This window comes from Geodermatophilus tzadiensis (assembly GCF_003002915.1).
GTDB lineage: Bacteria > Actinomycetota > Actinomycetes > Mycobacteriales > Geodermatophilaceae > Geodermatophilus > Geodermatophilus tzadiensis.
In genome coordinates this window covers 228,303-285,375 of the sequence record NZ_PVTG01000004.1, presented here as the reverse complement: position 1 = coordinate 285,375, position 57,073 = coordinate 228,303, and the positions used below count along the sequence as shown (strand labels likewise).

The window sequence follows — 57,073 nt, the reverse complement described above, 5'->3', positions numbered from 1 at the left end:
TGGAGGCCGAGCGTGCCGCCCGTGCCGAGACCGAGCGCGTCCGGGCGGAGGCGGCGCGGGCGGTCGGCGGCGCCGAGCAGGCGGCGGCGGCCGCGCGGCTGGAGACCACGGCCGCGGAGGGCCGGGTGCAGGCGGCGACCGCCCGGGCCGACGCCGCGACCGAGCGGGCGCGGGCCCAGGAGGACCGCGCCGAGCAGGCCGAGTGCCGCGCCGAGGAGAGCCGCCGGGACCGCCTGCGCGCGGAGGAGGCGCGGGACCGGGCCGTCGCCGACGCGGCATCGGCACGCGCTCAGCTGGCCGAGGCGCACCGCCCCCCACCGGCGGACAGCGCGGACGGCGGGGCCGCGGAGGCGCCTCCCCGGCCGGAGCCGCCGACCGGAACCCCACCCTCCGCGCCGGACCCGGCGGACTGAGGACCGGCCGCGTCCGGCGGACCGGGGCGCGATCGATCGGGGACCCGCCGCCGGGCACCACGGCTACGTTGACGCCGTGCAGCACCCGGCCCTCGGGCCGCTGGACAGCCGCTGACCGGGAGGAGACCCCGTGAGCAGCACGCCAGCCGGATCCGGCAGCAGCACCGCAGCCCCGACCGCGCACCGGTCGAGGTCCGACGTCGTGGTCGTGGGAGGCGGCCCGGCGGGGCTGGTGCTCGCCCTGCTCCTCGCCCGCGACGGCGTCGACGTCGTGGTCCTCGAGAAGCACGCCGACTTCTTCCGCGACTTCCGGGGCGACACCGTCCACCCCTCCACGCTGCGGCTGCTCGGCGAGCTCGGGCTCGCCGAGGCGTTCCTGGAGCTGCCGCACCAGGAGGTCGAGCGGCTCGGGGTGACGACCGACGAGGGCGAGTTCACCCTGGCCGACTTCCGCCGCCTCCCGGGGCCCTACCGCTTCCTCACCTTCGTGCCGCAGTGGGACTTCCTCTCCTTCCTCGCCGGGCAGGCCGCCCGCTCCCCGCACTTCCGGCTGCTCATGGGAGCCGAGGCGGTGGCGCTGCTCCGGCAGGACGGCCGGGTCACCGGCGTCCGGTACACCACGGCGGACGGCGCCACGGGCGAGGTGTCCGCTGCCCTCACCGTGGCGGCCGACGGGCGGGACTCGCGCCTGCGCGCGGAGGCGGGCCTGGCGGTCCGGGAGTTCGGCGCACCGATGGACGTGCTGTGGTTCCGGCTGCCCAAGGCGGCCGGGTCGGCGGCGCCGCCCTTCGGAGGCGTCGGGCGGCTCACGCGCGGGCGGCTGCTGGTCCTCATCGACCGGGGCGAGTACTGGCAGAGCGCCTACCTGGTGCGCAAGGGCACCGTCGACGAGGTCCGGGCGGCGGGGTTGGCCGCCTTCCGCGCCGACCTCCTGCGCCTGCTGCCCGGCATGGAGGCGTCCGTCGCCGCCTTGCAGTCCTGGGACGACGTCAGGCTGCTGTCGGTCCAGCTCGACCGGCTGTCCCGGTGGCACCTGCCGGGCCTGCTGCTCATCGGGGACGCCGCGCACGCGATGTCCCCGATCGGCGGGGTCGGCGTCAACCTCGCCGTGCAGGACGCCGCGGCCGCGGCCCGACTGCTGGCACCGTGGGTGCGCCGGGGCAGCGTCCCCTCCCGCGTCCTGGCCCGCGTCCACCGCCGGCGGGTGCTGCCCACCGTGGTGACGCAACGGGTGCAGCGGCTCGTCCAGCAGCGCTTCGTCGACCGCCTGCTCGCCGGGGACCGGCCGGCCGCGACGCCGGGCGTCCTCCGGCTGCTGCAGCGCTGGCCGGTCCTGCAGGGGATCCCGGCGCGCGTCATCGGCCTCGGGGTCCTCCCCGAGCACGCGAGGTCCGCGCCGCTGACCGCACCACGCGAGGCGGCACAGGCCGGACGGGGGGCTACCTGAAGAGGTCCCAGAGGCTGCCCGAGGTGTCCCACGGCCGCCCCCCGCCGTCCCCGGCCTCGGGCAGCGCGTGCCGGACCAGGAACAGGCCGATCACGAACGGCAGGATCCCGACCCCGAAGCCGATGCCGCCGAGCACGGCGCGACCGGGGTCGACGACGGCCAGCACCATCCCGCCGAGCGACACCGCCAGCCCCACCACGATCCACACGACACCCCACACCGTCCGTGCCCGCACGTCTCCTCCTCCGGTCGCAGCGGGGGACTGTCACACACCGCGGCCCCGATCGGGTGCTCCCCGCGCACGGCGGCACCGGACGAGGATGGCGGCCGGCACGAGGAGAGGGAGGCGCCATGGCGATCGAGGACGGCGTCCGCGCCATCGAGGAGGGGATGGCGACGGACTTCCGCGACCGGATGGACTACGGCAGCTACCTCGACCTCGACGTGCTCCTGTCGGCGCAGCACCCGATCAGCGACCACCACGACGAGCCGCTGTTCATCATCCAGCACCAGACCACCGAGCTGTGGCTGAAGCTCGCGCTGCACGAGCTGCGCGCCGTCCGCGCGTACCTGGAGGCCGACGACGTCCGCCGCGCCCGCAAGGGCCTGGCCCGGGTCAAGCACGTCTTCCACACGATCACCGACCAGTGGTCGGTGCTGGCGACCCTGACCCCCAGCGAGTACACCGAGTTCCGCGGCGTCCTGGGCAACGCGTCGGGGTTCCAGTCCCACCAGTACCGCGCCGTCGAGTTCGTCCTCGGCAACAAGAACGAGCGCGTGCTGAAGGTGTTCGAGGCGCGGCCGCACGCGCACGACCTGCTCGCCGCCGAGCTCGCGGCGCCGACGGTCTACGACGCCTTCCTGCGCCACCTGGCCCGGGCCGGCCACCCCGTCCCGGAGCACGTCCTGCACCGCGACGTGCGCCGGGCCTGGGTGGAGGAGCCGGCGCTGGTCCCCGTGTACAAGGCGATCTACGAGGACACCACGACCCACTGGGCGGAGTACGCGACCTGCGAGGACCTCGTCGACCTCGAGGACGCCGTCCAGCTGTGGCGCTTCCGCCACCTGCGCACCGTGCAGCGGACCATCGGCTTCAAGCCCGGCACCGGCGGGAGCTCGGGCGTCGGCTTCCTCCGCCGGGCGCTGGACCTCACCTTCTTCCCGGAGCTCTACACGGTGCGGACGCACATCGGCAGCTGAGCACCGCGCGGGCTCAGTGACCGCGGAAGGCCTCCTCCAGCCACCACGACGGCCGCTCGCGCGCCACCTTGGCGTCGACGAGCAGCGGCGCGCTCCGCGGGCCGGCGACCCAGGCCGCCACGCCGGCGAGGTCCTCTACGCCGCGCACCGTGACGGCGTCGAAGCCGTACCCGCGCGCGATCGCGGCGAAGTCCGTCTCGGGGAAGCGCACCGTGTCCAGCACGTCCCCGTGCGGGCCGAAGTGGTGCACCTCGGCGCCGTAGGCCGCGTCGTCGTAGACGACGACCACCATGGGCAGGCCCAGCCGGACGACCGTCTCCAGCTCGGCGGCGCCCATGAGCGCGCCGCCGTCGCCGAGCGCGGCGACCGGCAGCCGGTCCGGGCGGGCCAGCGCCGCGCCGATCGCGGTCGCCAGGCCCAGCCCCACCGACTGGAACGCCTGGGTGAAGCAGAAGCCGGACTCGTCGGGGACGTCGAGGAACACGCTCGGGTAGCCCATGAAGTTGCCGGAGTCGACGGCGACCACGCGCTCGGCCGGCAGCAGGTCGTCCAGGCCGATGGTCAGCGTCCGCGGGTCGACGTGCCCCGCCTCCCCGGCCTCCTCGAACGGCTCGTGGCGCCACCGGCCGCGCCGGGCGATCCGCTCCCGCACCTCCGGCGTCCGGTACCCCGTGGCCGGCTCGCCGAGCTGCGCCGTCACCGCCGCGGCGACCGCCCGCACGTCGCCGACGACGCCGAGGGCGACGTCGCGGTGCGCGCCGATCGCGTCGGCCTCGAGGTCCACCTGGACGACGACGGCGTCGTCGGCGATCAGCCGCCCGTGCCGCGTGGTCCACGTGTTGAGGGCGCAGCCCCAGCCGACGACCAGGTCGGCGGCGGAGACGAGCTCCGCGGCCAGCGGCGTGGCGAAGCCCCCGGACACGTCGAGGTCCCACGCGCTGCCGCGGAACAGGCCCCGGGCGACCGCCGACGTGGCCAGCAGCGCACCGCAGCGGTCGGCCAGCTCCTCCAGCGCCGCGCGGGACCCGGGTCCCCGCGACCCGCGGCCGGCCACGAACACCGGCCGGCGCGCGGCCCGCAGCGCATCGGTCAGCCGCTGCACCGCGGCCGGGTCGGGCGGCACCGGCGAGGGGGTGCCCGCCACCGGCGGCTCCCCGGGGGACGCCGGGAGGGCCTGCACGTCGAGCGGCAGGTTCAGGACGACGACCCGCCGGTCGTCGCGGGCGGTGGCGACGGCGGCCGCGGCCTGCGCGACGGCGTCGTCCGCCGCGGTGACCCGCACCGGCACCGCCCCGACCGCCTCGGCCAGCGCCCACTGGTCGACGGCGAAGTTCGACCGCGGCGACGTCGCCTCCGCCGTCACGACCACCAGCGGCGTGCGGCTCTTGGCCGCCTCGGTGACCCCGGTCAGGGAGTTGGTGAGCCCGCAGCCCTGGTGCAGGCTGACCGCGGCCACGCCCCCGCTCGTGCGGGCGTACGCGTCGGCCATGGTGGCGGCGCCGCCCTCGTGCCGGGCGGCGACGAACCGCGCCCCCGCGGCGACCATCGCGTTGGTCACCGCGAAGTTGCCGGAGCCCACCACGCCGAAGACGGCACCGACCCCGCAGCGGACGAGCGCGGCGCCGACCGCCTGCGCGACGGTGCCGCCGGCCGCGCTCATCCGCGCTCGACGAGCGCGAGCACCCGCGCCGGGGACCCGGAGCCGGACACGATCGGCAGGGGGGCGGCGAGCACCAGGGCCCCGGTCGGCGGGAGCGCGGCGAGGTTCTGCAGCTGGGTGAGGCCGTACTTCCCGCTGCCCATGAGGGCGGCGTGGCACGGGAACGGCGGGTCGAAGGAGTGCGCGGTGCCGGCGTCGGTGCCCACCGTCTCCACGCCCAGGCCCAGCACCGGCGACTCCTCGGCGATCCACCGGGCGCACGCCGGGGCAACGCCGGGGGTGTGCGGCCCGGTGTCGTCGGCGTTGAGGAAGTCCTGCTGCGAGGCCGAGCGGGCGTCCCATCCGGTGCGGTAGAGCAGCCACCCGCCGTCGGGCAGCGGGCCGTGCTGCTCCTCCCACTGCCGGACGTGCTCGACCTCCAGCAGGAAGTCGGGATCGGCGGCGGCCTGCGCGGAGAAGTCCAGCACCGCGGCCGGGGCGAGCAGCCGCCGCGCCGGCACCGACGCCACGTCGTCGCCGTCCCGGCCGGTGACCCAGTGGTTGGGCGCGTCGAAGTGCGTGCCCGTGTGCTCACCGGTGCGGAAGTTGTTCCAGTACCAGGCCGGGCCGCGGTCGTCGTAGCGGCTGAGCTCCTCGAGCTCGAACCGCGCGGTCTGGGCGAACTGCGGCGGCAGCGCGATGACCGGCGTGTCGGCCGACAGCGGCGCGGTGAGGTCGACGACCTCGACGCGGCCGCTGGTCAGGGCCTCGGCCAGCGTGGACAGGATCGACATCGACGTCCCTCGGGCGTGGGGGCAGCAACGGCGACAGCCAAGCAGACCACCGCACCCGCAGGGCGAGGGACCGGCGTCAGAGCAGCTGCTGGGCCTCGGTGAGGGTGTGCCGCAGGACCTGCTCCATCTCGTCGAACTCCGCCTGGCCGCAGATCAGCGGCGGCGCGACCTGGACGACGACGTCGCCGCGGTCGTCGGGCCGGCAGTACAGGCCGTTGTCGAACAGCGCGCCGGGCAGGAAGCCGCGGACGAGCCGGTCGCGCTCGGCGGCGTCGAACGTCTCCCGGGTGGCCTTGTCCTTGACCAGCTCGACGGCCCAGAAGTAGCCGTCGCCGCGGACGTCGCCGACGATCGGCAGGTCCAGCAGCCGGCGCAGCGTCGCGCCCAGGGCGTCCTCGTGGTCGAGCACGCGCTGGTTGAGCCCCTCGCGCTCCATGAGGTCGAGGTTGGCCAGCGACACCGCGGCCGAGACCGGGTGGCCGCCGAAGGTGTAGCCGTGCGGGAAGGCCACGCCGGGGCGCAGGAACGGCTCGACGACCTTCTCCGAGGCGATCATCGCGCCGATCGGGCCGTAGCCGGAGCTCATGCCCTTGGCGCAGGTGATCAGGTCGGGCGTGTAGCCGAACTTCTCGCAGGCGAACGTCGTCCCGTGCCGGCCGAAGGCGCAGATGACCTCGTCGGAGACGAGCAGGACGTCGTGCTGGTCGCAGATCTCGCGGACCCGGTCGAAGTAGCCCGGCGGCGGGGTGAGGCAGCCGCCGGAGTTCTGCACCGGCTCGAGGAACACCGCCGCGACGGTGTCGGCGCCCTCGAAGAGGATGGCCTCCTCGATCCGGTCGGCGGCCCAGCGGCCGAAGGCCTTCGGGTCGTCGGCGAACTCCGGGTGGCGGTAGAGGTTGGTGTTGGGCACCCGGAACCCGCCGGGCGCCAGCGGCTCGAAGTCCCTCTTCATGGCGGGCAGCCCGGTGATCGCCAGCGCGCCGTGCGGCGTGCCGTGGTAGGCCACCGCCCGGCTGATCACCTTGTGCTTCTGTGGCTTGCCGATCAGCTTGAAGTACTGCTTCGCCGCCTTCCACGCCGACTCCACCGCCTCTCCGCCGCCGGTGGTGAAGAAGACGCGGTTGAGGTCCCCCGGCGCGAGGTCGGCCACCCGCTCGGCCAGCTCCGCCTGCACCGGGGTGGTGTAGCCCCACACCGGGAAGTAGGCCAGCCGGGCGGCCTGCTCCGCCGCCGCCTCGGCCAGCTCCCGGCGCCCGTGCCCGACCTGGACGACGAACAGCCCGGACAGGCCGTCGAGGACCCGGCGGCCCCGGTTGTCCCACAGGTAGGCGCCCTCACCGCGGGTGACCACGGGGACGGGCGTCTCCGGGTGGCGGCCCTGGCGGGCGAAGTGCATCCACAGGTGGTCCGCGGCCCGGGCCGCCGTCGCGTCCGGCGCGCCGGCGGGCGGCTGCTCGATCGAGGTGGTCATGACGCTCCTCGGGCTCGGGGAGGGGACGGGCGCTCCCCCGAGTCTGCGGCCACCTGCCCCTCGCCGTCACCCGGTGCCGCGGGGACCGTGCGCGTCCAGCCAGGCGACCATCGCCGCGCGGGTGGCGCCCGAGAGCCGGTGCCAGTCGGCCAGCGGCACCCGTGGCACGCCGGCGGCCCGGCAGGCGGCCGCGACCGCGCCGGCCGGCGCCTCGGGGTCCCAGGCCGGGTCCAGCACCACCGCGGGCCGGTCGGCCAGCGTGGCGAGCAGGTCGGCCAGCGTGTACGCCGGCCGGGCCCGCAGCAGCGGCTCCCCGCAGCTGGGGGCGGCGAGGACCGCCCCGGCGAGCGGCGCGTCCCCCAGCGCGGCCAGGTGCAGCGCGACCAGCGCCCCGGTGCCGTAGGCGGCGACCCACGCCCGGTCGTGCCCGCTGGCCGCGGTCGCGACGGCGGCCACCGCGGCCGCGTCGGCGGTCATCCGGGCCAGCGGCGAGGACCCCGACCCGAGGTGCTCACCGTGCCGGGAGCCGCTGCCGACCGGGTCGTGGCAGGCGACCGTCCAGCCGTCCGCGGCCAGCAGCGCGGGCAGCGGCTCGGCCTGCTCGTACCCCGCCCGCCACCCGGTGGCCGCGCACGGCGGGCCGAGCCAGAGCACCAGTCCGCGGCCGCTCCCCCCGCCCGGCGGGGGCAGCAGGGTCACCGCGACGCCGTCCGGTGTCCGCAGCCCCTCCCCCGTCGCCGCCGGGCCCTCGACGGCGGGACCCAGGGCGGCGCGGACGGCGGCGCGCAGCTCCGCGCCGCGGACCGGCCGCTCCCCCGGGCGGATCCGGTCGGCCGGCCACCGCACCGGGGACGGCGCTCCCGGCGCCTGCCCGCGGCGGCGGGGCGGGCCGCCGAGCACCGACTGCGCCCAGTCCAGCTGGGCGGCCACCGCGGAGTCGTCGGCCCGGTGACCGCCGGGGCGCAGCGCCAGCTCGAGGGCGTCGCGGCGGCCGAGCAGGGTGAACGCCTCGCGCGCGGCCTCGACCGCGGCGCGGGCGGCCGGGACGCGCTCGACCGGGTCCTCGACCGCCACCGAGACCAGCACCGGCCGGGGCGCGGCGAGCGCGAGCAGCTCGTGGGCGTCGGTGGGCAGCCGGTGCTCCCGACCGGCGAACCAGCGCAGCCGCGGGTGGTACCAGCCGGGGTAGTGCCGGGTGAGCAGCTCCACGCCCTCGCCGAAGTGCCGGTCGGTGCACAGCCGGGCGGGGATGGCGCCGAGCACGCCGCTGGAGCTGGACACCACCCCGGCGAAGCGGTCGTCGAAGGCGGCGGCCAGCAGCGCGGTCTTGCCGTTGCGGCTGTGCCCGCCGACCAGCACCCGGCGGCCGTCCACCCCGGGCTGGTCGGACAGCGCGTCGAGGACCCGCGACAGCGCCCACGCCCGCCAGGCGAGCCGGCCGGCGACCACGGAGGGGAACGCCCGCTCGACGGCCTCGGTGTCGTCGTCGCCGTCCGCGGCCGACACCAGGCAGGCGCCCCACCCGCGGGCCAGCGCCGCCTCCGCCCAGGTCCCGTGGCTGGACTGCAGCAGGTAGACGGGGACGTCACGGTGCACGCCGGGCGGGGGCACCGGCAGCAGCAGGCGCGCCCGCACCGGCCGGCCCGCGTCGACGACGAGCTCGCGGACCGCCACGCCGCCGGCCGTGCGCGCCCGGTCGACGCGGGCGGCCGTGCGGCGCGGGGCGGGCGGCAGGTCCCCGGTCAGCCACCGGCGCCAGCGGGCGCGCAGCACCGCGCGCCGGGCCGGCCACCCCGCCGGTCCGGACACGCCCTCCACCGGCGACCACAGCCCGGTGCGCGCCGGGAGCCGGGCGAAGTCCGGCGCCGGGTCCCCACCGGCGGCGAGCCACGCCGCGAAGGGCGCGCTCGGCGGCAGCACCCCGGCCAGCTCGGCGGTGTAGCGCCGCCGCCGGGCCGCGGCCGTGCGCCCGTCCGGCAGCACCTGCGTCATGCGAGCGCACGCTAGGGCCGGCAGGTGTCGGCAGGGTGCTCCGCGTGTTGCGTCCGTGCTGCGTCGGGCGCGTGGTTCGAGGAACCGGGTCCGGGGGCACTGGAGGCCGCGTGCGCGTGCTGCTGGTGATCACCGACGAGGACTGGTACGAGGACGCCGGCTACGCGGCCGCCTGGGTGCGGGCGCTGGAGGAGCAGGGCGCCGACGTCGAGCGGCTGGCCCGGATCCCGGACGACTGGCCGGTCGCCGGCCCGCCACCGGGCCGCTACGACCTGGCCATCGCGCACGTGCTGGTCGAGGAGGTGGTCGCCTACGCGCCGACGTTCGCCCTGGCCACCCTGCTCGAGGCGGCCGGCGTGCCCCTGCTCAACCCGGTCACCTCGCTGGTCGCCTCCGCCGACAAGCTGGTGACCCACGCGGTCTGGGCCGCCGCCGGCGTGCCGCAGCCCGCCGCGTGGGACCTCGCCCGGGTCCGCGAGTGGCCGATGCCCGGACGGCAGATGGTGCTCAAGCCCTCGCTCGGCGACGGCGCCCGCTACGTCGAGCTGGTCGGCGACCTCGACGCCGCCGCGCAGGTCGAGGCGGCGTGGCGGGCCGACGAGGCGGCCGGCGGTCACCGGCGCGGCGCCTCCCTCCTGCAGGAGTGGATCGCCGAGCCGGCGTGCGCGCGGGTCTTCGCCACGCCCACGACCACCTCCCTGGTCTACGAGAAGTCCCGCGAGGAGGGGGCGCTGGTGACCCACGGGACGGTCTACCCGCGGGTCTACGAGGCGCCGCCGGAGATGGCGCAGCTGGCCCAGCGCATGGTCGCCACGCTCGGCGGCGGGCTGATGGGCGTCGACGTGCTCGTCGAGCCCGGCGGCCGGCTGCTCGCGCTGGAGGCCAACGCGCCCTTCGGCTTCGACGTCACCGACCCGCAGCAGGGGCGGTGGGTGGCCCGCGCCGCCCTCGACGTCGCCCGGCGCGCTGCCCAGCGGCGAGCCGCCGCGTGAACCCCGGGGACGGCCGTACACCGAGCCTCGACGAGGCGCTGCTGCCCGACGGCGGCGACCGGCCGCACGCCGCGGCCGCGCTGGCCGCCGTCCGCGCGTACGGCCCGGGTGCGCTGGCCGCGGACGTGGCCCGCGCGGCCGCCGAGCTGGACCTGCGGCACGGGCCCGCCGGGGAGGACCACCTGTTCACCGTCGACCCGGTGCCGCGGGTGCTGGCGCGGCCGGAGTGGGAGTCGCTGGCCACCGGCCTGACCCAGCGGCTGCGGGCGCTGGAGGCCTTCGTCGCCGACGCGCACGGGCCGCGCGAGGCCGTCCGCGCCGGCGTCGTCCCGGCCGCGGTGCTCGACACCAACCGGTACCTCGCCCCCGGGCTGCCGGCGCCGCGCCGCTGGATCGGCATGGCCGGGCCTGACGTCGTCCGCGGCGCCGACGGGCGGCTCGTCGTCCTGGAGGACAACGTGCGGACGCCGTCGCTGCTGGCCTACGCCCTGGCCGCGCGGGACCTGGTGGCGCCGCGCCTGGGCGTGCAGCCGGGTCCGGCGCCGGTGCGGGAGGCCGCCCGGGACGCGATGCGGCGGATGCTGGCCGCCGCCACCGACGTCGCCGACCCGGTCGTGGCCGTGCTCGGCGACGGGCCGCGCAGCGCGGTGACCTGGGAGATCGACCGGTTCGGGGAGATGGTCGGCGCGCCGGTCGTGCTGCCCGCGGAGCTGACCGCCCGCGGCACGGACCTGCTGCTGCCCGACGGGCGCCGGGTGGACCTGCTCTGGCGGCGCACCAGCGAGGAGCGGCTGACCGACGACGACGGCGCGCCGAACGAGCTGGGCGAGCTGCTGCTCGGGCCGCTCCGGGCCGGCACGGTGACCGTGGTCAACGCGTTCGGCACCGGCGTCGCCGACGACAAGCGCACCTTCCCCTACGTCGAGGACCTGGTCCGCTTCTTCCTCGGCGAGGAGCCCCAGCTGCGCTCGCAGCCCGCCTACGACCTCGGCGACCCCGCGCAGTGCCGGGCCGCGCTCGACCGGCTGCCCGAGCTGGTGCTCAAGCCGCGGTCGGGCTCGGGCGGCCACGGGGTGCTCATCGGCCCGCGGGCCGACGCCGACCGGCTCGAGCGCGCCCGCGCCGCCGTCCTGGCCGAGCCCGGGGAGTGGATCGCCCAGGAGCCCGTGGCGCTGTCCACCCACCCCACGGTCGTCGACGGCGCGCTCGTGCCGCGGCACGTGGACTACCGGCCGTACGCCTTCTGCACCGACGAGGAGACGATCGTGCTGCCCGGCGGCTTCACCCGGGTGTCGCTGACCGAGGGCGAGCTGGTGGTCAACGCCTCGCAGGGCGGCGGCGGCAAGGACACCTGGGTCGTCGGCTGAGGAGGACGGCGACGGCGGGGGTTCCGGTCCGGCACAGCCCGCGCCACCCTCCCGGCATGCGGGTGCTGCTCGTCGCCTCGCCGATGGTCGGTCACGTGCTGCCGCTGGTCCCGCTGGCCGGCGCACTGCGCGACGCGGGCCACGACGTGGTCGTCGCCACCGCCGCGGACGCCGTCGCGCCCGTCCGCGCGGCCGGCCTGGACGTGCGCGACGTCGCCCCCGGCTTCGACGTCCGCCGGGTGTTCCTGCCCACGGCCCTCCGGCACCCGGTGCTGGCCGTCCGCTCCGCGCGGGGCGACCCGGGCACCGTCCTGGTCGGGCACCTGTTCGCCCCGGTGGCCGACCGGATGGCCGACCGGCTCGTGGTGCTGGCCGACGAGTGGCGACCCGACCTCGTCGTGCACGAGCCGCTGGCCGTGGCGGGGTCCCTGGTGGCCGCGCGCAGGGGGGTGCCCGTCGTCCTGGTCGACATGGCCCTGTTCGACGCCCGGGAGCTGCGGGAGTCCGCCCTGGCGCGGCTCGGCCCGATCCTGCGGCGGCACGGCGTCGACCGCGTCCCCGCGGTGGCCGAGGTGCTCGTCACCGCCCCGCCCAGCGTGACCCGCGCGAGCCGGGGGTGCCCGATGCGCCACGTCCCGGTGACCGGGGACCGCCCGGCGCCCGAGAAGTACACCCGGCCAGGCCCGCGTCCGCGGGTGATCGTCACCCGCAGCACCGTCGACGACCCCCGGCCCGACCCGCTGATGCGCCGGGTGGTGGCGGCCGCGGCGGACGCCGACGTCGACGTCGTCCTGGTCCGGCCGGACCGCCGCACCGCCCGCGCGCCCCTGCCGCCCAACGTCGCGACGGTGGACTGGCTGCCCTTCGCGACCGTCTTCCCGGCCGCCGGCGGGATCGTGCACCACGGCGGGGCGGGGACCCTGCTCACGGCGCTCGCGGCCGGGGTGCCCCAGCTCGTCGTCCCCGGCGCCGGGGACCGGACCGTCCACGCCCGTCTGGTCGCCGCTCGCGGCGCGGGCCTGGCCGTGCCGGCGCGGGAGATCACGGCGGGCCACCTCGAGCGGCTCGTTCGCAACCCGGGCCTTGCCCGGGCCGCCCGCGAGGTCGCCGCGGAGATCGCCGCGATGCCCGCACCGCGGGAGGTGGTCGGGCAGCTGACCGCACTGGCCCGTCCCGTCGGCTGAGGACGGTCCGGCCCGGTCAGACGGCCGCGATCTCCCCGGCCGCCTCCCGCAGCGCGTCGGTGAGCAGGGCGACCAGCACCTCGACCTGCACGTCGTTCGGCGCGCCGGCCGGCTCGTCCGAGCCGTCGAGCGCCCGGGCGGCGAGGCCGGCCTTGCTGTCGACGAGCTCGGCGACCCGGGCGTCGATCGTCTGCGCGGCGATGATCCGCCACGCGGTGACCGGCTCGGTCTGCCCGATGCGGTGGCTGCGGTCGATGGCCTGGGTCTGCTCGGCGTCGGTCCAGGACAGCTCGGCCAGCACCACGTTGGAGGCGACCTGCAGGTTGAGGCCGACGCCGGCCGCGGTCAGCGAGCACACCGCGACGGCCACGTCCGGGTCGGAGGTGAACGCGTCGACGTTGGCCTGCCGCACCTTGGGTGTCTGGTCGCCGCGGATCGAGGAGAAACGCACGCCCTGCCGGGCGAGGGCCTCCTCGGCGGCGTCCATCACGTCGACGTGCTTGGCGAAGAAGACGACCTTGCCGGCGCTGCGCGCCAGCTGCGCGGCGTAGTCCGCGGCCAGCCCGGCCTTCGCCCGGCCGATGCGCCGCATGGTGGCGAACACGTTCTCGCCGGTCGAGGCGGCCGCGTCCTTCAGCTCCGAGCGGGCCACCCGGCGCACCAGCTCGGCGTCGATCCCCTCGACCTCGGTGGCGGTGCCGGACGACCGGGCCGCCAGCGCCGTCTCGTACTGGGCGACCATCCGGCGCACGAGGTCCCGCTCGGCCGCGCGGATCGACCGCCCGACCGGCCCGTCGAGCTCGACGGGGAGGTCGGCGATGCGGCGGGCCGGGATGTCGGCGGCGACGTCGGCCTTGCGGCGGCGCACGATGCCGAGGTCGATCACGCACTGCCGCGCCGCGGCGGAGAAGCCCCGGTCGGCGGGCGTGAGGCCGGTGTCCTCCAGAGCGTCCAGCAGCTCGCCGAGGGGCGCGTCGTCGTCGGTCCAGCCGAGGAACTGCCAGATGGCCCGGAAGTCCTCGACGTCGTTGATCAGCGGGGTGCCGGTCAGCGCCATGAGCAGCGGCCGCCGGCCGAGCGACCGCAGCCGCGCGGACAGCTCGAGGACGTGCCGGGAGCGCTGCGAGCCCTTGTTCTTGATGAAGTGGGCCTCGTCCACCACGATCCCGCGGAACCCGAAGTCGCCGAGCCAGCCCACGTGCCGGTCGAGCACCTCGTAGTTGACGACGACGACGTCGGCGAAGCCGTCGACCGTCTCGCCGTCGCCCTGCACCACGGTGGCCCGGCGGTGCGGCGTCCAGCGGGCCGCCTCCCGCGCCCAGTTGGTCTTGACGACGTTCGGCACGACGACGAGCAGCGGGTGGGCGCCCGCCGCCTCCGCGGCGAGCAGCGCCTGCGCCGTCTTGCCCAGGCCCGGCTCGTCGGCGAGCAGGAAGGTCCGGTGGCCGGCCGCGGCCGCGGCGACGACCTGCCCCTGGTGCGGCATCAGCTCGGAGCCCGCCGGGGTGAACCGGTCGGTCGGCGCCGGGAGCGCCATGCACGCCGGGGCCCCGCTCCCGGCGCGCTCGAACGAGGTCAGCAGCGGGCCGAGCAGCTCCCAGCCGGCCAGCCGGCGCGGACGGGCCGGCCGCTGCGGGAGCGCGGAGAAGTCGGGGGCGAGGAAGGGGTTGGCCAGCTGCCGGGAGACCACCGACTGCGGCACGACCCGCCGGTCGGGGCCGGCGGGCACGGCCTCGGGCTGCACCGGCGCGGCCTCCTCGGGCGCCGGCTCGACGCCGAGGTCACGCAGCATCTCCCGCCGCAGCGAGCGGGCGGCGTCGGAGACGACGGCGTCGTCGCCGAGCAGCGCGAGCAGCCCGGCGTCCCGGACGGCGGTCGTCGCGAGGATCGTCGCGACGCCGTCCAGGCGCTTGAGCTGCTCGGCGCGGGAGCCGTCGGCCGCCGCCTGCACGCGGGCGCGCTCCTCCCGCAGCAGCAGGGCGACGGCCTGGAACCGGGTGCGCACCGACGGCGTGACGCGGCCGCGCTGGGCGGCCGCCTCGACCTCGCGGGCGGCCCGGGCGAGGGCCGCGACGAGGTCGCCGTCGGGGCGCCCCCGCCGGTCCCGCCGCGGGGTGGTGCGGCGAGCGCCCGTCTGGCGCCGGCCTGGTCGAGCCACGAACTCCTCCTCTGCGTGCCGCGCGCGGTCGCCGCGGCGGCGTGCCGGCACGGCCCGGCGGCGGGACGACGGTCGTCCCGCGGGGCGTACCCGGTGCCCGGGCGATCGGCCGGCCCGCGGAGCCCAGGACTCGACGCCGCCGGCGCGCTCGGCACCTCGGTGTGTCAACGCCCTACAGGGTGCCGCATTCCCGCCGAGCCCGTCCGACCGGCGGTGCGGGTCGCCCCGCGCGTCGCGGGAGGATGCCGGTGTGTGCACCGTCGTCGTCCGCTGGTCGCCGGGCCGGCCCGTCCGGCTCCTCGCCCTGCGCGACGAGCTGACCACCCGCCCCTTCGACGACCCCGGTCGCTGGTGGCCCGACCGCCCCGACGTGGTCGCGGGCCGGGACCGCCTCGCCGGGGGCACCTGGTGCGCCACCCGGGTCGGCACCGGGGCGACCGCGCTGGTGCTCAACCGGCCGCAGAAGCCGGCGGCCGACCCCGGGGCGGCGAGCCGGGGGGTGCTGCCGCTGCTGGCCGTCACCCACGGCACGGGCTGGCGCGACCACGTCGACGTCGCGGGGATGGCGAGCTTCCTGCTCGTGCTGGCGACGCCCGACCGTCTCGTCACCTGGGACTCCGACGGCGAGCGGCTGCGGGAGACCGTGCACCCCGAGGGCACCGTGATGGTGACCTCCGGAGGCCCCGAGGACCGCAAGACCGAGCGGTACCTGGAGGCCTTCCGGGCGGCCGACCCGCCCGAGGGGTGGCGCCGCCTGGTGCGGGCCGAGCCGCCGCGGGACGACCCGGGCGCCCTCGTGGTGCGGCACGCGGAGGACGGCCGGGTGTTCGCGACCGTCTTCGGCCAGCTGGTCGAGGCCGCCCCCGGCCGGCTCCGGCTGAGCTGGAGCCGGGAGCCCTGGACGGGACGCCCCTGGGACACCCTCACCGCCGGCTGATCCCGGGTCCGCTCGGGTCAGGACGCCTTCGGGGCGGGGGCGCGCGCGGCGCCGCGCCGCGGCAGGGTGGCCGACGCGACCGCGGCCGCGAGCGACGCACCGGCGGCGACCAGGAACGCCATCGTGAAGCTGCCGGTCCGGTCGGCGATCCAGCCGCCCAGCTGCGGGCCCACCAGCTGGGCCAGCCCGAAGACGAGGGTGACCGCGCCGAAGGCCGCGGCGAACCGGCGGGGGTCGAGGGTGTCGGAGAGGTGGGCGGCGAGCACGGCCGGGGCCCCGGACAGCGCCAGGCCGAAGACCACCGCGGACAGCACCGCCCAGGGCTCGGCCCCCACCGGCACGAGCAGGATCGCGCCCGTCATCCCGACGTAGGTCCAGGTCATGGCCGCCCGCCGCCCCACGCTGTCCGACCACCGGCCCACCAGCACACCGCCGGCGGTGATGCACACACCGACGAGGGCGAAGACCGCGGAGGCGTGACCGGACCCGAACCCGGCGTCGTCCTGGTAGGCGGCGACCAGGAAGGTCATGTAGACGGCGATCGCCAGGCCGTACCCGCCGTAGGACAGCATCGAGCCGACCCAGCCGGGCACCGCGCGCAGCGCCGAGACGCGGACCCGCCCCGCGACCGGGGTGACCGGCGGCCGCAGCCACCGCAGCGCCGCGAGCGCGACCACGGCGGCCAGCACCGCCTCGACGGCCCACACCGGGCGCCACGCGCCGGGGCCGGCGACGGCGTGGACCAGCGCGGTCAGGGCGCTGCTCGCCACCACGCCCACCCCCACGCCGCTGCCGGTGATCCCGATGGCCAGGCCGCGGCGGGAGACGGGCACGGCCGCCCCGGCGATGCCCGGGGCCGGCACCCAGATCAGGGCGCCGCCGAAGCCGGCCAGCACCATGCCCGCCACCAGCACCGGCACCGCGGGCGCCAGCGCGAGGACCGTCAGCCCGGCCGTGGTGAGCAGCAGGCCCACCCGCACGGAGGTCGCCGGCGCCAGGCGCTCGGCGGTGAGGCTGACCACCAGGGTCCCGACCAGGTAGGCGGTGAGGTTCAGCGTGCCGATCAGCCCGGCGACGGCGTAGGAGTGCACCAGGTCGGCGTCGACCGCGGGCAGCAGCAGCGCGTAGCCGAAGCGCCCGAAGCCCTGCGCGACGGCGGCGGCCAGCACCAGGAGCGGGATGAGGACCCGCGGCCCCGCCGCACTCCTCTCCTCCGGCCGGCGGGCACGGAGGGGACGCACCGGCGCAGCCTAGGCCGCCCGGGGAGGCGTGCGCCGACGGCGGCCCGCGCGGGGACCCGTTGTCCGCCGTCCGGCACGGGAGGACCCTCGACCGCGCGGCGTCGCCGCAGGGGCGTCGCCGCCGGTCCGAGAGGAGGGCGACGTGTACGCCCGATCCACCACCATCCGCGGCAACCCCGGCTCGCTCGACGACGCCATCGCCTACGTGCGGGACGAGGTGTGGCCGGCGATGCGGGACATGGACGGCTGCACCGGCCTGTCCATGATGTGCGACCACGAGACCGGCCGGTGCATCGTGACGTCGGCGTGGGCCGACCGGGAGGCGATGCAGGCCAGCGCGGACCGCGTCCACCCGATGCGCCGGCACCTCATCGACAGCTTCGGTGCCGACGACGACCTCGAGGTGCGGGAGTGGGAGGTCGCCGTCCTGCACCGCGAGCACCCCACCGGGGACGGCGCCTGCGCGCGGGTCACCTGGAGCCGCGGCGACCCGGGCCGGGCCGACCAGCTGCTGGACATGTACCGCACCAGCCTGCTGCCGCGGATCCAGGAGATGCCCGGGTTCTGCAGCTGCAGCCTCCTCATCGACCGGGAGGACGGGCGCGCCGTCGGCACGGTCGTCTACGACGGCCGCGAGCACCTCGAGCAGACGCGCGAGCAGGCGCGCATGCTCCGGGACGAGGGGGTGCGGATCATGGGCATCGACGTCCTCGACGTCGCCGAGATGGACCTGGTCCTCGCTCACCTGCGGGTGCCCGAGACCGTCTGACCGGCCCTCCCCCACCCCGCACCCCGCACGGCGGCCAGCGTGCGACGCACGCCCTCGTCGTACGGGGTCGGGGTCAGCCCGAAGGCCCGTCCGGCCGCCGTGCCGTCGACGACGAACGGCTGCTCGAACTGGTACACCATCTCGGCGCCCTCGCGGGCCAGCGGCAGGACGGAACCCAGCAGGCGCACCCGCGCGCTGCCGTGCCGCACCAGCCGGAGCCTCGTGCCCGCCTGACGGCAGGCCTCGGCCGCCAGCGCCCGGCCGGTGGTCACCCCGGGGTGCGGCACGTGCCAGACCCCGGCGTCGGAGGTGTCCCGCGTCCCGACGGCGGCCAGGGTCGCGGCGAAGTCGTCGATGAAGGTGGGGGTCAGCGGCAGGTCGGGGTCCCCGAACCACTGCACGGGCCAGCCCCGCAGCGCCGGGGGGAACACGTTGGCGCCGACCAGCGACCGGACGCCGGGCCCGTAGAGCTCTCCCGCGCGGACGACACCGGCCCGGAGCTGCCCGGCCGCGGCCGCGGCGAGGACCCGCTCAGCGAGCCACGCCCGGAGCACGCCCTTGGCGCTCACCGGCCGCCACGGCGTGTCCTCGGTCATCGGGCCGTCGACCCGCCCGTACATCCACGTGTCGTCGGCGTAGACCAGCCGTGCCCCGACCCGGGACGCCGCCTCGACCAGCGCGTCGGTGACCACGGGGAACTGGCTGGTCCAGCGGGCGAGCACCGGCATGACGCAGTGGTAGACGGTGGCGGCGTCCCGGCAGGCCGCCGCCAGGCCCCCGGGGTCGGCGGCGTCCGCGGCCGCCGTCTCCACGCCCGGCGTGCCGACGTCGCGGCCGTCGCGGGTGACCGCCCGCACGCGGTGCCCGGCGGCGTGCAGGAGGGCGACCAGCCGCCGGCCCGTCGCTCCGCCGGCTCCCACGACGGCGTGCACGCCGGCGGCGCCTTCCTGCGGGACCGCGCTCACCGCGGTTCCGGCACGCGCACCGCGGCGCCGTCGTACACGGCGGCCAGGTACTCGAGGACACCCCGCTCACCGGCCGGCTGCGCACGGTGACCGACGTAGCCGTCCGGCCGCACCAGGTACAGCGCCCCGGCCCGGGCCCCGTAGAGGCGGTGCGCCTCGCCGTCGACGTCGTGGCAGGACACCACCCCCGGGTCCGCGGGCGGCGTCCCGGGGGGCAGCACGAGGCAGGGCCGCACCTCGCCGTCCAGCGCCGCCGCCACCCGCCGCGCGACACCGGCCAGCCGGGTGCACTCCGCCCGGTCCGCGGACGTCCCGGGGAACAGCAGCAGCGACCAGTGGGGTCCCCGGAAGTGGTCGAACAGCCGCAGCGGCCGCCCGTCGGCCCCGCGGCCGCGGGCGTCGGGTGCCCGGTCGCCGGCGTGCGGACCCCGCCGGAACCGCAGCCACCCGAGCAGGCCGACGTCCCGGCTCCTGTGCAGGGGCGCCCGGTCCTCCCGGGCCAGGCTCGAGGTGCGGTAGCCGACCCCGAGCTCGGCCGCCCGGTCCAGGATCGCCCGCTGCACGGCGCCCACCTGCAGGAGCGGGGCGAGCACGTGCTCGCGCAGCAGCCGCACGACCGGTGACGGGGAGAACACCGCGCTGTGCCCGACGTCGCTGCCCCGCAGCACCGCCCGGGCGACCGGCAGGCGCTCCTCCTCGTAGGTGTCGAGCAGCCGGTCCGACGCCCGGCCCGCGAGCACCAGGGCGAGCTTCCAGCCGAGGCCGTACCCGTCCTGGATGCCGGTGTTCATCCCCTGTCCGCCGGCCGGGCTGTGCACGTGCGCGGCGTCCCCCGCGAGGAGCACCCGGCCCACCCGGTAGCGCTGCACCAGGGCCACCCAGGGCGAGAAGTCCGACAGCCAGGTGGCGTCGTGCAGCCGCACCCCGGGCAGCCCGCGCTGGTCGAACAGCCGCTGGAGCAGCTCCAGGGACGCCGGCTCGAGACTGCCGTCCGCGGCGGGCCGCACACTCGCCTGGACCTGCCACACGCCCTCCCCGGACAGCGGGTCGGCGGCCAGGTAGTCCGCTCCGTCGAACCAGGCGTAGGACACCCCGAGCTCGAGGCCGTCGACGCGCACGTCGCCGAGGACGAAGTGCTGGGGCCTGCCCGTCCCCACCATGCGCAGCCCCACCAGGTCCCGGACGGCGCTGTGCCCGCCGTCGCAGGCGACCACGAACCGCGCCCGGACGCGCTGGGTGGCCGCCGCGCCGTCGACGGCGGTCACCGTCGCGGTGACGCCGTCGCCGTCCTGCTCGAGCGCGGTCAGGTCGCGCCCGAGCTCCACCGCGCCGCCGAGGGACCGCAGCCGCTCGCGGAGCACCTCCTCGGTGGCCCACTGCGGGATGACCAGCAGGTCGGGGTGGGGCACGCCCGGGGCGGGGGGACGGGCGGGCACCCGCACCTCGGCGGTCAGCCGGCTCCCGACGTAGAGGCGCAGGTGGCTGCCCCGCCGTCCCCGCGCCAGCGCGGCGTCGACGACCCCGAGGTCGTCGAGGACCTCGAGGCTGCGGGGCTGCAGGCCCTTGCCGCGGGACCGGTGGTGGAACCCTGCCGCCCGCTCGACGACGCGGCAGTCGACGCCCCGCCGCCGCAGCTCGCACGCCAGCGTCAGGCCCGTCGGTCCCGCCCCGACGACGAGGACGTCGGTGTCGAACGCGTCCACCGCTGCCCTCCCCCTCCCCGGGTGGTGCGGGGCCCGGGGTGCGGCGCAACGTACGCCCGGGCCGGCGGGGCGGCAACGCACCCGGACGCGGCCGGACGTCCCGGGTGACCGGCCCGCCGGTGATCCGCCGGTAGCCTGGGGGTCCGGTCAGGAGGTCACGGGAGGACGCACCGCATGCCCTTCGCGCCGCGGCGGCGCCGCCCGCCCGACGACCCGCCGCCCGGTCGGCGGGGGACCGACCGGGTGCCCACCCGGCCCCTGGCGCGACCGGCGGCCGACGCCGACCGGTTCCCGCCGTACGGCGACCCCGCGGCGGGCCCACCGCCGCCCGACCCGTGGGCCGCACCGCCCCCGCGGTGGCGACCGGCGCCGCCGGCGGAGCCCGCCGGCCCGGGACCGGCGTCCCCGGGCCGGTTCCGCCGTCCGGACCCGCGACGGCGCGAGGACGAGGTCCCGCGCCCGGAGGAGCCGGGGCGCGGGCGGGGCCGCCGGCTGCGCCGCCGCGCCGTCCGCGTCCTGCTCGCCGCGTTCGTGCTGCAGGCGCTCGTCCTGGTCTCGCTGCGCTGGGTCGACCCGCCGACGACGGCGTTCATGCTGGCCAACGAGCAGGGCGCGGTGCAGCAGTCGGTGCCGGTCGAGCACGTGTCCCGCTACTTCCTCGCCGCCGTCATCGCGCACGAGGACCAGGCGCTGCCCTACCGCAGCGGCGCCTTCACGTGGGACGAGCTGTCCGGGCGCGCCGAGGCCCGCCTGCGCGGCGAGGAGGACCCGTCCGGGTCGACGATCCCCCAGCAGGTGGCCAAGAACCTCTTCCTCAACCAGAGCATGAGCATCTGGCGCAAGGCCGTCGAGGCCGGCCTGGCCGCGGAGCTGGCGGTGGTCCTCGACGACCGGCGGATGCTCGAGCTCTACGTCGACAACGCCCAGCTCGGTCCGCGCGTCTACGGCATCTGCGCGGCCAGCTGGTACTACTTCGACACCCCGCCGTCCACGCTGTCGGTCGACGAGGCCGTGCAGCTGGTCGGGCTGCTGCCGTCCCCGGGGCACGTGCAGCGGGCGCCCGGCGGCGGCCTCGACTTCGACGTCGACGACGGCCTCGGGTGGCTGTCGCGCTCGCACGTGATCAACGCGCAGAACCGGGTGCCCCGCCACATCGAGCAGCAGGGCTTCCAGCCCGTCGAGGACGCCGGGATCACCGGCCTCGCCCAGGACCAGCCGGACACCGACGACGACTGCTCCGAGCGGCCCGAGGAGGTCGCCGAGCTCATCGCCGAGGAGGGCACCGGGTAGGCGCCCGGACGCCGGTCAGCGGGCCGGCTGCCCGGGCTGGCGCACGGCCGGAGGCACGCGCGGCGGGAGCTGCCGGGGGTCACCTCCGGCGGCGATGCGCACGAGGGCCCGGAGGGCGGCCAGCGCGCCCACCGGCTCGATCGCCGACGGCGAGGCGCCGGGGTGGTGGGCGGCGATCCGCACCCGCAGGGCAGCCGGCCGCACCCGGAAGACGACCGGCGCCTCCAGGACGGCGGCCTCGCCGTCGATGCCCACCGGCACGGGCTGCGGCGCCTCGACGCGGAACTCCGGGGTCGTCCACTGGCGCACGGGACGTCGCCGGGGCTGCGTCCGCCCGTCGGGCGGATCGACCACCGTGACGCCCAGCAGACCCTGGTCGACGGCCGGCCGGGTGCCCGCACCCGCGGCCCCGCCCAGCCGGTACTGGTTGTTGCCCACCAGGATCACCGCCGCACCGCGCAGCCGGCGGCCGCCCGGGGTGGTCCACGTCAGGTCCCGCGACCCGCCCCCGGCCGCCAGGGAGCGCGGCACCGTGCCCAGCAGGGTCCGCACCTTCGCCGCGCGGTACCGGTGGTGCTGGACGGCCTCGGCGTACACGCCCAGCGAGACGTTGTTGACGAAGACGCGGCCGTTGACCTCGGCGAGGTCGACGACCCGCTCCCCGCCGCCGACGAGGGCGTCGAGCGCCCCCACCACGTCGGACCGGTCCACGCCGAGGTCGAGGGCGAAGTGGTTGCGCGTCCCCGCGGGGATGCAGGCGTAGGGCAGGCCCGCGTCAGCGGCGACGGCGGCCACCACGGCCTGCGAGCCGTCCCCGCCGGCCATGCCGACGGCGTCGGCCCCGGCGTCCACCGCGCTCCGCACGAGCGCGGCGAGGTCCTGTCCCGGCTGCAGTTCCAGCACGGCGATGCCCCGGTCACGGGCCGCCGCGGCCAGCCCGGTCCGCGCCGCCCGGCCGTCCCCCGACCGCGGGTTCACCACCACGACCGGCCGCCGGGGCGGGGTGGCGGGAGCGAGCTCGACCTCGGGCCGGAAGGCCGAGCGGGCCGCCGCGTGCCAGACCGCGGCGCCGAGCCCGAGCAGGAGGAGGGTGCGCGAGTAGCCCTCGTCCATCAGCAGGAGGACGCCGCCGCCCAGGGCCGCACCCGCGACGGCGAGGCCGGCGACCCGTCCCCAGCCGCGGCGGAGGACCCCCTCCCACGCGCCCGCGGCGACGAGCGCACCGCACCCGGCCAGCAGCAGGCCGCGGGGGAAGTCGTCCACCGCCGCCGCCAGGCCGAGCACCGCCACCCAGGCGGCGGCGGTGAGCGCCAGCACGGCGGCGGTCCGACGCCGGCGGCGGCGGCCGCGCGGAGGTCGGGGTGCGGGCATCGGCGGCCGCCTCCCGTACGGACGGGGTCACGGGCGGGTCAGTGTGCTCCCCGGCGCGGCCCGGTGGGCCGGTCCGGGCGCCGCGTCGGATCCCTCCTCGTTCCGGCGGGACCTGATGCGCTCAGCGCGGGTCGCGCCACATGGGGTACAGGGGCGGACAGCCGCCGGCCGGCTCCACGGTGCCGTGCCCGACGAACCCGTGCCGCCGGTAGAGCGGGACGCTGCGCTCGCAGGTGGCCTCGAGGTAGGCGGGCACCCGCTCGGCGTCGCAGCGGTCGAGCACCACCTGCAGCAGCGCGCCGCCCAGCCCCTGCGACCGCCGGGCGGGCCGGGTGCCCAGGTAGAGCAGGTAGCGGTGCGGCGGCAGGTCGCGGTGGTGCGCGTAGAGCGCCGAACGCACCTGCTGGAAGGCCCGCATCCGCCGCCCGCCGACCCGCAGCCAGGCGGGCAGTTCGGCGAGGTCCTGCCGCGGGGCCGGCCGCCAGGCGCCGGGCGGAAACCACACCGCGGCGGCGTCCCCGTCGGCCGTGGTCCACAGGCCGCCGAGGGACAGGCTGCGCGCGGCGTCGATGGCGAAGGCACGGCGCACCCGCTCCGCCCGCCGGCGCACCCCCGGTGGGAGGAGGTGGCAGAACATCGGGTCGTCGGCGAAGGCCGCGGCCAGGGTGCGGGTCAGCCGGTCGACGTCCCCGGCCGTGGCCGGGCGGACGGAGTGCTGCACGTCCTCGGTCATGCCGCCCACCGTGCTCCCCGGCGGGCCGCGGCCACAGGGACCAGCGACCCTCCGCCCCGGATCAGGCCACGTCGTGCGCGGGCTCCCCGGGCTCGGCGACGAGCCAGCCGGTGCGCCCGTGCAGGGGCGGGGTCTTGGTGCCGTCGGTGAACCAGACGACGACGCCGCCGCGGGACCGGCAGCGCGAGCGCACGACGCGCACCCGGCTGCCCTGCCGGGTCCGGGTCGGCCGGACCAGCGGCAGGCCGAAGTCCGTGCCGACGACGTCGCTGGTCAGGACGGGCTCCCCAGCGGACAGGTGGGACGTGGGGACGGTGCTCATCGCGGACCTCCTGCAGTGGTTCGAACGTGCGTTCGATTGTGCACCTCGGGGCGCCGCCCGTCGTCTCCCGGCGTGTCGGCTCAGCCGGGCCGGGTGCCGGTCCGGGTGACCCGGATCGTCCGGGCGCTGCGCGCCGTCCGCGTGGGCACCTCCTCGCCGAGGTCGGCCAGCCGCTCGACCGCGGCGTCCTTGTCGACCTGCGTGCGGAGGGCGCCGCCGGACCACTCGCAGTGCAGCCCGCCCGCGGGCCCCGACCGGCCGCGCAGCCGCTCCCGCGCGTACTCCTTGTGCCGGCGGGCCTCGGTCTCGGCCGCCCGCCAGGCGTCGTAGTCGTGCACGGCCTGGACGTAGTCGGCGTCGGTGACCGTCAGGCGGGACTGGCGGGAGGCCTCGCCCTCGGTCTCCGGGTCCACGGGCGGGCCCCAGCACAGGTCGAGGAACGGGCACCAGTCGCACATGGCGTCCACGCCGGGGCCGAACCCGTCGCGGGGGACGGCGTCGACGCCGTCGTCCTCCACGGTGGCGTAGACGTCGGTGAGCCACATGAGCGCCTCGGCCGTCAGCGCCGGGTCCGACCCCGCCTCGAAGACGACGTCCTCGCCGGAGTCGCGCGACAGGTAGCGCAGCCGCAGCCCCTCGACGTCCTGGCCGTCGCCGGCCGGCAGGCGGCGGTCGGCGGTCTGGCCGGTGCGCAGCAGCCAGGCGTAGACGGCCACCTGGAACCAGTGCCGCACCGGGACGCCACGGGTGAGGACCCGCTCGAAGCCGAACCGGGACGTCGTCTTGAGGTCCTCCACGACCGGGTCGTGCCACCAGTCGCAGCGGCCCTTGACCTGCTCGCCCCGCAGCCCGACCTCGGTCAGCCCGCCGTACTGGCGGCGCAGCGCGCGCAGCACCCCGCGGTGCAACTCGGTGCCGAGGAAGGCCTGCAGGCCGGTGCGGGTGTTGGTGGGCCGGCGCCGGGCGACCCGGTAGGCCGCCCGGCGGCGGCACTCGCCGAGCTCGGAGGCGCCGATCACCCGCTGGCGGGAGCGGGCCCGGCGGCGGTCGAGGTCGCGCACGGCCGCGGCCAGGCTGGGCGCGGCCCGCCGCTCGGCGGCGCTGGGGCGGGCGGGCAGGACGGCGGTCACCGCGCTCCTCCCCCGGAGGGGAGCGGGGCCGGACGGACCGGCCCCGCTCCGGTGGCGGAGGTCACGCGACGATCTCCTGCTGCCCCGTCTCCGCGGCCCGCTGCGTGGCGATCACGTCGCGGACGAGCGCGGTCAGCCGCCTGGTCGCCACGTGCTCGACCGGCCGGCCGAAGCGCTCGCCGATCTGCGCCTCGGTCACGCCCAGCGCCTCCAGGCTGGCGAGCACGCCCCGGCGGGCGGCGGTGCTCCGGCGCTCGCGGGGGTCGTCCGGGGTCGGCGAGGACTCCAGCAGCGGGTTGGCCGGGGCGGCCTCCCGCTCGGCGTCGGGCCGCGGTGCCGCGGCGGCGGACCGGGCGGCAGCGGCGGCCGCCTGGGCGGCCTGCACCACCGCCGGGGGCGTCTGCGGGACCGAGGGGTCGCCGGCCGCGACCCGGCGCCGCCCGGCCGGGTGGGCCTGCGCCGCCGCCTCGAGGAGCTCCTCGTGCCGGGCCCGGATGAGCTCGGCGAGCGTGTAGGGACCGGTGGCCGTCGGCACGTCGACCTGCAGCAGGCCGGTGCGGTTGCCCTGGCTCCACACCTCGCGCAGCTCGTCGTCGTCCCGGGCGTCGCCGATCCGCGCGACCAGGTCGGCGACGTCGGGCTCGCCCCGCCCGCCGGCCCGGGTGGCCGGCCGGTCGGGCGTCCGGTCGGCGCGAGCCTCCTCGGTGCGCTCGTGCTCGAGCAGCCCGCCGCCGTGGAAGGAGACGAGGTCGCGCACGTGCGCGGTGCCCGGGTCGCACTGGAGCGCGTCGAAGACCAGCCACTCCAGCAGCCGGCCCTTCGCCTCGGTCGCGGTGACCTCCCGGGCCGGGTCGTCGTTGGGCTTGATGCCGACGTGCACGCTGCGCGCGCCGACGATCAGCGGCCGGCGGCCGCGGCGCAGCCGCACCCAGACGCTCGCGGCGTACGGGAACTCCCGGTGGGTCTGCACCGACCAGGTCTTCTGCCCCTCGATCGGGCGGCCGTTGGCGTCCACCTCGGTGACCTCCTTGCCCCGGGCGGTCACCACGACGATGCCGGGGAAGGTGAGCAGCTCGGTCTGCAGCTTGCGCCAGCGGGCGCCGGCGTCGTTCCACAGGTTCTGGCTGATCGTCACCTCGGCGTTGGGGTCGCGCTTGAGCAGCTCGCGGTTGCGGGTCGACCTCGCGGCGCGCTCGCTGGCCCAGTCCTTCAGGCCGTCCCAGATCGCGGATCCGGTGTCGATGGCCAGCACCACCGGCCGCTCGCCGGCGTCGGCCGCACGGCGCGCCTCCGCCTTGACCGCCTGGACGGCGGCGAGCACCTGCGCGTAGGAGCCGTCGTGCTCGACCAGGTGGTAGTTCGCTCCCGGGATGGCGCCGTACTCGTCGCCGGCACCCTCGTTGAGGTCGATCCAGTACAGGGCGCCGATCTTGTCCGAGGCGCTGAGCTGCGCCAGGGACCAGCTCTTGCCGGACTTCTCCTCACCCTCCAGCAGGATGCAGGGCCAGGGCACGCGGCCGGTCGGCTTGCGGGTCTTGAGGCCAGGGACGGCCATGGTGGACTCCTTGTGACACGGGGAAGATGTCGATCCGCAATCTAGGGACGGGTACCGACAGAACCGGGGTGTCAAGACGGCTCGCCGGGCCCGCACGCCGCGTGTTCGCTCCGAGCGGAATCCACGGGCACTCCGCCTCCGCCGCGGCGGCGGAACGGCCGTCCACAGGCGACGGCGGGGCTCGCTGACCGGGCGAGCCGCCGGCACTAGCCTGCGGTGGTGTGAGCGGCTCCTCCCACGACGGTCCGGACGGCGACCCGGGGGAGGCGGCCTCGCTGCGGGGGGCGACGCCCTACGACCTGTGGCAGTGGAGCCGGGAGACGTCGCAGCGCCTCGAGGACCTGTGCGCGGGGGTCCTCGGCGCCGGCACCGCCGAGGGGTGCCGGGCCTCCGCACCGGAGTTCCTGCGGCTGACCCGCCGGTTCCTGACGCTGCGCCTGACCGTGGTCGCCGCCGGCCGGCGGCAGGCGTTCGAGCAGCGCGTGCCGCCGGCCGGCGGGGTCGCGGTGGCCGCGCTGTGGGCGGAGGTGTTCTGGGCGGCGCGGGCCGCCGCGCCGGAGGACGAGTCCGGCGTGCTGGAGGAGGCCGACGCCTCGATCCGCGGCCTGCTGGGCCTCTCGCCGGTCGACCTGGCCGGCCCGGAGGCGGTGCGGACCTGGTGGGAGCGGCTGCAGCAGGTGGAGGAGACCCTCGCCGGTCTGGAGATGGCGGCCCAGGTGGCGCTGGAGGCCCGGCGGGAACAGTACGAGCAGGCGCTGGAGGTGCGCCGGCTGGGCACGTCCTGACCTGCTCCCCCGCCCGGCGCGCCCGCCGTCGCCCGGTGGCTGCCGCGGCCGGACGCCGGCGACCGGTCAGGCCGCCGCGGCGTCGGTCTCTGCCGGGCGGCCGCGCAGCCGGGCGGCCAGCGCGGTGTGCCGCCGTCCGGAGCCCGCGGCGCGCACCGCCTGGCCGAGGGCCCGGGTCGAGCCGACCAGCACGACCAGCCGCTTGGCGCGCGTGACGGCCGTGTAGAGCAGGTTGCGCTGCAGCATCGTCCAGGCGCTGGTGGTCAGCGGGACGACGACGCAGGGGTACTCGCTGCCCTGGGAGCGGTGCACGGTGACGGCGTAGGCGTGCACCAGCTCGTCGAGCTCGCCGAAGTCGTAGGTGATCTCCTCGTCCTCGTCGGTGACGACGGTGACGGTCTGCTCGACGGGGTCGATCGCGGTCACGAGGCCCTGGGTGCCGTTGAAGACGCCGTTGCGGCCCTTGTCGTAGTCGTTGCGGATCTGGCTGACCTTGTCGCCGACGCGGAACACCCGCCCGCCGAAGCGCTTCTCGGGCCGGTCGGGCCGGGCCGGGGTGAGCGCGTCCTGCAGCTGCTCGTTGAGCGCGGCGGCGCCGGCCGGCCCGCGGTGCACCGGGGTGAGCACCTGGACGTCGCGGCGCGGGTCGAGGCCGAAGCGGGCCGGGATCCGGCGGGTGACGACGTCGACGGCGAGCCGGGCGGTCTCCTCGGCGTCGTCGGTGGCGAACAGGAAGAAGTCGTCGAGGCCGCGGACCTGCGGCAGGTGTCCGGCGTTGATGCGGTGGGCGTTGGTGACCACGCCCGAGCGGCTGGCCTGCCGGAAGACCTGGGTCAGGCGCACGTGCGGGACCGGCGTGCCCTCGGCGAGCAGGTCGCGCAGCACCTCGCCGGCGCCGACGGAGGGCAGCTGGTCGACGTCGCCCACCAGCAGCAGGTGGGCGCCCGGCGGCACGGCCCGCACCAGCTTGTTGGCCAGCAGCAGGTCGAGCATCGAGGACTCGTCGACCACGACCAGGTCGGCCTCCAGCGGCCGGTCGCGGTCGTACGCGGCGTCCCCGCCGGGGCGCAGCTCCAGCAGCCGGTGCACGGTGACCGCGTCCACGCCGGTCAGCTCGGTGAGCCGCTTGGCCGCCCGGCCGGTGGGCGCGGCGAGCACGACGCGGGCGCCCTTGGCCGCGGCGAGGGTGACGATCGAGCGGACGGTGAAGCTCTTGCCGCAGCCGGGGCCGCCGGTGAGGACGGCGACCTTCTCGGTGAGCGCCAGGCGGACCGCCTCCTGCTGGCCGGGCGCCAACTCGACGCCGGTGCGCCGGTGCAGCCAGGCCAACGCGGCGTCCCAGTCGACCCGGGCGAAGGCCCCCATCCGGTCGTCGTCGGCCGTCGCCAGCCGCCGCAGCCCCGCGGCGAGGGACACCTCCGCGCGGTGGAAGGGCACCAGGTAGTACGCCACCTCGGGGGGCCCGCCGTCCCCGGTGGGCAGCTCGTCGCGGATGACGCCCTGCTCGGCGACCAGGCAGGCCAGGCAGTGGCCCACCAGGGTGGCGGGCACCTGCAGCACCTCGACGGCGCGCGCGACCAGCTCCGGCCCGGGCAGGAAGCAGTGCCCCTGCCCGGTGGCCTCGGAGAGCACGAACTGCACCCCGGCCTCGACCCGCTGGGTGCTGTCGTGCGGGATGCCGACGGCGGCGGCGATGGTGTCGGCGGTCTTGAAGCCGATGCCCCACACCTCGGCGGCCAGCCGGTAGGGCTCGGTGCGGACGACGCCGATGGAGGCGCCGCCGTACTGCTTGTAGATCCGCACGGCCAGCGACGTCGAGACGCCCACGCCCTGCAGGAAGACCATCACCTCCTTGATGGCCCGCTGCTCCTCCCACGCCTCGGTGATCAACCGGGTGCGCTTGGGACCGAGGCTGGGCACCTCGGCCAGCCGCGCCGGCTCCTCCTCGATCACCCGCAGCGCGTCGGTGCCGAAGTGGTCGACGATCCGCTCGGCCAGCCGCGGGCCGATCCCCTTGACCAGGCCCGAGCCGAGGTAGCGGCGGATGCCCTGCACCGTCGCCGGCAGCACGGTGGTGTAGTCCTCGACCTGGAACTGCCGGCCGTACTGGGGGTGCGCCCCCCAGCGGCCGCGCAGCCGCAGCGTCTCCCCCGGCTGCGCGCCCAGCAGCGACCCGACCACCGTGACGAGGTCACCGCCGCGGCCGGTGTCCACGCGCGCCACGGTGTAGCCGGTCTGGGCGTTGGCGAAGGTGACGCGCTCCAGCGTCGCCTCCAGCACCGAGCCCGCCCGCGCCTCACCCACCTGCGTTCCCCCCACCGTCACCCCTCCGGCCGCCGATGGTGACACCGGCCAGTGACAGTGCCGCGGGCCCCGGGAACTGTCGGTGGCTCCTCGTAGCCTCCGGGCGCTCACCTGAGCTGTGCACCGAACGACACGGAGGACCGGATCATGGCCGGCGATACAGTCATCACCGTCATCGGCAACCTGACGAGCGACCCCGAGCTGCGCTGGACGCCCTCGGGCGCCGCGGTCGCCAACTTCACCATCGCCTCGACCCCGCGCACCCTGGACCGCTCGACCCAGGAGTGGAAGGACGGCGACCCGCTGTTCCTGCGCTGCAGCGTCTGGCGGCAGGCGGCGGAGAACGTCGCCGAGTCCCTCACCCGGGGCTCGCGGGTGATGGCGCAGGGCCGTCTCAAGCAGCGCTCCTTCGAGACGAAGGAGGGCGAGAACCGCACCGTCATCGAGCTGGAGGTCGACGAGATCGGCCCGTCGCTGCGCTACGCGACGGCCACCGTCGCCAAGGCGTCCCGCTCGGGCGGCGGTCCCGGCGGCGGGTCCGGCGGGTTCGGCGGACCCGGCGGCGGGTCCGGCGAGAGCGGCCCGGGCACCGGGGGCGGGCGCGGCGGCGGCGACCCGTGGGGGGCGCCGGCCGGCGACGCCGGCGACGAGCCGCCCTTCTGACCCCACGGAGGACCGGGGCCCCGCGGTCACCGACCGCGGGACCCCGTGTCCCCGGGTGTGGCACCGTCCCGGTGCGGGCACGCCGCGCCGGACGGAGGACACCATGTGGGCACAGACGCTCAGCGGCCCCTTCCGCTTCGAGCAGGTGGAGGTCGCCGCGCCCGACCCGGCCGCGCTGGCGCCGGGGCACGTGCTGCTGGCCACCCGCGCCGGCGCGATCTGCGGCAGCGACCTGCCCAACTTCCGCGGCGGGCTGTGGCCGCACCCGGCCGCCGAGGACGGCTGGGGCGCCACCCGGGCGCCGGGCTTCCCGATGCACGAGATCGTCGGGGAGGTCGTCGCCAGCCGGCACCCCGGGCACTCCCCCGGTGACCTCGTCGTCGGCTGGGCGTCGATGTTCGACGGCATCGCCGAGCTGGTGGTCACCGACGGCGAGGGTCTCGCCCGCTACGACACCGCGCTGCCGGCCACCACCGCGGTGATGCTGCAGCCGCTGGCCTGCGTGCTCTACGCCGTCGAGCAGCTCGGCGACGTCTCCGGGCAGGCGGTCGCGGTCATCGGCCAGGGCCCCATCGGCCTGCTGTTCAGCTCGGTGCTCAAGGCCCGCGGCGCGGCGCGGGTGACCGGCGTGGACCCGGTCGACCGCGGCGACGTGGCGTCGGTCTTCGGCGTGGACGAGACGGTCACCGCCCGGGCCGAGCGGTGGGCGGGCCGGCTGTCCGACGCCGACCGGCCGTCGGTGGTCGTGGAGGCGGTCGGCCACCAGGTCTCGACGCTGCAGCCGGCCCTGGACGCCGTGGCGCCCGCCGGCCAGGTCTTCTACTTCGGCGTGCCCGACGACCCGGTGTACCCGTTCGACATGATGACCTTCCTGCGCAAGAACCTGACCCTGCGCTCGGGCGTCACCCTGGAGCGGCGCCGGGTGCTGGCCGACGCCGGCGCGTACCTGGCGGCTCACCCCGGGCTGCGGGAGGCCTACGTCAGCCACGTCCACCCGGTCGCCGACGTGCAGGCGGCCTTCACCGCCGCGATCTCCCCGCGGCCGGGGCAGCTGAAGATCGCCGTCGACATGGCCTGACCGGGGTCAGCCGCCCTGGCCGGCCCGGGCGGTGAACCCGTCGAGCCAGTCCCGGACGGCGTCGAGCACGTCCCCGGGTGAGGACGCGACGGCGACCGTCACCTCCTCCGCGGGCGTGTCCGCGGTGGCGTCGTGCAGCGCGAGCAGCCGCGCCCGGAACGACCCGGCGTCCTCGAGCCAGACGCGGATGAGCAGGGCCGCACTCGGCTCGTCGACCACGTCTCTCCTCGGGGTGCTCCGCGGCGTCGCGGGTCCCCTCCGGGCACGGCGCGCCACGGTGGAGGGGAACGCCCCATGCTCAGCGGTCACGCTCCGTGGCGCACTCCCCCGAACGGATGACCACCGGCGCGGGCCGGCCGGGAGCGCGGAGCAGGCGCTGCGCGGCGAGCGCCCGCCGCACCCGCGGGACGTGCTCCACCAGCCGGGTCATGAGCGCGGTCGGGAGCACCCCGAGCTCGTCGGCCAGCAGGGTGCAGAACACCTCGTAGGCGCGGACCGCCTCGGCCACGTTGCCCTGCGCCAGGTGGATGCCGACCACCACCCGGTGGGCGCTCTCCCGCAGCGGTTCGGCGCGGACCGCGGCGTGCGCCGCCTGCAGGGCCTCGGCGTGGCGGTCGGCCGAGGCCAGCCGGACCGCCACGGCCTCCAGCGCCTGCACCCGCAGCTGGCGCAGCCGCTCCCGCTCGAGGAGCACCCAGTCGTCGTACCACCCGGGCAGGAGGTCACCCAGCAGGGCGGCGTCCGGCGCGACGACGTCGTCGGGCCCTCCGGACGGCGACACCGCCCGCCGCGCCCAGTCGCTGAGGTCGCGCACGTCGACGCGGACGCCCGCGGCCAGCCGGAGGCACGTCCCCGATGCCTCGACCAGGCCGGGTGCGGCCTTGTTCAGCCGCCACAGCGCCGACCGCAGGCTCCCGTGCGCGTGGTCCTCGGGGACGTCGGGCCACAGGTGCCCGGCCGTCTCCACCCGCGTCGGCCGCGAGGACAGGCACAGGTGGGCGACCAGCCGCTGCACCGCTCGGGGCAGCTGGTCGGCGGCCGACCGCCGCGGACGGCCGGGCAGGTCCAGCCCGAACCCGTCGAGCAGCGTGACGTGGGCGGCAGGAGGACGGTCCACGCGGGGTCCTTCCGCTCGTGACGGGCAGGGGGCACGGGGAGCGACGGCGCCGCTCCTGACGGGAGGAGGACGACGCTAACCACCTCCGGACGGCCGGGACCGTCCGTACGCAGGCCTACGCACATGTGCGTAGCGGACGGCGGCGGGACGTTCGCCCCTGCACCACGAGCGACCGTCGCACTACCGTCAGCTCCGTGTCGCGGGTCACGACCTGTCACGCAGCGTGGCTGGAACTCGTCGGCGACCTCCTGCAGGCCGAGCCCGGGACACGCGGGTTCCCGCACGCGCGGGTGGCCGACCTGCTCGTGGCGTCCTTCGGTGCGGCCTGCTGCTCGCTGAACACCGTCGACCGCCGCTGGGTGGACCGCGTCGTGGGCGGCTGGCCGGTCGGGTACCTGCCGATGGCGCCGCCGTCCGACTTCCGCCCGGACGCCACCACCCACCCGCTGATCCGCTGGTACGCCGTCACCGGCAGCGCGGCGCCCCAGGTGCTCGGGCGGGTGCCCCCCGAGGTGGCCCCGGCGGCGATGGCGGCCGAGTGGACGGCGTTCGCGCGGCCCCACGGCATCGCCCGCCAGCTGGCCCTGCCGCTGTGGACCGGCGCCGGGATGGCGGCCTACGTGGTCAGCCGTCCCGACGACGACTACGGCGACGCCGACACCGAACTGGCCGCCCTGGTGCTGCCGGCGCTGAGCGCGCTGGTCCGCCAGCACGGGGTGCTCCGCGACCTGCCGGACGGATCGGGCGACCGGGCGCGCGACGCCCGCCTCACCGAGCGGGAGCTCGCCGTCCTCACGCTCCTGGGGTCCGGGCTCACCGCGCAGGCCATCGCCCGCCGGCTGCACACCTCCCCCCGCACGGTGCACAAGCACCTCGAGCACGTGTACCGGAAGCTCGGCGTGCGCGACCGGCTGATGGCGGTGCAGCGGGCCCGGGACGCCGGCCTGCTGCCCACCCTCCCCGAGCCTCCCCGGGGCGGCGTGTCGGCGGGCCCCGCACCCCGGATCCCCTCCCCCCGCAGCGGCGACCACCTCGCCGGGCGCTGAGCAGGGGGCAAGACTTGGTCGATCGACCAAGTCCGTGCGATGCTGGTCGCGGCCCTCCCGCCACGACCGTCCCGAGGAACCCGTGACCCCCCTCCGCCGCTGGTCGGCTCTCGCCGTCCTGGCACTCCCGGTCCTGCTCATCAGCGTCGACATGACCGTGCTCGGCTTCGCCGTCCCCGCGCTCACCGCCGACCTGCGCCCCACGTCGACCGGCCTGCTGTGGATCGTCGACATCTACTCCTTCCTGCTCGCCGGCCTGCTGGTGCTCATGGGCAACGTCGGCGACCGCATCGGCCGCCGCCGGCTGCTCGTGGCGGGTGCCGCGGCGTTCGGGTGCGCGTCGCTGCTCGCGGCGTTCGCCGCCTCGCCCGCGATGCTCATCGGGGCGCGGGCGCTGCTCGGCCTCGGCGGCGCCACGCTGATGCCGTCGACGCTGGCGCTGCTGCGCTCGGTGTTCCCCGACGCCCGCGAGCGGCGGCTGGCGATCGCCGTCTGGGCTGCCGCGTTCTCCGGCGGCGCTGCCCTCGGCCCGATCGTCGGCGGGGTGCTGCTCGAGCACTTCTGGTGGGGATCGGTGTTCCTCGCCAACGTCCCGGTCATGGTCCTGCTGCTGGTCAGCGCCCCGCTCGTGCTGCCCGAGTCGCGCAACCCGCGACCCGGCCCCTTCGACGCGCTGTCGGCCGTGCTGTCGATCGCCGGCGTGCTGCCGGTCGTCTACGCCCTGAAGACCGCGGCCCACGACGGGCTCGGCGGCTCCGTGCTCGTCGCCCTCGCCGCCGGGCTGGGGCTGCTGTGGACCTTCGTGCGCCGGCAGCGCCGGCTGGCCGAGCCGCTGCTCGACCTGCGCCTGTTCGCCTCCCGCGCGTTCACCGTCGCGGTGACGACGAACCTGCTCACCGTCTTCGCGCTGCTCGGCCTCATGTTCTTCCTCCCGCAGTACCTCGTGCTGGTGCTGGGGATGAGCCCGCTGCTGGCCGGCCTGTGGATGCTGCCGCTGGCGCTCGCCACCGTGGCCGGGTCGCTGGCCGCCCCGTGGCTGGCCCGCCGGCTGCCGCTGCGGTGGGTGATCGGCGGCGGGATGGCGCTGGCCGCGGCCGGGCTGGCCGCCGCTACGGGGCTCGGGGTGGACGGCGACCGGGCCGTCCTGGTCGCGGCCGGCCTGCTCATCGGCGCGGGCGTGGGCGCGGCGGAGGCGCTGACCAACGACGTCGTCCTGACCACCGCGCCGCCCGAGCGCGCCGGCGCGGCGGCCGCGGTGTCGGAGACCGCCTACGAGTTCGGCGGCGCCATGGGCACCGCGGTGCTGGGCACCCTCGGCCTGGCGGTGTACGCCGCGCACCTCGACGGCGTCGACGGCGTACCCGCGGACGCCACCGGCGCCGCGCGCGAGACGCTGGGCGGCGCCACGGAGGCCGCGGCCGGCCTGCCGGCGGACGCCGCCGGGGCGCTGCTGGCCGAGGCGGGGCAGGCGTTCGTCACCGGCATGCACGCGGTGCTGGTCGTCGCCGCGCTGACGGCGGCGTACGTCGCGGTGCAGGCCGTCGTCCTGCTGCGCGGCCCGGCGGGGACCCCGGCGGCCCCCGCGCCCCGGGAGCGGCCGGCCGCGGAGCCGGTGGCCCGGTGACCGGCGCGCGGCGCCCGCACCTGCCCGTCGAGCAGCGCCGGGCCCAGCTCGTGGCGGCCGCCATGCGGGTCATGCAGCGCGAGGGGGCGTGGGCGCTCACCACCCGCGCGGTGGCCCGGGAGGCCGGTGTCCCGCTCGGGGCGGTGCACTACGCCTTCGGCTCGAAGACCGAGCTGGTGCGCGCGGTCTTCCAGGACGACCGCGCGCGGTCGACGGCGCTGCTGCGGCGCGCGGTCGAGGCCGGCGGCACCCCGGAGGAGGTGCTGACCCGCGCCCTGGTCGGCTACGTCGACACCGTCGTCGCCGACCCGGGGGCCGAGATCGTGCTGCAGGAGCTGACCATGATGGGCGGCCGGGACGACGACCTGCGGGCCGCCGCGCGCGAGTCCACCGAGCAGTACCGCGGCGACGTCCGCGACCTGCTGCGCCGGGTGGCCGAGGCGCACGGCGGCACCTGGTCCGGCGACGTCGAGGTGCTGGCCGAGTCGGCGCTGGGCCTGCTGTTCGGCCTGTCGGTCAACTGGCTGTGCACCGGGGACGACGAGCTGTTCCGCCGCTGCGCGGTGGCCGCGGCCCGCGACCTCGCCGCCCGGCTGACCCCGGGCGGCGCCGGCTCCTAACCGTCGACCAGCGCGCTGCGGTGCACGACGGCGCCGTCCACGACGGTCGCCACGACCGGCGCGTCGGCCAGCTCGTCGGGGTCGGCGACGAGCGGGTCGACGGCGAAGGCGGTCAGGTCGGCGCGCGCCCCCACCTCGACCCGGCCCGCGACCCCGGCCTCCCCGGCGGCCCAGGCGGCCGCGGACGTGTAGCCCTGCAGCGCCATGAGCGGCGTGAGGCCCTGGTGCGGCTGCACCGGTGCGACGTCCGGCTCGCCCGCGGGCCGGCGCAGCTGCGCGTCGGCGAGCACCCGGCGGGGGTCGAACGGCGCCACCGGCCAGTCCGAGCCGAGGACCAGCGGCACGCCGGCGTCGCGCAGGTCGCGGCAGCGCCAGGCCCGGTCGGCCCGCTCCCGGCCGAGCCGGGCCGACCAGTTGTCGGTGTGGTCGGCGCGGGTGAAGTGCGTGCAGTGCGTCGGCTGCATGCTGGCCACGACCCCCTGCCGGACGAACCGGCCCACCAGCTCCGTCGGCAGCGTCTCGATGTGCTCCACCCGGTGCGGCCCGGCCGGCGGGCGGGGCAGCCCGGCGAGCGCGTCGAGGACGTGCCGCACCGCGGCGTCGCCGATCGCGTGGGTCGCCGTGGGGATCCCCAGCGCGGCCAGCGCCCGGACCGCGGCGGTGTAGTCGGCCGGGTCGGGCCAGAAGCTCTCCGTGGACTCCCCCAGCGCGTCGGGCTGCTCCAGCCAGGCCGTCCCGTTGTCGACCGTGCCGTCGACCATGAACTTGACCCCGCCGACCGACCAGCGCCGGCCGCGGCGGGTCTGCAGGTCCACCAGCTCGGCCATCCCGTCGGGGTCCACCCCGGGCACACACCACGGCGCGAAGCGCAGCCGCAGCGGGAGGTCGCCGAGGTCCTCGGCGGCGGCGACCACGGCCTGGCTGTCGCCGAGCAGGTCCATCACGTGGCCGCCGGTGAGGCCGGTGGCCGCCATCTCGCCGAGCAGGGCGCGCAACTGGGCGCCCCGGAGCGGGACCGGGTCGAGCGGGACGTGGTCCTGCACCAGGTCCATCGCGGGGAACTCCAGCAGCAGCCCGGTGGGGCGGCCGCCGTCGTCGCACACCACGCTGGAGCGCTGCGCGAACTGCCGCGGGCCGTCGACGCCGGCGATCGCCAGTGCACGGTCGGTGGCGAGGGCCGAGTGCGCGTCGAAGAGCCGGACGAAGGCCGGGCGGCCGCCCACGGCCGCCTCGACGGGGGCGTTGGTGACCGGCCGGCCGCCGAAGAGGTTCGGGTCCAGGCCCCAGGCCCGCACCCAGGCGTCGCGGGGCCGCCCGTCGGCGGCCGCGGCCAGCCGCTCGTGCACCTCCTCGAGGGAGCGGGCCGTGGAGAGGTCGACGTCGGCGGTGAGCTGCAGGCCCATGACCGGGTGCAGGTGGCCGTCGGTCAGCCCGGGGGTCAGCGCGGCGGCGCCGAGGTCCACGACCTCGGTGCGCGGCCCGCGCCAGTCGCGCACGTCGCCGCGGGTGCCGGTGGCCACGACGGTGCCGCCGGCGACCGCGACGGCCTGCACCGGGCGCCCTGCGGTCAGCGTGTGCACGGTGTCGGCGCAGAGCACGAGGTCGGCGTTCACGCGCGGCTCCCCTCGGCGGTGCGGGCGGAGGCCGGGCGGGCGGGGGGCCCGGACGGGTCGGGCGCGTCCGGCGGCCCGTCGTCCGGCCCGTCGCCGCCGCCCTCGCCGATGCCCGCGTACGTGGCCGGCCGCCGGCGGCGCAGCCAGACCGCGAGGACGGCCCCGACCAGGAGCGTCGCCGGCACGATGCCGACCAGCGCGGCGTTGACGCCGGCCGACGCGGCGGTGAGCAGCTCGATGTTGGTCACCAGGACGTAGGTCGCGACGGCGAGGAGCACGGTGGAGGCGACCGCGGCGGCGAGGGCGGTCCGGGTGCTCGCCGCGGGGTTGCGCCGGGTGAAGTAGACGACGGCGGCCAGGGCGGTCAGCGTCTGCAGCACCAGCACGCCCACGACGCCGGGGGTGTTCACCCACAGCAGGAGGTGGGTGTAGGGGTCGGCCGCGGCGAGGGCGAAGGCGGCGATCACGGCGACGGCCAGGACGCTCTGGACGATGCTCGCGCGGTACGGCGAGCCGAAGCGCGGGTGCACGCGGCCGACCCAGGCGGGGAGGACGCCCTCCCGGGACAGCGCATGGGTGTAGCGGGTGATGGCGTTGTGGAAGGCGATCTGCGAGGCGTAGACGCTGGTGATGACCAGCAGGTGCATCAGCGTGCTGGCCCACGGCCCCACGTAGGTCTCGATGACGGTGAAGAACGTGCCGGCGATGTCGTCCCCGGCCGCGGCGACGGCGGCGTCGCTGCCGAACGCCTGGATCACCGCCCAGACGATGAAGCAGTAGAACAGCGCCATGAAGGCCACCGCGGCGTAGGTCGCCCGGGGGATCGTGCGCTCGGGGTCCCGGGCCTCCTTGCGGTAGAGCACCGTGGACTCGAAGCCCATGAACGCGGCGAAGCAGAACGCCAGCACCCCGCCCATGCCCGGGCCGAAGACGGCGCCCGGGGTGAAGGACACGGCGTCCAGCCCGGAGGCCCCGCCCTCGGCGAGGACGCCGACCGCCATCAGCAGCAGGATCCCGGTCTCCAGGACCAGCAGGACGCCGAGCACCTTCGCGCCGACGTCGATGCCCAGCCAGGCGAGCACCAGGACCAGCCCCACGGACGCGACCGCGACGACCGGCCACGGCACGGTGACGCCGAAGACGTCGGCCAGGGTCTCCTGCGCCTGCGCGGCGAACAGGCCGTAGACGCCGATCTGCAGGGCGTTGTACGACACCAGCGCCAGGAGCGCGGCGGCCAGCCCCCAGCCCCGGCCGAGGGCCTGGGCGATGTAGGCGTAGAAGGCGCCGGCGCTGCCCACGAAGCGGGTCATCCGCGTGAAGGCGACCGCGAACACGGTGAGCACGAGGCCGGCGGCCAGGTAGCCGACCGGGGCGCCGACGCCGCCGACCAGGATCGCCAGCGGGGCGACACCGGCCATGACGGTCAGGGGCGCCGCCGCGGCGACGACCATGAACACGAGGCTCCCGGTGCCCAGGACACCGCGCTTGAGCTGCCCGGCGTCGGCCGCGGGGCGGCCGGCGGGAGGGGATGAGGTGGTCACGGCGGGGTCCTCTCGGGGCCTCGGGACGCTAAACTGAATGGCGTTCACTTAGCAGCATGGAGAAGGCGGGCCACAGCGGTCAAGCCCCCCGCCCGTGCCAGGCTCGGGAGCCGAGGAGAAGGGAGGCCGGACGTGGTCCAGCGCCGCAGGCGGCTGCTCGACGTCGACACGATCGTCGACGCGTCCCTGGCCTGCGTGGACGAGACCGGCCGGCTGACGATGGCCGACCTGGCCGCGCGCCTGGGCACCAGCGCGTCGGCCGTCTACCACCACCTGAGCGGCCGCGGGGCGGTCATTGAGGCGCTGCGCGAGCGGGTCGTGCTGGCCGGCATGCGCCTCCCCCCGCTGGACGGGACCGACTGGGACGGACAGCTGGCCGACTGGATGCGCTCCTACCGCGACGCGCTCGCCCGCCACCCCCGGCTGATCCCGCTGCTGACCGAGAACACGATGACCGGCGGCCCGGTGCTGCGCGGCTACGACCGGGTCGCGACCCTCCTGCGGGAGGCCGGCGTCCCGGCCCGCGAGGTGCTGCTCTGGATCAGCGTGCTCGACAGCTACGCGCTGGGCGCGGCGCTGGACCTCGCGGCCCCGGAGGCCGTGTGGCGGGACGGCGACGGCGAGCTCCCCGCCCTGGACGAGGCGCTGCGCGCGGCCCCGGGCGGACCGCGCCGGGCCGACGAGGCCTTCGAGATCGGACTGGCCGCCCTGCTCACCGGACTGCGGCACCGCCTCGCCGCCACGACGTGGACATGACCCGTGTCCCGCGTCAGCGGCGCGCGAGGACGGCGAGCGCCAGCGCGCCACCCCACCCCGCCACCACGACCGGCGTCTCCACGGGGTCGAACCCGCCGGCGCGGACCCGGACACGGCTGCACCGCTCGCTCAGGTAGCCCACCGCCAGCCCGGTGCCCAGCCGGCGGAGCACCCGGCGGGCGCGGTCGTCGTCCGCGCGCAGGAGCCGGGCGGTGGCCCAGAGCTGCGGCCCGAGCAGGTAGGGCGGCGCGCTGTAGGCCGTGCCGAACCACAGCCAGTCCCGCACCAGGTGCTCCGGGCTGCCCGTCAGGAACGGGACGTCGTAGTACCGGCGCCGCCGCAGCGCGACGACGTGACCGACGGCCTGGGCGGCGAGCTGGACCGAGGAGACCGTCGCGAGCGTCCACCGGTGCGACACGCCGCCGGAGCGTAGGGCCGCGGACCCGCCGTCAGGACCCGTGGCGGTCCAGCACGGCGGTCACGAAGGCGTCGGCGGGCTCGGCGAGCGCCTCGTGCGCGGCGACGAAGAGCTCGTGCGCGCGACGACCGGGCCAGTCCTCCGGCAGCAGCTCGGCGGGCAGGTCGGGGTCGCGGAAGGGGAAGTGCCGGTAGCCGGAGACGAGCTCGGTGCGCAGCCGCAGGGCGTCGGGGCCGGGCAGGGTCGCGAGCTCCGCCGCGGGGGGCATCGCCGACAGCCGGGCGACCAGGTCCCGGTAGTCGCGGCCGAGCTCCCCGAGGTCCCAGCAGCGCCCCACCATGTCCCGGTCGGTCGCCCGGTCGCGCGAGCGGCAGGTCAGCAGGTCCAGCCGGGCCGACGTGTCGGGCAGCGCGCGCTCCACCTCCGCGAGGCGCTCGTGCGGGCTGATCCAGGTCGCCGTCGCCAGCGGCCCGAAGCCCAGCCAGGACAGCGTCCGGCGCAGCCGCTCCCGCTCCGCCCGGTCCTGCTCGGGGACCGCGTAGATCACCATCCGCCACTGGCCGTCCCAGGGCTCCCCGGCCCGCTCGAAGATCCGGGTGCGCCCCTCGTCGAGCACGCGCCAGGTCCGGTCGGTCAGCGCGTAGACGGCCTGCCGCCCTTCGCGCCGCGTCGTGAACCAGCCCTCCGTGCGCATGCGGGCCAGGACGACGCGCGCGGTCGGCTCGCCGACGTCGAAGACCCCCAGCAGGTCGACCAGCGCCCGGGTGGGGGCCTCGCCGCCGTGGTAGCGCAGGGAGTCACCGAACAGGTCGAAGACGATCGATCGCGGCCTCATCCCTCTCCCGGCCCCTCTCCCGTCCGCTGCTGGGCGACCCTGGCCTGCCCCCATCGATTGTGTCATCCTCGACGTCAGCCGACGCCAGGGTGACACACGAGAGCACCGGGAGCCCCGCATGCGCATCGCGGTCGTGGGCGGCGGTCCGGGAGGACTGTTCGCCGCCACCCTGGCCCGGACCGGGAAGCTCACCCGCGAGGTGACCGTCTTCGAGCGCAACCGCGCCGAGGACACCTTCGGCTTCGGTGTCGTCTTCTCCGACGCCACGCTCGAGCAGATCCACGCCGCCGACCCGGTGCTGCGCACGGCGCTCACCGAGCACGGCGTGCACTGGGACCCCATCGAGGTGCGGCTGCACGGCGAGCGCTTCCGGTGCGGCGGCAACGGGATGGCCGCCGTCGAGCGCCGGACCCTGCTGCGCCTCATGCAGGAGCACGCCGCCGAGGCGGGGGTCGACGTCCGCTTCGCCACGGAGGTCGACCCCGAGACTCTGCTGGCCGCCGGCTACGACCTCGTCGTCGCCGCCGACGGCGCCCACTCCCGGCTGCGCGGACTGTTCCCCGACGTCTTCGGGCCCAGCGAGGAGACCGCGACCGCGAAGTTCGTCTGGCTGGGCACCACGTACCCGTTCGAGGGGCTGACCTTCGTCCACGAGCGCGGCGAGCACGGGGTCTTCGCCGTCCACGGCTACCCCATCGGCACCGGCGTCTCCACGTTCATCGTGGAGACCGACGAGGCGTCCTGGCGGGCGGCCGGGCTCGACGAGTTCGACGTCACCCAACCGCCGGGAGCCAGCGACGAGAAGACCCGCGACTACCTGCAGCGGCTGTTCGCCGAGCAGATCGACGGGCACCCGCTGCTGGTCAACAACTCGCGGTGGGGCAACTTCCGCACCCGGCGGGCGCGGCGCTGGCGGCACCGCGTCGGCGGCACCGCCATCGCGCTGCTCGGGGACTCGGCGCACACCGCGCACTTCTCCGTCGGGTCCGGCACGAAGATGGCGATGGAGGACGCCGTCGCCCTCGTCGCGGCGCTCGACGAGCACGGGGACGACGTCGACGCGGCGCTGGCGGCCTACGAGGCCGTCCGGCAGCCGCAGGTCGCCAAGATCCAGGGGTCGGCCCGGCCGAGCCTGTCGTGGTGGGAGACCTTCGGCCGCTCGCACGACACACTGCCGCCGTGGCAGTTCGCCTACCACTTCCTCACCCGCAGCCTGACCGACGCCAAGCTGCAGCGCCGCGACGCGTCGTTCGTGGCGTCGGTGCACCGGCGCTGGCGCGAGGTCCACGGCGCCGAGCCGCTGGACAGCCCGATCGAGATCGCCGGCCGGCAGCTGCCCGGCCGGCGCGTCGTCCTCGGCCACGGCGGGGTGCAGCTGCCCGGCGGTGACCTGCCGCTGCGGACCGGACCGGCCGACGCCGGCGGCTCCTGGGGCCTGGCGGTGACCGCCCCCGGCACCGAGGACGCGCTCCCGCCGGCCCTCGACGCCGTGGCGAAGGCCGCCGCGGACGGCACCGCGCTGGTCGCCGTCTCCGGCGGCACCCCGCTGACCCGCCGCCTGCTCTGCGAGGCGGCCCGGCTGGAGCACGGGACGCCGGCCCTGCTGGTCGAGGACGCCGACCCCGCGCTCGCCGACGACGTCGCCGTCACCGCGGTGCTCTCCGGCCGCGCCGACCTGGTGGCCGCCCCGGCCGGGGAGGCGACCGCGTGAGCGACCTGCGGCCCCTGTTCGCGCCCCGCGGGGTCGCCGTCGTCGGCGCCTCCCGCGACCCGGGCAAGCTGGGCGCGGTCATGGCCCGCTCGCTGGGCCGCTTCCCCGGGACGGTGGTCGGGGTCAACGCCCGCGACGCCGACCCGGCGGCCGGGCGGTTCGCCACCGTGGCCGAGGCCGCCGCGGCCTCCCCCGACCCGATCGACCTCGCGGTCCTGTGCGTGCCCGCGGCCGTGTCCGCCCGCGCGCTGGCCGACGCGGCCCGCGCCGGCGTGCGGGCGGCGCTGGTCTGCTCCGGCGGCTACGCCGAGGCCGGCGGCGAGGGCGGCGACCACCAGGACGCGCTGGTGGCCGCCGCCCGCGACGCCGGTGTGGCCCTGCTCGGTCCCAACACCTCGGGCTTCCTCGTCCCCGCGCGCGGGCTGACCGCCTCCTTCGTCCCCGGCGTGGCCGCCGTGCCGGCCGGACCGGTCGCGGTCGTCGCCGCCAGCGGCGGGGTCAACCACGCGCTGACCTTCCTGCTGGCCGCGGCCGGGGTCGGTGTCTCCCTCGCCGTGGGCCTGGGCAACGCGGCCGGCGTCACCGCCGCCGACGTGCTGGCCCACCTGGCCGCCGACGACGGCACCCGGGCGGTGGCGCTGCACGTCGAGTCGGTGACCGACGGGCCGGCCCTGGTGGCCGCCGTGCGCGCGGCGACCGCCCGCGTCCCGGTCGTCGCCCTCGTCGTCGGCCGCACCGACGTCGCCGACTTCGCGCGCTCGCACACCGGCGCGCTGGCCACCTCGTGGCGGACCACCCGCGCGGCGCTGCGGGCCGCCGGCGCCGTCCTGGTCGACGACGAGCGGCAGCTCGTCGACGCGGTGACCGCGCTCTCGGCCCTCCGGCTGCCGGCGTGCGCGGACCCCGGCGTGGGCGTGGTCACCGCCCAGGCCGGACCGGGACTCCTGCACGTCGACGGGCTCCGCGGCCGGGGCGTCCCGGTGCCCCCGCTGACCGGCGGGACGCGGGCCGCGCTGTCGGGGCTGCTGCCGCCGCTGACGTACCAGGCCAACCCCGTGGACACCGGCCGGCCCGACCCGGTCTTCGGCCGGGTCCTGGCCACCGTCGCGGCCGACCCCGCGGTCGACCTGGTCAGCGTCTACGCCCTCGCCGAGCCCGACGTGCTCGACCTGCCGGCGGCCGTGGCGCAGCTCGCCGGGGCGCCGGCCGTGGTGGGCCTGGGCGGGCCGCCCGAGCAGGTCGGGCCGCAGCGGCAGGCGCTGCGCGGGCTCGGCGTGCCCGCCCTCGACGGCCCCACGGCGCTGACCGTCGCGGTCACCGCGCTGGTGGACGACGCCCGGGCGCAGGCCCGGAGGGCGGCCCGCGGCACCGCGCCCCCTCCCCGACAGGTCCCCGTCCCGAGCCGCGACCTCGACGAGGACGAGGCCAAGACCCTGCTCGGTCGGCTCGGCATCGCCACCCCGCCCCGCCGGGCCTGCGCCGACCGCGCGGAGGCGCACCGGGCGCTGGCCGAGCTGCCCGGGCCGCTCGCGGTCAAGCTGCTCGACGCCGCGGTGACCCACAAGTCCGACGTCGGCGGGGTGCACCTCGGCGTCCGGGACGCCGCCGACCTCGACGCGGCGCTCGACGCGCTGGAGGCGGTCGGCGCCGCCCGGTTCCTCGTCGAGTCGATGGCGCCGCCCGGGGTCGACCTCGTCGCGGGGGCGTCGCGCGACCCGGTCTTCGGGCCGGTGGTGCTGGTCGGCCTCGGCGGCGTCGTGGCCGAGGCGCTGGCCGACGTCGCCGTCACCCCGGCGCCGGTGGGCGCCCAGGAGGCCGCCGCCCTCGCCGACGGCCTGGCCGGCCGGGCCCTGCTCGACGGCTTCCGCGGCGGCCCGGTCGCCGACCGCGCGGCCCTCGGCGCGGTGCTCGCAGCTCTCGGCGACCTGCTCGTCGCCTCCCCCGGGATCGACGGCGTCGAGGTCAACCCGCTGCGCGTCACCGCCGACGGGCTGCTCGCCCTCGACGCCGTCCTCACCCTGACGACGAAGGAGGCCGCCCCGTGACCCGCGCCGTCCCGCCGATCGCCGAGGGCACCGTCCCCTGGCCCGACGACCTCGCCCGCGCCTACACGGAGAGGGGCTGGTGGCGCGGGGTCGCGCTGGGCGCGGAGCTGCTCGCCGCGGCCGACGCGCACCCCGACGCCGTGGCCCTCGTCGACGGCGACGTCCGGCTGACCCACCGGTCGCTGGCCGCGCGGGCCGACGCGCTGGCCGGCCGGCTCGTCGACGAGCTGGGCCTGGTCCGGGGCGACCGGGTCGTCGTGCAGCTGCCCAACTGCTGGCAGTTCGTCGTCCTCACCCTGGCGTGCCTGCGGGCCGGCGTCGTGCCGGTCATGGCGCTGCCGGCGCACCGGCAGCACGAGCTCTCCCACCTCGTCGGGCACAGCGGGGCCGCCGCCCTCGCCGTGCCGGGCACCCTGCGCGGGTTCGACCACGCGGCGATGGCCGACCAGCTGCGCGCGGGGTCGGACACCCTCGGGCAGGTGCTGGTCGTCGGCGACGCGCGCCGCCCCGGCCAGGTGGACCTGACCGCCCTGTGCGCCGAGCCCGAGGACCCCGCCGCGGTCCGCGCGCGGTGGGACGCCGACCAGCCGCCCAGCCGGTCGGTCGCCGTCTTCCTGCTCTCCGGCGGCACGACCGGCCTGCCCAAGCTCATCGCCCGGACCCACGACGACTACGCCTACAACGCGCGGGCCAGCGCGCGGCTGTGCGGCCTGGGCCCGGACACCGTCTACCTGGTGAGCCTGCCCGCGTCGCACAACTTCCCGCTGGCCTGCCCCGGGATCCTCGGCACCCTGCTCGCCGGCGGGCGGGTGGTCGTGCTGGCCTCCCCCGAGCCCGAGCGCGCCTTCGCCACGATCGCCGCCGAGGGCGTCACCGTGACCGCGGCGGTGCCGGCGGTGGCGCAGCGGTGGCTGGCCCACGCGGCCGAGCACGGCGCCGGCCCGGTCCGCTCGCTGCGGCTGCTGCAGGTCGGCGGCGCCCGGCTCGCCGACGAGGTGGCCCGCACCGTCCGCCCGGTGCTCGGCTGCACCCTGCAGCAGGTCTTCGGGATGGCCGAGGGGCTGCTCAACTACACCCGTCTCGACGACCCCGACGACGTCGTCTGCACCACCCAGGGCCGGCCGCTGAGCGAGGGTGACGAGGTCCGCGTGGTCGACGAGCTCGACCGGGACGTCCCCGACGGCACGCCGGGCGCCCTGCTCACCCGCGGTCCCTACACGCCGCGCGGCTACTACCGGGCCCCCGAGCAGAACGCCCGCGCCTTCACCGCCGACGGCTGGTACCGCAGCGGCGACGTGGTGCGCCGGCGTCCCGACGGCAACCTGGTCGTCGAGGGCCGCGACAAGGACATGATCAACCGCGGCGGCGAGAAGATCAGCGCCGAGGAGGTCGAGAACCTCGCCTACCGGCTGCTGCCGCAGGTCGCCCACGTCGCCGCCGTCGCGATGCCCGACCCGGTGCTCGGCGAGCGGGTCTGCCTCTACGCCGTGCTCCGGCCCGGCACCACCCTCACCCTGGACGACGTCCGGGCGGCCCTGGCGACCGCCGGCGTGGCGACGTACACGTGGCCCGAGCGCCTCGAGGTCGTCGAGGAGCTGCGCACCACCACGGTCGGGAAGATCGACAAGAAGGCGCTCCGGGACGACGTCGCCCGGCGCCTCGCCGCACGAGAGGACGCCCCGTCATGACCCAGCAGCTGAGCTCCCCGGTCTCGCTCACCGCCGTCGACGCCCCCGGCCAGCCCACCCCGACACCGGAGCTCGAGCAGCTCTACCGCGGGTTCGAGCGCGAGCTGCTGGTCCCGCTGTGGACCGAGATCGGCGACCTCATGCCGGTGCACCCCCGCTCGCGGGCGGTGCCGCACGTGTGGCGCTGGCAGCACCTGCTCGAGCTCGCCGACCGGGCGGGGCACCTCGTCCCGGTCGGCCGGGGCGGGGAGCGGCGGGCGATCGCGCTGGCCAACCCGGCGCTGGGCGGCAAGCCGTACGCCACCCCGACGCTGTGGGCGGCGATCCAGTACCTGATGCCCGGCGAGGACGCCCCCGAGCACCGGCACACCCAGCACGCCTTCCGGTTCGTCGTGGAGGGCGAGGGCGTGTGGACCGTGGTCGGCCGCGACCCGGTGCCGATGCGGCGCGGCGACTTCCTGCCGCAGGCCGGCTGGAACTGGCACGCCCACCACAACGCCGCCGACCGCCCGATGGCCTGGATCGACGGCCTGGACATCCCGTTCCAGTACACCGCCGAGTCGCAGTTCTTCGAGTTCGGCCGCGAGACCGTCAGCGAGCAGGAGCGGACCACGCCGGAGCGCTCCCGCTCCGAGCGGCTGTGGGGCCACCCCGGCCTGCGCCCGGTGTCCGCGCCCGGCGCCACCCCGGGGACCCCGCTGCTCAACTACCGCTGGGCCGACACCGACGCCGCGCTGGCCGACCAGCTGGAACTCGAGGCCGAGGGGCACACCGGCGTGGTGGAGCCCGGTCACGCGGCCGTCCGCTACACCAACCCGACCACCGGCGGCGACGTGCTGCCGACCATCCGCGCGGAGGTGCACCGCGTGCGGCGGGGGACGGAGACCGCGCCGCGCCGCGAGGCCGGGTCCTCGGTGTTCCAGGTGTTCGACGGCAGCGGCACGGTCACCGTCGGCGACGCCTCCTGGCGGGTGGGGCGCGGCGACCTGTTCGTCGTCCCCTCCTGGCAGCCGCTGTCGGTGCGCTCCGAGGCCGGCACGTCGGACTCCGACTCCGGCGCGCTCGACCTCTTCCGGTTCAGCGACACCCCCGTCCTCGAGGCCCTGCACCTCGACCGGGTCGAGGTGTCCGGGTGAGGCTGGCGACCGTCCGCACCCTCGAGGGCACCACCCGCGCCGTCCGGGTGAAGGACGACCAGCTCCTCGACCTGGGCGCCGCCGACCTCGGCGAGCTCCTCGCCGACCCCGGCTGGGCGGAGCGCGCCGCGGCGGCGAGCGAGCCCGCCACGCACCTCCGCGGCGCGGCGTTCGCGCCGGTCGTCCCCCGCCCCGGCAAGGTGGTGTGCGTCGGCCTCAACTACCGGAACCACATCCTCGAGATGGGCCGCGACCTGCCCGAGCACCCGACGCTGTTCGCCAAGTACGCCGACGCCCTCGTCGGGGCCACCGACGACGTCGTCCGGCCGCCGGAGACCGACGCCCTCGACTGGGAGGGCGAGCTCGCCGTGGTCATCGGCGCCCCCGTCCGGCGCGCCCGCGGCGCCGACGCCGAGCGGGCGATCGCCGGCTTCGCGGTGCTCAACGACGTGACCTGCCGCGACTGGCAGTTCCGCACCCGGGAGTGGCTGCAGGGCAAGACCTGGGAGGCCACCACCCCGCTGGGCCCCCACCTGGTCACGCCTGACGAGCTGCCCGGCGGCGTCCGCCCGGTGCTGCCGATCAGCACGCGGGTCGACGGCGAGACGGTGCAGGAGGACAGCACCGGCGACCTGCTGTTCGACCCGGTGGCCCTCGTCGAGTACGTCTCGACGCCGGCGACGCTGCGGCCGGGCGACGTCATCGCCACCGGCACGCCGGGCGGCGTCGGCCACGCCCGCACGCCGCCCCGCTACCTGCAGGTGGGCCAGACGCTGACCACGGAGATCGGCGGCCTGGGCCGGTGCGAGAACCGCGTCGTCGCCGACCCGGTGGCATGACGGCCGGCCGCGACCTCCCCGCCGCCCGGCGCTGGGTGGCGGAGGGCACCGACCTCCTGCTCGGTGTCCTCGACCGCACCGGGGACGACGCCCTGTCCGGCCCCACCGCGCTGCCGGGCTGGACCGGCCGGCACCTGGTGTCGCACGTGGCCGCCAACGCCGAGGCGCTGCTCAACCTCGCGCACTGGGCCGCCACCGGCGAGGAGACGCCGATGTACGCCTCGCCGGAGCAGCGCGACCGCGACATCCGGGCGGGCGCGCAGCGGCCGGCGGAGGAGCTGCGGCGGTGGGTGCGGGAGTCCGCCGACCGGCTCGCCGCCGCCCTCGACGCGCTGACCGGCGAGCAGTGGTCGCGGCCCGTGCGCACCGCCCAGGGCCGCACCGTCCCGGCGAGCGAGATCCCGTGGCTGCGCGCGCGGGAGGTGATGGTGCACGCGGTCGACCTCGACCCGGCGGTCGGCGTCGCCGCCCTGCCCCGGGACTTCCTCCGCGCGCTGGTCGACGACGTCGTCGCCCGGCGCTCGACCGGCGACCAGCCCGCGCTGCGCCTCGTCGCCGACGACGGCGGGCAGACCTGGACGGTGTCCGGGCGGGGCGAGCCTCCCGAGGTGCGCGGCCCGCTGCCCGCCCTCGCCGCCTGGCTCACCGGCCGGCCGGGAGCCGAGGTGCGGTCGCCGTCGGGCGCCGTCCCGGAGCTGCCGCCCTGGCTCTGACCGGTCAGGCGGGTCAGGCCGGGTCGAGCCCGGAGTACACCCGCAGCGCGTTGCCGCCGAGCACGAGCGGGACGACGTCGTCGGGCAGGCCGAGGGAGGCGACGGCGCGGGCGTTGGCGGCCTGCCCGGGCACCCCGGGCCAGTCGGTGCCGTAGATCCACTTGCGGGCGAGCCGGCCGAGGTCGAAGCGGGCGTAGTACTCCGGCAGCCGCTTGGGCGGCAGCCCGGACAGCTCGATCCAGACGTTCGGCCGCGACACCGCGAGGAAGGCCGCGGCGTCGTACCACCAGCCGCGGCCGCCGTGGGCGAGCACCACGTGCAGGTCGGGGAAGTCGCGCAGGACGGCGTCGAGCAGCTGCGGGTCGGCGTAGGCGTTGGTCGACCCCGGGAAGCTGCTCGTGCCGCAGTGCACCACCAGCGGGACGCCGCGCTCGACGAGCACCGCGTAGGCCGGGTACATCGCCGCGTCGTCGGCGCGGAAGCCGCCGTGCACCGGGTGGATCTTCAGCGCTGCCGCGCCCAGGTCGAGCTGGCGCTCGAGCTCCCGGGCGATCGGGAAGTGCAGGTGCGGGTTGACGTTGGCCACCGGCCGGAACCGCCGCGGGTTGGCCTCGACCAGCGGCAGCAGGTCGTCGAAGAGCTGGTAGCCGGTGGCCTTGGGGCTGTACTCGCAGAACAGCAGGGCGACGTCGACGCCCTCCTCGGCGAACAGCCGGTCGAGCACCTCCGGGTCGGGCGTGCCGTCGGCGCGCCAGACCTCCTCCAGCACCCCGGGCCGGCCGAACTGCCGCGCCCAGTCGACCCACGCCGGCGCCAGCGAGGTCAGCGTGGGCACGTGCACGTGCGCGTCCACCAGGACGTGTCCGTCGAGCACGCCTGCGATGTTCTACACCCCGGCGCCTCCGGTCAAGGCCGGGTGTAGCCCGTCGGCGGCCGAGCGCCGCTCAGCGGAAGCGGCGGAAGTCCGGCGGCCGCTTCTCGGCGAACGCCTGCGCGCCCTCCATGCCCTCCTCGCTGACCGCGAACTGGGCCAGCCCGTCGAAGGCCAGGTGGGAGATGCCCGAGAGGTGGTCGGAGTCGGCGTTGAAGGAGTGCTTGAGGAAGCGCAGCGCCGTGGGCGAGTAGGAGCCGATCGTGCGCGCCCACCCGCGGGCGGTGTCGAGCAGCTGCTCGCGCGGGACCACCGCGTTGACCAGCCCCCAGCGCTCGGCGGTCGCGGCGTCGTAGCGGTCGAGCAGGAACCAGATCTGGCGGGCCCGCTTCTCCCCCACCACCCGGGCCAGGTACGCCGAGCCGAAGCCCGCGTCGAAGGAGCCCACCCGCGGGCCGGCCTGGGCGAAGGTGGCCTCCTCGCAGGCGACGGTGAGGTCGCACAGCACGTGCAGCACGTGGCCGCCGCCGATGGCGATGCCGTTGACCGCGGCGATGACCGGCTTGGGGATGTCGCGGATGATCCGGTGCAGCCGCTCGATCTCGAACGTGCCCCACTCCGTCTCGCCGTAGCCGCCGGTCTCGGCGCGCTCCTTGACGTCGCCCCCGGTGCAGAAGGCGCGCTCGCCGGCCGCGGTGAGGATCACCGAGCCCACCCGGTGGTCGGCCCAGGCGTGCTTGAACGCCGAGATCAGCTCGTCCACCGTGCGCCCGCGGAAGCTGTTCATCCGCTCCTGCCGGTCGATGGTGATGACCGCGTGGTCGTCCTCCTCCACCTCGTAGCGGATGTCGGTGAACTCCTCGGGCTTCATCTGCTCGGGACCCTTCGTCGCGTCCGGTGGGGTATGTCGTCATGTTGACGGTCGTCACGCGGCGGTGGCAAGCTCCGGCCGTGCCCGCCCGCCGCTGCCTGGTCACCGGCGCGGGGCGCGGGATCGGTGCCGCCGTCGCCCGCCGGCTGGCCGCGGAGGGGCACGCCGTGGCGCTCACTGCACGCAGCGGCGACGAGCTCCAGGCGGTCGCCGGCGGGCTGCCCGGCCCCTCGCTCGTCGTCCCGGCCGACCTGACCGCGCCGGGCGCCGCGGACGACGTCGTCGGCCGGGTGGAGCGGGAGTGGGACGGCCCGGTGGAGGTGCTGGTGCTCAACGCGGGCGCCGGGGTGGCCGCGCCGCTGGCCCGCACCTCCGACGAGGACTGGGCCCGGATGCTCGAGCTCAACCTGACCGCGCCCTTCCGGCTGCTGCGCCGGGCGCTGCCGGGCATGGTCGACGCCGGGTGGGGCCGCGTGGTGGCGGTGGCGTCCGTGGCCGCCAAGCGCGGCGACCCCTACGTCGCCGCCTACACCGCCAGCAAGCACGGCCTGCTCGGGCTGGTGCGGTCCGCGGCCGCCGAGGTGGCCGGCCGCGGGGTCACGGTCAACGCGGTCTGCCCCGGCTACGTCGACACCCCGATGACCGACCGCACGGTCGCCACCATCAGCGAGACGACCGGGCGCACCGCCGAGCAGGCCCGGGAGGCGCTGGCCCGGCGCCAGCCGATCGGCCGGCTGGTCGACCCGGAGGAGGTCGCCGACGCCGTGCTGCTCTGCGTGGCCAGCGCCGCGGTGACCGGGCAGGGGATCAACGTGGACGGGGGGTCGGTGCAGTCGTGAGCGGACTCGAGCGGGTGGACCCGCCGGAGCTGGCCCGGCCGTCGGGCTTCGCGCACGCCGTCGTGGCCGGTCCGGGACGCGTGGTGTTCCTCGCCGGGCAGACCGCGATGGACGCCGACGGCCGGATCGTCGGGGACGGCGTCGTCGCGCAGTTCGAACGGGCGCTGGGCAACCTGCTGACCGCGCTGCGGGCGGCCGGCGGGCAGCCGGGCGACCTCGCCTCGCTCACCGTCTACGCCGTCGACCTGGCCGACTACCGCGCGCAGGCCCGCGACATCGGCCGGGTGTGGCGCCGCCTGGTGGGTGCCGACTACCCGGCGATGGCCGGCATCGGCGTGGCCCGGCTGTGGGACGACGAGGCGCTGGTCGAGGTCCAGGGCACCGCCGTCCTGCCCGCCTGACCCGCGGGTCGTCAGCCGGCGACGAGCCGGGCCGCCTGCTCGGCGGCGGGGCCGGCCAGCCGCTCGCGCAGCCGGGCGAAGAGGTCCGCGGCGCGCACGCCGTTCCAGTCGGCGGGCAGCAGGTCCAGCGGCAGCCCCGGGTCGGCGTACGGCAGCGCCCGCCAGTCGGTGAGCAGCCGGACGTAGTCGGCGAACGCGCGCGCCGGGTCCGGGCGCCCGCGGCCGGCCGCCACGCCGGCGTGCCGGTCGAGGAAGACGGCGTAGCGCTCGTGCAGCGCGTCGAGGTCCCACCAGCGGGCCACCGACTCGCGCGCGGCGCCGCCGGGCACCCGCGCCCGGGTGAACAGCTCCACGTAGCCGTCGAGGTCCCGGCGGCGCAGCACCTCCTCGGCCTCCCCGGCCAGGTGCGCCGGGGCGATCCACACCCCGGGCGCCACCGTGCCGAAACCCAGCCGGGTCAGCTCCGAGCGCAGCCGGTGCCGCCGCTCCCGCTCGGACTCCGGCACGGAGAACACCACCAGCAGCCAGCCGTCGTCGGTCCCGGCCCGGCGGCGGCCGAAGATCCGGGCGTCGCCCTCGGCCAGCACCTCGCGGGCGGCGTTGGTGAGCGCGTAGCCGGCGACGTCCCCCTCCCGGCGGGCCTCGAGCCACCCGCGCCGCTTGAGCCGCGACACCGTCGAGCGGACGGCGGGCTCGTCGACACCGAGGGCCGCCATCAGCCGCACCAGCGCCGCCACCGAGAGCCAGCCGCCGTGCTCCCGGGCGTAGAGGCCGTAGAGGGTCACCACCAGCTGCCGCGGCTGCGGCGCCGCCGCGGCGGCCACGTCGGCGGGGACGGCGGCGGTCACGGCGACACGATACGGACCCGGGACCGGTATGCCGCGACCTTGACTCCCGTCAGAGCGACGCCATACTGAGGCGCAGGGTGCGGCCCGGCCGGACCCGGCGACCCCCGGGAGGCAGATCCCCATGACGCTGAGCGCGCCGTCGCTGACCCCCTCCGCCCACGTGGACACCTTCTGCCGGGACCACCTGCCCCCGCCGGACACCTGGCCGGTGCTGGACCTGGGCGAGCTGGCCTACCCCGACCGGCTCAACTGCGCGACCGAGCTGCTCGACGGCACCATCGACCGGCTGGGCGCCGACCGGCCCTGCCTGCGGACGCCCGACGGCGGGGTGTGGAGCTACGGCGAGCTGCGCGCGCGGGCCAACCGGATCGCCGGCGCGCTGACCGGCGAGCTGGGCCTGGTGCCGGGCAACCGGGTGCTGCTGCGCGGCTTCAACTCGCCCTGGCTGGTGGCCTGCTGGTTCGCCGTCCTCAAGGCCGGTGGCGTCGCGGTGACGACCATGCCGATGCTGCGCGCCGGCGAGCTGGCCACCATCGGCGAGATGTGCCGGCCGACCCTGGCCCTCTGCGACGCCCGGCTGACCGAGGACCTCGAGCGGGCCGCCGTCCCCGGGCTGACCGTCGTCCCCTACGGCGGGGACGGGCCCGGCGACCTCGCCACCCGCGCCGCCGCCTGCCCGGACGTCTTCGCCGACGTGCCCACGGCCGCCGACGACACCGCGCTGCTGGCCTTCACCTCCGGCACCACCGGCCGGCCCAAGGCCACCATGCACTTCCACCGCGACGTGCTGGCCATCGCCGACACCTTCTCGGCGCACGTGGTCCGCCCCGAGCCCGACGACGTGTTCTGCGGGTCGCCGCCGATCGCGTTCACCTACGGCCTCGGCGCCCTGGTCGTCTTCCCGCTGCGGGCCGGCGCCAGCGTGCTGCTGCTCGAGCGCGCCTCGCCCGACCAGCTGGCCGACGCCGTCGCCGAGCACGGGGTGACCGTGCTGTCGACCGCGCCCACCGCCTACAAGGCGATCCTCGCCGCCGGCCGCGCGCCCGCGCTCGCCGGGCTGCGCCGCGCGGTCTCGGCCGGGGAGACGCTGCCCGCCGCCGTCTGGCACGCCGTGCACGACGCCACCGGGGTGAAGGTGATCGACGGCATCGGCGCCACCGAGATGCTGCACGTGTTCATCTCCGCCGCCGACGACGACATCCGCCCGGGGACCACCGGCCGCGCCGTCCCCGGCTACACCGCCGCCGTGCTGGACGACGACGGGACCGAGCTGCCCGACGGGACCGAGGGTCACCTCGCCGTCCGCGGGCCCACCGGGTGCCGCTACCTCGGCGGGGACCGCCAGGAGGTGTACGTGCGGCACGGCTGGAACTACACCGGCGACACCTACGTCCGCGACGCCGACGGCTACTTCACCTACCGCGCCCGCACCGACGACATGATCGTCTCCGCCGGCTACAACATCGCCGGGCCGGAGGTGGAGCAGGCGCTGCTCGGCCACCCCGAGGTGGTCGAGTGCGCGGTGGTCGGCGCCCCCGACCCCGACCGCGGCACCATCGTCAAGGCGTTCGTCGTGCTCAACCCCGACCGCACCCGCGAGGTGCCCGCCGAGGAGCTGCAGGAGTGGTGCAGACAGGTGATCGCGCCCTACAAGAGCCCCCGGGCGATCGAGTTCCGGACCGAGCTGCCGCGCACCAGCACCGGCAAGCTGCAGCGGTACCGGCTCCGGTGAGCGGCATGCGGACCGCGGTGGTCGGCGGCGGGCCGGGCGGGCTGTACTTCGCCGCCCTCGCCAAGCAGCTCGACCCGACCCACGAGATCACCGTCTGGGAGCGCAACGCCCCGGACGACACCTTCGGCTTCGGCGTGGTCTTCTCCGACGAGACCCTCGGCGGCATCGAGCACGCCGACCCGGCGGTCTACCGGGAGATGGAGCGGCACTTCGCCCGCTGGGACGACATCGACGTCCACCACCGCGGCCGGGTGACCACCTCCGGCGGGCACGGCTTCGCCGCGATGAGCCGCAAGGAGCTGCTGGGCATCCTGCAGCGCCGCTGCGCCGACCTGGGTGTGACGGTGCACTTCCGGGCCGAGGCACCCGACGTCGAGCAGCTGCGCGCCGGGAACGACCTGGTCCTCGCCGGCGACGGCGCCAACTCCGCCATCCGCACCCGGTACGCCGACGTCTTCCGGCCCACCGTGGAGACCCGCCGCTGCAAGTACATGTGGCTGGGCACCGACCTGGTGTTCGAGGCGTTCGAGTTCTACGTGGAGGAGACGCCGCACGGCGTCATGCAGATCCACGGCTACCCCTACGACCGCACCGGCAGCACGTTCATCGTGGAGATGCACGAGGACGTCTGGCAGCGCGCCTTCGGCGACGTCGCGGCGCTGGACCTGCCGCCCGGCGAGAGCGACACCAAGTCGATCGAGCTGGTCGAGCAGCTGTTCGCCGGCGTGCTCGGCGGGCACCGCGTGGTGGCGAACAACTCGAAGTGGCTGAACTTCCGCTCGCTGTCCAACGAGACGTGGCGGCACGGCAACCTGGTGCTCATCGGCGACGCCGCGCACACCGCGCACTTCTCCATCGGCTCGGGCACCAAGCTCGCGATGGAGGACGCCCTGGCCCTGGCCGCCTGCCTGCACGAGCAGCCCGACCTCGACGCCGCGCTCACCGCCTACGAGCAGGAGCGCCGGCCGGTGGTGCTGTCCACCCAGCGGGCGGCCAGGGCCAGCCTCGAGTGGTTCGAGGACATCGCCCACTACGTCGACCAGCCGCCGGAGCAGTTCGCCTTCAACATCGTCACCCGCAGCCGCCGGGTCACCCACGACAACCTGCGGCTGCGCGACCCGGAGTTCGTCGCCGGGGTCGACGCGTGGTTCGCGCGCAGCCAGCCGGAGCCGGCCGAGCCGCGGCCGCCGATGTTCCACTCCTTCCGCCTCGGCGGGCTGGAGCTGCGCAACCGCGTCGTCGTCTCGGCGATGGACATGTACTCCGCCGTCGACGGGCTGCCCACCGACTTCCACCTGGTGCACCTGGGCAGCAAGGCCCTGGGCGGGGCGGGGCTGGTGATGACCGAGATGGTCTGCGTCTCCCCCGAGGGCCGGATCACCCCGGGCTGCTCGGGGCTGTACACGCCGGAGCAGGAGGCCGTCTGGGCGCGCGTCGTCGACTTCGTGCACGGCACCACCGACGCGCGGATCGGCGTCCAGCTCGGCCACTCCGGCCGCAAGGGCTCCACCCGGCTGATGTGGGAGGGCATCGACGAGCCGCTGCCGGAGGGCGGCTGGGAGGTGGTCGGCCCCTCCCCGGTCCCCTACTCCCCCGCCAACGCCGTCCCCCGCGAGCTCACCGAGGCCGACCTGGTGGAGATCCGCGAGCAGTTCGTGGCGAGCACCCGCTCGGCCGCCCGCGCCGGCTTCGACGTCCTCGAGCTGCACTGCGCGCACGGCTACCTGCTGTCCTCCTTCATCTCGCCGCTGTCTAACCACCGCACCGACCGCTACGGCGGGACGCTGGAGAACCGGCTGCGCTACCCTCTGGAGGTCTTCGACGCCGTCCGCGCCGCATGGCCGGCCGACCGGCCGGTCACCGTCCGCATCTCGGCGACCGACTGGTACGAGGGCGGCACCGACGTCGACGACGCCGTCCGCGTGGCCCGGGCCTTCGCCGAGCACGGCGCCGACGGCATCGACGTCTCCACCGGCCAGGTGGTCAAGGACGAGCGGCCGGCGTTCGGCCGCAGCTACCAGACCCCCTACGCCGACCGGATCCGCAACGAGGTCGGCCGCGAGCTCGGCGTCGCGGTCATCGCCGTCGGCGCGCTGTCGAGCTGGGACGACGTCAACTCGATCCTGCTGGCCGGCCGCGCCGACCTGTGCGCGCTGGGCCGCCCGCACCTCTACGACCCGCAGTGGACGCTGCACGCCGCCGCCGAGCAGGGCTACAGCGGCCCCGGCGCGGAGTGGCCGGCCCCCTTCCGGGCGGGGAGCCGCCGGCCGCAGACCGGGCGGACCGACGGGCCGCGCCCGCGGCTG

At 76.9% G+C, this 57,073-nt stretch carries 50 protein-coding genes (2 of these 50 only partly in view); 26 read left to right on the top strand and 24 right to left on the bottom strand.

The window, feature by feature from the left end:
• Window positions 1-413: the 3' end of a hypothetical protein gene (locus LY71_RS23070; RefSeq protein ID WP_146146079.1), read on the top strand. It extends 793 nt beyond the left edge of the window; only the last 413 of its 1,206 coding nucleotides appear in the window; the start codon falls outside the window, past its left edge; the stop codon is at window positions 411-413.
• A 130-nt stretch (window positions 414-543) separates the two neighbouring features.
• Complete coding sequence (locus LY71_RS08190; RefSeq protein ID WP_106276453.1) at window positions 544-1,860, top strand: FAD-dependent oxidoreductase; 1,317 nt, start codon at window positions 544-546, stop codon at window positions 1,858-1,860.
• Here the strand turns inward: LY71_RS08190 and LY71_RS08185 are convergent.
• Window positions 1,853-2,095 (bottom strand): hypothetical protein, encoded by a 243-nt coding sequence (locus LY71_RS08185; protein ID WP_106276452.1) that lies wholly within the window; start codon window positions 2,093-2,095, stop codon window positions 1,853-1,855. The genes LY71_RS08190 and LY71_RS08185 overlap by 8 nt on opposite strands.
• A gap of 116 nt (window positions 2,096-2,211) precedes the next feature.
• Here LY71_RS08185 and LY71_RS08180 point away from each other — a divergent pair, with 116 nt between their 5' ends.
• Window positions 2,212-3,060 (top strand): tryptophan 2,3-dioxygenase, encoded by an 849-nt coding sequence (locus tag LY71_RS08180; RefSeq protein WP_106276451.1) that lies wholly within the window; start codon window positions 2,212-2,214, stop codon window positions 3,058-3,060.
• Between the two features lie 13 nt (window positions 3,061-3,073).
• Here the strand turns inward: LY71_RS08180 and LY71_RS08175 are convergent, their stop codons facing one another.
• The 4 genes from LY71_RS08175 to LY71_RS08160 form a co-directional block, all read right to left on the bottom strand.
• Window positions 3,074-4,720, bottom strand: coding sequence for a thiamine pyrophosphate-binding protein (locus LY71_RS08175; RefSeq protein WP_106276450.1), 1,647 nt, complete (start codon window positions 4,718-4,720; stop codon window positions 3,074-3,076).
• Window positions 4,717-5,493 (bottom strand): cyclase family protein, encoded by a 777-nt coding sequence (locus LY71_RS08170; protein ID WP_106276449.1) that lies wholly within the window; start codon window positions 5,491-5,493, stop codon window positions 4,717-4,719. The genes LY71_RS08175 and LY71_RS08170 overlap by 4 nt, the downstream gene beginning before the upstream one ends.
• Window positions 5,494-5,569: 76 nt before the next feature.
• Entirely contained in the window at window positions 5,570-6,964 is a 1,395-nt protein-coding gene (locus tag LY71_RS08165; RefSeq protein ID WP_106276448.1) for an aspartate aminotransferase family protein, read from the bottom strand.
• Window positions 6,965-7,030: 66 nt separating this feature from the next.
• Entirely contained in the window at window positions 7,031-8,956 is a 1,926-nt protein-coding gene (locus LY71_RS08160) for a glucuronyl esterase domain-containing protein (protein ID WP_170121267.1), read from the bottom strand.
• 110 nt (window positions 8,957-9,066) lie between these two features.
• Between LY71_RS08160 and LY71_RS23380 the strand changes: the two genes are divergently transcribed.
• From LY71_RS23380 to LY71_RS08145, 3 genes are read left to right on the top strand one after another with little or no spacing between them, the layout of a single operon-like run.
• Window positions 9,067-9,948 (top strand): ATP-grasp domain-containing protein, encoded by an 882-nt coding sequence (locus LY71_RS23380; RefSeq protein ID WP_170121266.1) that lies wholly within the window; start codon window positions 9,067-9,069, stop codon window positions 9,946-9,948.
• On the top strand, window positions 9,945-11,315 hold the full coding sequence (locus LY71_RS08150; RefSeq protein WP_170121265.1) for a circularly permuted type 2 ATP-grasp protein: 1,371 nt from the start codon (window positions 9,945-9,947) through the stop codon (window positions 11,313-11,315). The genes LY71_RS23380 and LY71_RS08150 overlap by 4 nt, the downstream gene beginning before the upstream one ends.
• Before the next feature lie 56 nt (window positions 11,316-11,371).
• The gene (locus tag LY71_RS08145; protein WP_106276445.1) at window positions 11,372-12,499 is read left to right on the top strand and encodes a nucleotide disphospho-sugar-binding domain-containing protein; all 1,128 of its coding nucleotides are present in this window, start codon (window positions 11,372-11,374) and stop codon (window positions 12,497-12,499) included.
• Between the two features lie 16 nt (window positions 12,500-12,515).
• Here the strand turns inward: LY71_RS08145 and LY71_RS08140 are convergent, their stop codons facing one another.
• On the bottom strand, window positions 12,516-14,657 hold the full coding sequence (locus LY71_RS08140; RefSeq protein ID WP_106276524.1) for a DEAD/DEAH box helicase: 2,142 nt from the start codon (window positions 14,655-14,657) through the stop codon (window positions 12,516-12,518).
• A gap of 250 nt (window positions 14,658-14,907) precedes the next feature.
• Between LY71_RS08140 and LY71_RS08135 the strand changes: the two genes are divergently transcribed.
• Entirely contained in the window at window positions 14,908-15,594 is a 687-nt protein-coding gene (locus tag LY71_RS08135) for an NRDE family protein (RefSeq protein WP_106276444.1), read from the top strand.
• Window positions 15,595-15,611: 17 nt separating this feature from the next.
• Here LY71_RS08135 and LY71_RS08130 read toward each other — a convergent pair whose 3' ends face one another.
• Window positions 15,612-16,835, bottom strand: coding sequence for an MFS transporter (locus tag LY71_RS08130; protein WP_106276443.1), 1,224 nt, complete (start codon window positions 16,833-16,835; stop codon window positions 15,612-15,614).
• Window positions 16,836-16,977: 142 nt separating this feature from the next.
• On the opposite strand from LY71_RS08130, the gene LY71_RS08125 reads away from it, so the two are divergent.
• The gene (locus LY71_RS08125) at window positions 16,978-17,604 is read left to right on the top strand and encodes an antibiotic biosynthesis monooxygenase (protein WP_106276442.1); all 627 of its coding nucleotides are present in this window, start codon (window positions 16,978-16,980) and stop codon (window positions 17,602-17,604) included.
• Here the strand turns inward: LY71_RS08125 and LY71_RS08120 are convergent.
• Both LY71_RS08120 and LY71_RS08115 read right to left on the bottom strand, forming a co-directional pair.
• Complete coding sequence (locus LY71_RS08120) at window positions 17,577-18,569, bottom strand: NAD-dependent epimerase/dehydratase family protein (protein ID WP_106276441.1); 993 nt, start codon at window positions 18,567-18,569, stop codon at window positions 17,577-17,579. The genes LY71_RS08125 and LY71_RS08120 overlap by 28 nt on opposite strands.
• Window positions 18,566-20,272, bottom strand: a complete 1,707-nt coding sequence (locus LY71_RS08115; protein WP_170121264.1) for an FAD-dependent monooxygenase — start codon at window positions 20,270-20,272, stop codon at window positions 18,566-18,568. Before LY71_RS08115 ends, LY71_RS08120 begins: the two co-directional genes overlap by 4 nt.
• A gap of 174 nt (window positions 20,273-20,446) precedes the next feature.
• On the opposite strand from LY71_RS08115, the gene LY71_RS08110 reads away from it, so the two are divergent.
• Window positions 20,447-21,562, top strand: a complete 1,116-nt coding sequence (locus LY71_RS08110; protein WP_245887758.1) for a biosynthetic peptidoglycan transglycosylase — start codon at window positions 20,447-20,449, stop codon at window positions 21,560-21,562.
• Between the two features lie 15 nt (window positions 21,563-21,577).
• On the opposite strand, the gene LY71_RS08105 is transcribed toward LY71_RS08110, so the two are convergent.
• From LY71_RS08105 to LY71_RS23065, 5 genes are all read right to left on the bottom strand, one after another.
• Complete coding sequence (locus tag LY71_RS08105; protein ID WP_106276439.1) at window positions 21,578-22,933, bottom strand: diacylglycerol/lipid kinase family protein; 1,356 nt, start codon at window positions 22,931-22,933, stop codon at window positions 21,578-21,580.
• 121 nt (window positions 22,934-23,054) lie between these two features.
• Window positions 23,055-23,666, bottom strand: a complete 612-nt coding sequence (locus tag LY71_RS08100; RefSeq protein ID WP_146146077.1) for a GNAT family N-acetyltransferase — start codon at window positions 23,664-23,666, stop codon at window positions 23,055-23,057.
• A gap of 61 nt (window positions 23,667-23,727) precedes the next feature.
• Window positions 23,728-23,988: a hypothetical protein gene (locus LY71_RS08095; protein ID WP_106276437.1), complete on the bottom strand. Its 261-nt coding sequence runs from the start codon at window positions 23,986-23,988 to the stop codon at window positions 23,728-23,730.
• Between the two features lie 80 nt (window positions 23,989-24,068).
• Entirely contained in the window at window positions 24,069-25,118 is a 1,050-nt protein-coding gene (locus LY71_RS08090; RefSeq protein ID WP_106276436.1) for a PD-(D/E)XK nuclease family protein, read from the bottom strand.
• Between the two features lie 61 nt (window positions 25,119-25,179).
• The gene (locus tag LY71_RS23065) at window positions 25,180-26,673 is read right to left on the bottom strand and encodes a DEAD/DEAH box helicase family protein (RefSeq protein WP_146146076.1); all 1,494 of its coding nucleotides are present in this window, start codon (window positions 26,671-26,673) and stop codon (window positions 25,180-25,182) included.
• Between the two features lie 221 nt (window positions 26,674-26,894).
• Between LY71_RS23065 and LY71_RS08070 the strand changes: the two genes are divergently transcribed.
• A complete protein-coding gene (locus LY71_RS08070) occupies window positions 26,895-27,458 on the top strand; it encodes a hypothetical protein (RefSeq protein WP_106276432.1) in 564 nt (187 codons plus the stop codon).
• Window positions 27,459-27,524: 66 nt separating this feature from the next.
• On the opposite strand, the gene recD2 is transcribed toward LY71_RS08070, so the two are convergent.
• A complete protein-coding gene (recD2, locus tag LY71_RS08065; protein ID WP_106276431.1) occupies window positions 27,525-29,762 on the bottom strand; it encodes an SF1B family DNA helicase RecD2 in 2,238 nt (745 codons plus the stop codon).
• A gap of 147 nt (window positions 29,763-29,909) precedes the next feature.
• Here recD2 and LY71_RS08060 point away from each other — a divergent pair, with 147 nt between their 5' ends.
• Together LY71_RS08060 and LY71_RS08055 are read left to right on the top strand one after the other, a co-directional pair.
• Window positions 29,910-30,425, top strand: coding sequence for a single-stranded DNA-binding protein (locus LY71_RS08060; RefSeq protein ID WP_106276430.1), 516 nt, complete (start codon window positions 29,910-29,912; stop codon window positions 30,423-30,425).
• Between the two features lie 103 nt (window positions 30,426-30,528).
• On the top strand, window positions 30,529-31,503 hold the full coding sequence (locus tag LY71_RS08055) for a zinc-binding dehydrogenase (RefSeq protein WP_106276429.1): 975 nt from the start codon (window positions 30,529-30,531) through the stop codon (window positions 31,501-31,503).
• 6 nt (window positions 31,504-31,509) lie between these two features.
• On the opposite strand, the gene LY71_RS08050 is transcribed toward LY71_RS08055, so the two are convergent.
• Together LY71_RS08050 and LY71_RS08045 are read right to left on the bottom strand one after the other, a co-directional pair.
• The gene (locus LY71_RS08050) at window positions 31,510-31,722 is read right to left on the bottom strand and encodes a hypothetical protein (RefSeq protein ID WP_106276428.1); all 213 of its coding nucleotides are present in this window, start codon (window positions 31,720-31,722) and stop codon (window positions 31,510-31,512) included.
• A gap of 79 nt (window positions 31,723-31,801) precedes the next feature.
• Entirely contained in the window at window positions 31,802-32,620 is an 819-nt protein-coding gene (locus LY71_RS08045) for an AfsR/SARP family transcriptional regulator (RefSeq protein WP_106276427.1), read from the bottom strand.
• A gap of 194 nt (window positions 32,621-32,814) precedes the next feature.
• On the opposite strand from LY71_RS08045, the gene LY71_RS08040 reads away from it, so the two are divergent.
• The 3 genes from LY71_RS08040 (at window position 32,815) to LY71_RS08030 (ending at window position 35,910) form a co-directional block, all read left to right on the top strand.
• Window positions 32,815-33,666, top strand: coding sequence for a response regulator transcription factor (locus LY71_RS08040; protein WP_106276426.1), 852 nt, complete (start codon window positions 32,815-32,817; stop codon window positions 33,664-33,666).
• A gap of 82 nt (window positions 33,667-33,748) precedes the next feature.
• Complete coding sequence (locus tag LY71_RS08035; protein WP_106276425.1) at window positions 33,749-35,290, top strand: MFS transporter; 1,542 nt, start codon at window positions 33,749-33,751, stop codon at window positions 35,288-35,290.
• Complete coding sequence (locus LY71_RS08030) at window positions 35,287-35,910, top strand: TetR/AcrR family transcriptional regulator (RefSeq protein WP_106276424.1); 624 nt, start codon at window positions 35,287-35,289, stop codon at window positions 35,908-35,910. Before LY71_RS08035 ends, LY71_RS08030 begins: the two co-directional genes overlap by 4 nt.
• Here the strand turns inward: LY71_RS08030 and LY71_RS08025 are convergent.
• Together LY71_RS08025 and LY71_RS08020 are read right to left on the bottom strand one after the other, a co-directional pair.
• The gene (locus LY71_RS08025) at window positions 35,907-37,523 is read right to left on the bottom strand and encodes an amidohydrolase (protein ID WP_106276423.1); all 1,617 of its coding nucleotides are present in this window, start codon (window positions 37,521-37,523) and stop codon (window positions 35,907-35,909) included. The two genes, LY71_RS08030 and LY71_RS08025, sit on opposite strands and share 4 nt — an antisense overlap.
• Complete coding sequence (locus LY71_RS08020) at window positions 37,520-39,064, bottom strand: APC family permease (RefSeq protein WP_211297202.1); 1,545 nt, start codon at window positions 39,062-39,064, stop codon at window positions 37,520-37,522. Before LY71_RS08020 ends, LY71_RS08025 begins: the two co-directional genes overlap by 4 nt.
• Before the next feature lie 132 nt (window positions 39,065-39,196).
• On the opposite strand from LY71_RS08020, the gene LY71_RS08015 reads away from it, so the two are divergent.
• Complete coding sequence (locus LY71_RS08015; RefSeq protein ID WP_106276422.1) at window positions 39,197-39,820, top strand: TetR/AcrR family transcriptional regulator; 624 nt, start codon at window positions 39,197-39,199, stop codon at window positions 39,818-39,820.
• Between the two features lie 13 nt (window positions 39,821-39,833).
• On the opposite strand, the gene LY71_RS08010 is transcribed toward LY71_RS08015, so the two are convergent.
• Entirely contained in the window at window positions 39,834-40,238 is a 405-nt protein-coding gene (locus tag LY71_RS08010) for a hypothetical protein (protein WP_106276421.1), read from the bottom strand.
• 31 nt (window positions 40,239-40,269) lie between these two features.
• Window positions 40,270-41,073 carry a PaaX family transcriptional regulator gene (locus tag LY71_RS08005; protein ID WP_106276420.1) on the bottom strand — a complete coding sequence of 268 codons (804 nt, stop codon included), beginning with the start codon at window positions 41,071-41,073 and terminating at the stop codon, window positions 40,270-40,272.
• 118 nt (window positions 41,074-41,191) lie between these two features.
• Between LY71_RS08005 and LY71_RS08000 the strand changes: the two genes are divergently transcribed.
• From LY71_RS08000 to LY71_RS07975, 6 genes are read left to right on the top strand one after another with little or no spacing between them, the layout of a single operon-like run.
• Complete coding sequence (locus LY71_RS08000; protein WP_106276419.1) at window positions 41,192-42,784, top strand: FAD-dependent monooxygenase; 1,593 nt, start codon at window positions 41,192-41,194, stop codon at window positions 42,782-42,784.
• A complete protein-coding gene (locus LY71_RS07995; RefSeq protein WP_106276418.1) occupies window positions 42,781-44,829 on the top strand; it encodes an acetate--CoA ligase family protein in 2,049 nt (682 codons plus the stop codon). The genes LY71_RS08000 and LY71_RS07995 overlap by 4 nt, the downstream gene beginning before the upstream one ends.
• A complete protein-coding gene (locus LY71_RS07990; RefSeq protein WP_211297201.1) occupies window positions 44,826-46,517 on the top strand; it encodes a (2,3-dihydroxybenzoyl)adenylate synthase in 1,692 nt (563 codons plus the stop codon). Before LY71_RS07995 ends, LY71_RS07990 begins: the two co-directional genes overlap by 4 nt.
• Entirely contained in the window at window positions 46,514-47,653 is a 1,140-nt protein-coding gene (locus LY71_RS07985; RefSeq protein ID WP_106276417.1) for a cupin domain-containing protein, read from the top strand. The genes LY71_RS07990 and LY71_RS07985 overlap by 4 nt, the downstream gene beginning before the upstream one ends.
• Complete coding sequence (locus LY71_RS07980) at window positions 47,650-48,492, top strand: fumarylacetoacetate hydrolase family protein (RefSeq protein WP_106276416.1); 843 nt, start codon at window positions 47,650-47,652, stop codon at window positions 48,490-48,492. Before LY71_RS07985 ends, LY71_RS07980 begins: the two co-directional genes overlap by 4 nt.
• Window positions 48,489-49,205: a maleylpyruvate isomerase family mycothiol-dependent enzyme gene (locus tag LY71_RS07975; protein ID WP_106276415.1), complete on the top strand. Its 717-nt coding sequence runs from the start codon at window positions 48,489-48,491 to the stop codon at window positions 49,203-49,205. The genes LY71_RS07980 and LY71_RS07975 overlap by 4 nt, the downstream gene beginning before the upstream one ends.
• Window positions 49,206-49,218: 13 nt before the next feature.
• Here the strand turns inward: LY71_RS07975 and LY71_RS07970 are convergent, their stop codons facing one another.
• Window positions 49,219-50,079 carry an amidohydrolase family protein gene (locus LY71_RS07970; RefSeq protein ID WP_106276414.1) on the bottom strand — a complete coding sequence of 287 codons (861 nt, stop codon included), beginning with the start codon at window positions 50,077-50,079 and terminating at the stop codon, window positions 49,219-49,221.
• Between the two features lie 70 nt (window positions 50,080-50,149).
• Window positions 50,150-50,947 carry an enoyl-CoA hydratase-related protein gene (locus LY71_RS07965; protein ID WP_106276413.1) on the bottom strand — a complete coding sequence of 266 codons (798 nt, stop codon included), beginning with the start codon at window positions 50,945-50,947 and terminating at the stop codon, window positions 50,150-50,152.
• An 80-nt stretch (window positions 50,948-51,027) separates the two neighbouring features.
• Here LY71_RS07965 and LY71_RS07960 point away from each other — a divergent pair, with 80 nt between their 5' ends.
• Window positions 51,028-51,786 carry an SDR family NAD(P)-dependent oxidoreductase gene (locus LY71_RS07960; RefSeq protein ID WP_106276412.1) on the top strand — a complete coding sequence of 253 codons (759 nt, stop codon included), beginning with the start codon at window positions 51,028-51,030 and terminating at the stop codon, window positions 51,784-51,786.
• On the top strand, window positions 51,783-52,187 hold the full coding sequence (locus LY71_RS07955; protein ID WP_106276411.1) for a RidA family protein: 405 nt from the start codon (window positions 51,783-51,785) through the stop codon (window positions 52,185-52,187). The genes LY71_RS07960 and LY71_RS07955 overlap by 4 nt, the downstream gene beginning before the upstream one ends.
• 11 nt (window positions 52,188-52,198) lie before the next feature.
• On the opposite strand, the gene LY71_RS07950 is transcribed toward LY71_RS07955, so the two are convergent.
• Window positions 52,199-53,035: a PaaX family transcriptional regulator gene (locus LY71_RS07950; RefSeq protein ID WP_245887757.1), complete on the bottom strand. Its 837-nt coding sequence runs from the start codon at window positions 53,033-53,035 to the stop codon at window positions 52,199-52,201.
• Window positions 53,036-53,156: 121 nt separating this feature from the next.
• Between LY71_RS07950 and LY71_RS07945 the strand changes: the two genes are divergently transcribed.
• Window positions 53,157-54,767 (top strand): AMP-binding protein, encoded by a 1,611-nt coding sequence (locus tag LY71_RS07945; RefSeq protein ID WP_106276410.1) that lies wholly within the window; start codon window positions 53,157-53,159, stop codon window positions 54,765-54,767.
• A 5-nt stretch (window positions 54,768-54,772) separates the two neighbouring features.
• A protein-coding gene (locus LY71_RS07940) for a bifunctional salicylyl-CoA 5-hydroxylase/oxidoreductase (RefSeq protein ID WP_106276409.1) crosses the window boundary here: on the top strand, window positions 54,773-57,073 show its 5' portion. The gene runs 69 nt beyond the window's last position; the window shows 2,301 of its 2,370 coding nt (coding positions 1-2,301); it begins with the start codon at window positions 54,773-54,775; its stop codon lies beyond the right edge, outside the window.

Coding starts and splice junctions, on each gene's coding strand:
- LY71_RS08175 (WP_106276450.1), bottom strand. CDS start 4,720: ATGAGCGCGGCCGGCGGCACCGTCGCGCAGGCGGTCGGCGCCGCGCTC.
- LY71_RS08160 (WP_170121267.1), bottom strand. CDS start 8,956: ATGACGCAGGTGCTGCCGGACGGGCGCACGGCCGCGGCCCGGCGGCGG.
- LY71_RS08100 (WP_146146077.1), bottom strand. CDS start 23,666: ATGACCGAGGACGTGCAGCACTCCGTCCGCCCGGCCACGGCCGGGGAC.
- LY71_RS08145 (WP_106276445.1), top strand. CDS start 11,372: ATGCGGGTGCTGCTCGTCGCCTCGCCGATGGTCGGTCACGTGCTGCCG.
- LY71_RS08095 (WP_106276437.1), bottom strand. CDS start 23,988: ATGAGCACCGTCCCCACGTCCCACCTGTCCGCTGGGGAGCCCGTCCTG.
- LY71_RS08005 (WP_106276420.1), bottom strand. CDS start 41,073: ATGAGGCCGCGATCGATCGTCTTCGACCTGTTCGGTGACTCCCTGCGC.
- LY71_RS08170 (WP_106276449.1), bottom strand. CDS start 5,493: ATGTCGATCCTGTCCACGCTGGCCGAGGCCCTGACCAGCGGCCGCGTC.
- LY71_RS08110 (WP_245887758.1), top strand. CDS start 20,447: ATGCCCTTCGCGCCGCGGCGGCGCCGCCCGCCCGACGACCCGCCGCCC.
- LY71_RS08060 (WP_106276430.1), top strand. CDS start 29,910: ATGGCCGGCGATACAGTCATCACCGTCATCGGCAACCTGACGAGCGAC.
- LY71_RS23065 (WP_146146076.1), bottom strand. CDS start 26,673: ATGGCCGTCCCTGGCCTCAAGACCCGCAAGCCGACCGGCCGCGTGCCC.
- LY71_RS07975 (WP_106276415.1), top strand. CDS start 48,489: ATGACGGCCGGCCGCGACCTCCCCGCCGCCCGGCGCTGGGTGGCGGAG.
- LY71_RS08055 (WP_106276429.1), top strand. CDS start 30,529: ATGTGGGCACAGACGCTCAGCGGCCCCTTCCGCTTCGAGCAGGTGGAG.
- LY71_RS07945 (WP_106276410.1), top strand. CDS start 53,157: ATGACGCTGAGCGCGCCGTCGCTGACCCCCTCCGCCCACGTGGACACC.
- LY71_RS08180 (WP_106276451.1), top strand. CDS start 2,212: ATGGCGATCGAGGACGGCGTCCGCGCCATCGAGGAGGGGATGGCGACG.
- LY71_RS07985 (WP_106276417.1), top strand. CDS start 46,514: ATGACCCAGCAGCTGAGCTCCCCGGTCTCGCTCACCGCCGTCGACGCC.
- LY71_RS08105 (WP_106276439.1), bottom strand. CDS start 22,933: ATGCCCGCACCCCGACCTCCGCGCGGCCGCCGCCGCCGGCGTCGGACC.
- LY71_RS07965 (WP_106276413.1), bottom strand. CDS start 50,947: ATGAAGCCCGAGGAGTTCACCGACATCCGCTACGAGGTGGAGGAGGAC.
- LY71_RS08000 (WP_106276419.1), top strand. CDS start 41,192: ATGCGCATCGCGGTCGTGGGCGGCGGTCCGGGAGGACTGTTCGCCGCC.
- LY71_RS08165 (WP_106276448.1), bottom strand. CDS start 6,964: ATGACCACCTCGATCGAGCAGCCGCCCGCCGGCGCGCCGGACGCGACG.